Origin of the sequence: Bradyrhizobium sp. CCGB20 (genome assembly GCF_024199855.1) — a bacterium.
GTDB lineage: Bacteria > Pseudomonadota > Alphaproteobacteria > Rhizobiales > Xanthobacteraceae > Bradyrhizobium.
Window position 1 is genome coordinate 2,677,195 of sequence record NZ_JANADN010000001.1, and the last position, 57,367, is coordinate 2,734,561.

A 57,367-nucleotide genomic window follows, 5' to 3' on the forward strand; every position below is an offset into this window, starting at 1 on the left:
GCGTTCGCGCATTGCTCCGGCGGCGTGGCTGAGGGGGCTTTTGGCATGTACTACGCCGAGGCCGCCTGCCACAGGCATATGCTTGCATGCTGTGTATGCGCGAAGGTCAGGCGATGATGCCTCGCGCTGGCGTATGATCGCGCGAGCTGCTGCAATTTCAGGGGATCGCCATGCAAATCGTCGTTCTGCCCGGTGACGGCATCGGACCGGAGATCACGACCGCGACATCGGGCGTGCTGCGCGCGGCCTCCGAACGCTTCCAGCTCAATCTGCGGCTGGAGGAGCACGCGGTCGGGCATGCGAGCCTCAAGCTATCAGGCACGACGGTACGCCCCGAGCTGCTCGACATCGTCCGCGCCGCCGACGGCCTGATCCTGGGCCCGACCGCGACCTTCGACTTCAAGGACGAGGCGCATGGCGAGATCAATCCGTCCAGGCATTTTCGCAAGAACCTCGACCTCTACGCCAATGTCAGGCCCGCGCGCACCTATGCAGGGCGGCCCGGCCGGTTCGGCGAGTTCGACCTCGTCGTGGTGCGCGAGAACACCGAAGGCTTCTACGCGGACCGCAACATGGAGCAGGGCAATGGCGAGATGCTGGTCACGCCTGATGTCGCGATCTCGCTGCGCCGGATCACGCGGGCGTGCTGCGAGCGCATCGCGCACGCCGCCTGCCGTCTGGCGATGAAGCGGCGCAAGCATCTCACCATCGTGCACAAGGCCAATGTGCTCAAGATCGGCGACGGCATGTTTCTGGACATCTGCCGCGCGGCGGCGAAGGCCTATCCCGGCCTCGCAGTCGACGACATCCTGGTCGATGCGATGATGGCGCATGTCGTGCGCAACCCCGATCGCTTCGACGTGATCGTCGCCACCAACATGTTCGGCGACATCCTGTCCGATCTCACGGCGGAGCTTTCAGGCAGCCTCGGCCTCGGCGGCTCGCTCAATGTCGGCGACCGTTACGCGATGGCGCAGGCCGCGCACGGCTCGGCGCCCGACATCGCCGGGCAGGACGTCGCCAATCCGGTCTCGCTGATCCTCTCGACCGCGCTGCTGCTCGCCTGGCATGGCGAGAAGACCGGCGCCGTGCGCTACGAGGAGGCGGCACGTGCGATCGAGGCGGCGGTGGCGAAGGCGCTTCGCGAGGGCAGGGCGACGCGGGACGTCGGCGGCAAGCTCGGCACGATCGCAGCGGGAGCGGCGATTGCGGAGATCTTGCAGGCGGAGTGAGGGACTCACGCGTCCTTTTTCTTGGGCCTCAAAACAAAATGTCGAAAAACAACCCCATGCACAGTAGAACGCCCCTTGATTGATAAGGGTTTTTCGAACCGCGTCGCGACGACATTCGCAGTCGTGATCACGTTGACCCGTCGGGCAAAACACTGGCAGGATGTGATCGTGGCAGTGATCGCGAAACGTTCGGTATGTAGGGTGGGCAAAGCGAAGCGTGCCCACCATTCGCAGTGAGGATAAAATGGTGGGCACGGCGCGCAAAGAGCGCGCCTTTGCCCACCCTACGGCACCGATCGGCTCAGCCCCTAGAACTGATACCGCCTCAGCCCCCCATCCACCGGGATCACCGTCCCCGTGATGTACCGCGCCACCGGCGATGCCAGAAACACTGCAAGCGCCGCGAGGTCCTCCGGCTCGCCCCAATAGCCGACCGGGATCTCTTCTTCCGCAAAGCGCTCGCGATAATCCGGCGGATAGTTGCGGCGGATCTGTTCGCTCATGATGCGGCCGGGCGGGATGCAGTTGATGGTGATGCCGTGCTCGCCGATCTCGCGCGACAGGCCCTTGGCCCAGGCGTGCACGGCGGCCTTGGCGGCGAAGGCGGCGTTGAGGCCTTCCGGCTCGGACTTGCCGGTGATGTTGACGATGCGGCCCCATTTGCGTTCGATCATCTGCGGCAGCAGTGCATGTGCGATGCGGCGGTAGCTGGTGAAATTCAGCGCGATCGCCTCGTCCCATTTGCTGTCGGGCGCATCGACCGGCAGCGGGCGGCTGCCGCCGGCATTGTTGATGAGGATGTCGACATGGCCGAGCTCGCCCACGGCGAAGGCTGCGATCTTCTCCGCCGCGTCCTTTGCCATCACGTCCTGCTCGAACGGCGTGATCAGGCCGCCGCCGACTTCGTTCACAAGCTCGGCAAGCAGGTCGGTGCGCCGCGCCACGCCGACGACGCGGACGCCTTCTGCAGCGAGGCCCCTGGCGATGGCGCGGCCGATGCCGATGCTCGCTCCGGTGACGACTGCAGTTTTCGATTTGAGCCCGAGGTCCATGGTCACACGCTCTCTTGTTTGCTTTTTTGCGTATTGCTGTTCGTTTCCTGCCCTGTCCCTGTCAGGTGATTTGCCCGACCGGGACGAGCAGTGGTAACCAACAGCCATCGCGAAGGAAACACGAAAAAGAAAAGGCGCCGAACGATGGTCTGGGATCCGCAGCAATACTTGAAATTCTCCGGCCACCGGCTCCGGCCCGCCGTCGACCTGTTGATGCGAATTCCGGATGTCGGCCCGCGCACCATCGCCGATCTCGGCGCCGGCGCTGGCAACGTGACAAAACTCATCAAGGAACGCTGGCCGGATGCGAGCGTGACCGGTGTCGAGGGTTCGGCCGAGATGGTTGCCGCGGGGCGGAAGGCGGCGCCGGATGTGGAATGGTCGCACGAGGACCTCGGCCATTGGCGTCCCGCGAAGCAGTATGACGTCGTCTATTCCAATGCCGCACTGCACTGGCTGCCCAATCATGCGGCACTGTTTCCGTCGGTCATGGAGAAGGTGGCGCGTGGGGGCATGCTTGCGGTGCAGATGCCGCGCAACTTCCTCGCGCCATCGCATGTACTGATTGGCGAGACGGCGCTGAACGGTCCGTGGCGTTCAAAGGTCGAGCATCTCGTCACGCCGCCGCCGGTGCAAGGGCCGGCCTACTATCACGATCTTCTTGCTCCGATGTCGGCCAATATCGACATCTGGGAGACCGAATATCTGCAAGTGCTCGAAGGCGACAACCCCGTGAAGGAATGGACCAAGGGGACATGGCTGACGCGCTATCTCGATATCTTGCAAGGCGACGAGAAGGCTGCGTTCGAGGCAGCCTATGGCGAACGTGTCGCAAAGGCCTATCCGAAGAATGCCGCCGGGCAGACGCTGTTCCCGTTCCGGCGTCTGTTCATGGTCGCCCAGCGCAAAAGCTGATTGCACTGCCGCAATGCGACATAAGCGCTCGTTCCCTGGAATGGGAGCGGGTGCCGGGTTGCGTGGACAACAACCATCAAGATAGCTTGCCTGCGGCAAATTGGGCTTAGGTCTAGTTGTTCGGGTGGCGGATTGCTGCCACTACTGGACTGCAAACCGGGCTGCAAAACAAAAAAGACCCGGTTTTAGAGGTTGTTGGGAGGTTACTTCATGCGCAAGCTGCTTCTTGCGATCGCCGCCGCAGCTATTCTCGCGGCCCCTGCCGTTGCCCAGGCTCAAAGTCCAATCGTCATCAAGTTCAGCCACGTCGTCGCCAACGACACCCCGAAGGGGAAGGGCGCGTTGAAGTTCAAGGAACTCGCCGAGAAATACACCGACGGCAAGGTCAAGGTCGAGATCTACCCGAATTCCACGCTCTACAAGGACAAGGAGGAGATCGAGGCGCTCCAGCTCGGCTCGGTGCAGATGCTCGCGCCTTCGACCGCGAAATTCGCACCTCTCGGCATCAAGGAATTCGAGGCGCTCGACCTGCCCTGGCTGTTCAAGGACGACGCGACCTATTCCAACGCGATGAAGGGCACGGTCGGCAAGTGGCTGTTCCAGAAGCTCGAGGCCAAGGGCATCACCGGGCTCGCCTATTGGGACAATGGCTTCCACATGCTGTCCGCCAACCGCGCGTTGGTGAAGCCGACCGATTTCCAGGGATTGAAATTCCGCATTTCGGGCTCGAAGGTCGCCGACCAGTATTTCCGCATCCTCGGCTCGATCCCGCAGATCATGGCGTTCTCGGAAGTCTACCAGGCGCTGCAGACCGGCGTGGTCGACGGCTGCGAGAACACCGCATCCAACTATCTGACGCAGAAATTCTACGAGGTGCAGAAGGACATCACCGTGTCCTATCACGCGCATCTGCAATATGCCGTCATCGTCAACTCGAAATTCTGGAACGGGCTGCCGCCCGACGTCCGCACCCAGCTCGACAAGGCGATGGCGGAGGCGACTGAATACACCAACCAGATCGCGCATCAGGAGAACGACGACGCGCTGGCCGAGATCAAGAAGACCGGCAAGACCACGCTGCATTATTTGACTGACGCCGACCGCAAGGCGTGGCAGGAAGCGATGCAGCCGACTTATAAATGGGCAAAGGGACGGGTCGGGCAGGAAGTGCTCGATCTCGTCGCCAAGGAACTCGACGTCAAGATGAACTGACGGCCGCGTTCGCATAAGAACAACATGAACGGTCGGGGGCATCGCACTCCCGGCCGTTTCGCTCTTGAATGACGGGCTATTTCTGGGGGACCAAGTTGCTGCGTGTGCTGAATCGTTTCCTCGATCATCTCGAGGAGTGGCTGATCGCGACGATGATCGCGGCCGCAACGTCGCTGATCTTCGTCGCCGTGCTGCATCGCTACGGCGCCGGGCTGTCGATCGACATCGCCAAATGGGCGGAGGCGCGCAGTCTGAGCTTCATTGCCGTCCCCGCACGCGCGGCGTTTGTCTGGCTTGCCGCGCTCGACCTGTCCTGGGCGCAAGAGCTTTGCATCTACATGTTCATCTGGATGGCGAAGTTCGGCGCGGCCTATGGCGTGCGCACGGGCATCCATGTCGGCGTCGACGTGCTCGTCAACATCCTCCCCGGCGGGTCGCGCCGCCGCGTCATCACCTTCGGCCTTTTGTGCGGCGCGCTTTTCACCGCCATCGTGGCCTATTTCGGGGCCGCGTTCGTCGGCCAGATGTGGCAGACCGGCCAGCAATCCAACGACCTCGAAGCGCCGATGTGGATGGTGTATCTCACGATCCCGCTCGGCTCCGGCCTGATGTGCTTCCGCTTCCTCCAGGTCGCATGGTCGTTCTACCGCACCGGCGAGCTGCCGCATCACGACATGGCGGGCGTCGAGGGCGTCGAGGCGGACCCGGTGCATCCGGCGCCGGTCACCCGCAGTCAGGTCGTCCGCGACGAGCGCAGCCCGCTCGGCTGGGTCCTGATACTGCTGCCCATGCTGATCGTCGCCGTGTGCTTTGCGCATGCCGGCCACCTCATCACGCTGCCGCAGGGCGTGCGCGTCTTCATCGTGTTCGCGCTCCTGCTTTCGTTGATGCTCACGGGCATGCCGATCTCGATCGCGCTGGGTCTCACCGTGCTTAGCTTCATGTTCACGCTGACCGACGTGCGAACGGAATCGGTGGCGCTGAAGCTGTTCACCGGCATCGAGAATTTCGAGATCATGGCGATCCCGTTCTTCATCCTCGCCGGCAACTTCCTGACCCATGGCGGCGTCGCGCGCCGCATGATCAATTTCGCGACCGCGCTGGTCGGCCATTGGTACGGCGGTCTCGCTCTGTCGGGCGTGGTCGCATGCGCGCTGTTTGCCGCGATCTCCGGCTCGTCGCCGGCGACCGTGGTGGCGATCGGCTCGGTGATCCTGCCCGCCATGATCGCGCAGGGATTCCCGAGACGGTTCGGTGCGGGCGTGATCACGACCTCCGGCTCGCTCGGCATTCTCATTCCGCCGTCGATCCCGATGGTTCTCTACGCGGTCTCCACCAACACCTCGGTCGGCAAGCTCTTCATCGCCGGCATCGTGCCGGGAATGGTGCTCGCATTCCTGCTCGGTGCGACGACCTTCTATCGCGCCTGGCGTAACGACTATCCGCGGATGCCGAAGGCGACGTTCATGGAGCGCTTCGATGCATTCCGCAAGTCGATCTGGGGCATCCTGCTGATCGTGATCGTGATCGGCGGCATCTACACCGGCTTGTTCACGCCGACGGAAGCCGCGGCCGTCAGCGCGGTCTACGCCTTCATCGTCGCGGTGTTCATCTACAAGGATTTGAAGCTGCGGGACGTGCCGCGGGTGTTGCTGTCGTCGGCCAATCTTTCGGCGATGCTGCTCTACATCATCACCAACGCCGTGCTGTTCTCGTTCCTGATGACCTACGAGAACGTGCCGCAGGCGCTGGCGCAATGGATGATCGACCAGGGCTTGGGGTGGATCGGCTTCCTGCTGGTCGTCAACCTGCTGCTGCTCTTGGCAGGCAACGTGATGGAGCCGTCTTCGATCATCCTGATCATGGCGCCGATCCTGTTTCCGGTCGCGGTCAAGCTCGGCATCGACCCCATTCATTTCGGCATCCTGATGACGGTCAACATGGAGGTCGGACTGTGCCATCCGCCGGTCGGCCTCAATCTCTACGTCGCCTCGGGCATCGCCAAGATGGGCATCACCGAGCTCACGGTCGCGGTGTGGCCGTGGCTGCTGACGATGCTGGGATTCCTCGTGGTCGTGACCTATTGGCCGGGCCTGTCGTTGTGGTTGCCGAGATTGTTGGGGATGTAGCCGTGTTTGCTGGGCAGCGGCGAATGCGGTGACACCCTCTCCCCCTGTGGGAGAGGGTGGCTCGCCGCATAGCGGCGAGGCGGGTGAGGGGTCTCTCTCCTCACGAATAACCTTGCGAATGGGAAAGAACCCCTCATCCGGCGCTTCGCGCCACCTTCTCCCACAAGGGGAGAAGGAAGAGTGCACTGTCCTTGCCTCGCTGCTTTCGCCTCCGCCAGCGATGGCAATCGACCGCGAGATGCGGTTAGATGCGCGCAACGAGCCGGGAGGAGACAAGCATGACAGACCCCAGCAAAGAGCCGAAGGACGCAACGGCGTCCGTCATCGCGCAGCAGGCGGCGATGCAAAATGCGCTGCCGTTTTCCGACACGCGGGATTTCGACGATGCCGCGCGCGGCTTCCTCGGCACGATCGAGAACGCGAAGATTACAAACCCGCAAGGGCGGACGGTCTGGAGCCTCGAGCCCTACGGCTTCCTGTCATCCGAGCAGGCGCCGCCGACGGTCAATCCGAGCCTGTGGCGGCAGTCGCGGCTCAACATGCAGCACGGGCTGTTCGAGGTCGTGCCCGGCGTCTACCAGGTGCGCGGGCTCGACATCGCCAACATGACGCTGATCGAGGGCGACAATGGCGTCATCGTTGTGGACACGCTGACCTCGATCGAGGGCGCGCGTGCTGCGCTCGATCTTTACTACAAGCATCGCGGCCAGCGGCCCGTCGCGGCCGTCATCTTCACGCACACCCACACCGATCACTGGGGCGGTGCGCGCGGCGTGCTTGAGGAGGATGCGCTGGCGACCTCCCGCGTGCCGATCATCGCGCCGAACCTGTTCATGGAGCACGCGGTCTCCGAGAACATCATCGCGGGGCCGGCGATGCTGCGCCGGGCGCAATATCAGTTCGGCCCGTTTCTCGCCAAGGGGGCACGAGGGCAGGTCGATTGCGGGCTCGGAAAGTCGATGGCCGCGGGATCGGTCGCGCTGCTCCGGCCGACCGACCTGATCATGGCGACCGGCGACAAGCGCGTGATCGACGGCGTCGAGTTCGAATTCCAGATGGCGCCGAACAGCGAAGCGCCGGCGGAGATGCACTTCTTCATCCCGCGTTACAAGCTGCTGAACCTTGCCGAGAACTGCACGCATAATTTCCACAATCTGCTGCCGTTCCGCGGCGCCGACGTGCGCGATGCGCTCGCCTGGTCGAAATATCTGGGCGAGGCCTTGCAGCTCTGGGACGGCAAGGCGGAAGCGATGTGCGGCCAGCATCACTGGCCGGTGTGGGGAGCCGAGCGGATCGGCACGATGATCCGGCAGCAGCGCGATCTCTACAAATTCGCGCATGACCAGACCATCCGCCTGATGAACCACGGCCTCACGGCAGCCGAGATCGCCGAGACGATCCAGCTGCCGAAGAGCCTGGAGGGCGCCTGGCACGGCCGCGGCTATTACGGTCATATCCGGCATAACGTGAAGGCGATCTACCAGAAATATCTCGGCTGGTACGATGCCAACCCGGTCAATCTCGATCCGCTGCCGCCGGTCGAGTCCGGCAAGAAATATGTCGAGTACATGGGCGGCGCCGACGCCATCCTCGCGCGCGCCCGCAAGGACTTCGACAAGGGTGAATTCCGCTTCGTGGCACAGGCGCTCGGCCATCTCGTCTTCGCCGAGCCTGATAATGCCGCGGCACGTGCACTGCTGGCGGATACGCTCGAGCAGCTCGGTTATGCCGCCGAGAGCTCGACCTGGCGCAACGCCTATCTGTTCGGCGCACAGGAATTGCGCCAGGGCATGCCGAAGACCCCGCCGCGCCCGCCGATGCCGCGCGAGACGTTGGCGGCGCTGCGCACCTCGCAGCTCTGGGACGTGCTCGGCATTCGCCTCAACGGCCCGAAGGCGGAAGGCAAGCATATCGTGCTGAACTGGAGCTTTTCCGATACCGGCGAGACGTTCGTGCTCAACCTGGAAAACTCTGCGCTGACCTATACCGAAGGCGTGCAGGCGGAAGGCGCGGACGCCAGCTTCACGCTCGCGCGCGCAACGCTCGATGAAGTCATCGCCAAGCTGACCAGCTTCCCGGAAGCCGTCGCTGCCGGCAAGGTCAAGCTATCGGGTAATCCGATGAAGCTTGCCGAGCTGATGGGCCTGATGGACGAATTCCCGCGCATGTTCGAGATCGTCGAGCCGAAGCGCGCGGTGGTGGCGTAGGGCGGGCTGTTGTTGACGCGCTGAGGGCGCGTCACACTGCGCTGTCGTCCCTGCGAACGCAGGGACCCATAACCCCAGGCAGAAGTCGCCGGGCGAGACTGGTCACTCCGAGTCTTCGCCCAACAACGTCCTGTGGCTATGGGTCCCGGATCTGCGCTTCGCTTGTCCGGGACGACAGTTGTGATTACGCCGGCTACTCCGCGCTGCTCACCAGCTTGATCCGCGGCGCCTGTGCCTCGGTCAGGCTGCGATAGGCTGCGAGATAGTCGAGCGCCATCCGCCGCGCCGTGAAGCGCTTCTCGAACTGCTTGCGGATGGCCGCGCGATCCAGTTTCGCGAGGCGATTGACGACGCCGGCAGCGCTGATGATGTCCTCGACCACGAAGCCGGTGAGGCCCTCGTCGATGATCTCGGGCACCGAGCCGCGGTTGAAGGCGACGACCGGCGTTCCGCAGGCCATGGCTTCGATCATCACGAGACCGAACGGCTCCGGCCAGTCGATCGGCAGCAGCAGTGCGAGCGCACCGCTCAGGAAGTCCGATTTCTCGTGATCGCTGATCTCGCCGATGAATTCGACCAGCGGGTTGTTCACGATCATCGGCTTGATCAGCTCGTCATAATAGTCCTGGTCGGCGCGATCGACCTTGGCTGCGATCTTCAGCGGGATACCGCAATGCATCGCGATCTTGATGGCGCGGTCGACGCCCTTCTCAGGCGCGATGCGGCCGAGCACGGCGAGGTATTCCTGCTTCGCCGGCTTCGGCGTCAGCAGGTCTTCCGGCAGGCCATGATGGATCGTCGTGACCCAGTTCGCCTGCGGCACCGGCCTGCGCTGCGCATTCGAGATCGAGATCACCGGCATCTTGGTGAAGGTGTTGAACACCGGCTGATGCTCCGGCAGATCGAGCCGACCGTGCAGCGTGGTCACGAACGGGGTCGGCTGCCGGTGGAACAGGGACCACGGATAGTAATCGAGATGGAAGTGGAGGAAGTCGAACTCCTCGTCGTCACATTTCTGCCGCACGCGCTCCAGGAGCACCATGTGCAGCGCGTTGGGATCGCGCACGGAACCGTCGAGGCGAAGCGCCCGCGGCCATAATGCATCCAGTTTCGCCGAGGTCTGCGAGTCGCCGCTGGCGAACAGCGTGACGTCGTGACCCAAGGCAACCAATTCTTCCGTCAACCAGTGCACCACCCGCTCGGTGCCGCCATACAGCTTGGGTGGAACAGCCTCCGTCAACGGAGCTACCTGCGCGATGCGCATCTCACCATCTCCTTTGTGCGATCATGGAAACTAACCCCCGCCGTGACTGGGCACCGGCATGCCAGTCGAGGGAACGTTCTCGCAATTGCGAAGTTCCTTCAACGAACGTTACTTCTTGGACACACTTCTGCGTGGCCGCGATGCTGCCATCTCCTCTTCTCACATCGTCCGCATCCGCATGTCGTGATGGCCCGGCCCGGGAACCGAGGCGAAGCGGTCGATGTTCAATCGGCTAATAGAAAATTGAATCATCACGACGGGGTTGCAGTCATATGGATCATCTCTCTGGATACGCGCGCAGGCCATTTGCCTTTGTCTTGCGCTATTTGCGACGACGACTGACGTCGCATCTCGTGATCCTGACCGCCGTCGTTGCAGCGGTTGCCTGCTCCGTGGGCACGCAGTACGGCGTCAAATCCCTGGTCGACAGCCTGTCCGCGGGAACATCGCACGGTGGCAGCGTATGGCTGGCATTCATTTTACTCATGTCGCTGATCGCCGCCGACAATTTCCTGTGGCGGATCGCGAGCTGGACCGCGAGCTTCACCTTCGTCCGTGTCACGGGCGATTTACGCCGTGACATATTTCGTCATCTCACCGGCCACGCCCCGAGCTACTTCTCGGATCGCATGCCGGGCATGCTGACGAGCCGTATCACCGCGACATCGAACGCGGTGTTCACGGTCGAGAACATGTTCGTCTGGAACGTGTTGCCGCCGTGCATCGCCACAATTGCGGCAATCATGCTGATTGGAACCGTAAGCCCTTATATGGCACTGGGCCTGATCGTGATCGCCGGTGGCATGGTAGTCGCGATGTTCCATCTGGCCGCAGCCGGCAAGCCGCTGCATGATGACTTCGCCGACAAGGCCGCTGTCGTCGACGGCGAGATGATCGATGTCATCAGCAACATGCCGCTGGTCCGCGCCTTCTGCGGCATCGGCCACGAGCACGAGCGGTTCGACGCGACGGTGAACCGGGAACTGACCGCGCGCGGCCGTAGCCTGCGTTACCTGGAAAAGCTGCGGCTCACGCATGCCGGCGTGACGGTCGTCCTGACGGTGGCGCTGATGGCCTGGGCCATCATGCTCTGGCAGCAGGGTGAGGCGACCACCGGCGATGTCGTGCTGGTCTGTACGCTCGGCCTGTCCATTCTCAATGCGACGCGCGACCTCGCGGTGGCGCTGGTCGACGTCACCCAGCACGTCGCGCGCCTGACCGAGGCGATCGCGACCTTGCTCGTGCCGCATGAATTGCGCGATCATCCCGAGGCCGAGCCGCTGATGAAGCACGGCGCCGCGATCGCCTACAACAACGTCACCTTCGGCTATCCCGGCGGCGAGAAGATCTTCGATCGGTTCAGCCTGCGGCTTCAGCCCGGCCAGCGCGTCGGCCTGGTCGGCCAGTCAGGCGGAGGGAAATCGACCCTGTTCACGCTGCTGCAGCGGTTCTACGATGTCGACGATGGCAGCGTGACCATCGACGGCCAGGATATTTCCAAGGTGACCCAGCTGAGCCTGCGCGAGGCCATCTCGGTCGTGCCGCAGGATATCTCGCTGTTCCACCGCTCGATCCGCGAGAACATCCGCTACGGCCGTCCGAACGCGACTGACGACGAGGTGCTGCGCGCGGCGATTGCGGCGCGCTGCGATTTCATCGACAGCCTGCCGGAAGGTCTCGACACCATGGTCGGCGACCGCGGCGTCAAAATGTCCGGCGGCCAGCGCCAGCGTATCGCGATCGCGCGCGCGTTCCTGAAGGACGCGCCGATCCTGCTGCTGGACGAGGCGACCGCCGCGCTCGACAGCGAATCCGAGGAGGCGATCCGCGAGGCGCTGTCGCGCCTGATGCGCGGCCGCACCGTGATCGCGATCGCGCACCGGTTGGCGACGTTGCGCAATTTCGATCGCGTTCTCGTGCTGAAGAATGGCAAGATCATCGAGGACGGCGCGCCCGACCGCCTGATGCAGGGCCACGGTCCCTACCGTGAGCTGGTGACCCAGGAGATGAGCCGGCTCTCGAAGTTCGCCGCGTAAGTCCAACAGTTTGCGTTTGCGTTGGTCGCGTTCGAAAAACAGGCCGCAGGGGAGCAGCTCATGGCAGCCGAAGCCGTAACCCAGATCGTCTCGGTATCGCGCACGGTCGAGGCCGTCGCGGAGCAGGCGTTCTACATTCCGATGACGGGGCCCGCCGCGCGGCCCCGTCGCTCGCTCAAGCACGACGACACCTTCATCGTGCTGGACAGTCATGGCGACATCGGCGCCTCCGCGGGCGGGCCGGACGGCCTGTTCAACTACGACACGCGCTATCTGGCGCGGCTGGAGCTCGTGCTCGACGACCTCCAGCCGCTGCTGCTCGGCTCGAATTTGCGCGACGACAATTCGGCCCTGACCGTCGATCTCACCAATCCCGACATCTATCGCCAGGGCCGCATCGCGCTCCAGAAGGATCTGCTGCACATCGTGCGCACGATCTTCCTGTGGCGCGGCACGGCCTATCAGCGCATCGGCGTGCAGAATCATGGCGACCGTCGCGCCAGCTTCGAGTTGACGCTGCTGTTCGACAACGATTTTGCCGATCTGTTCGAGGTGCGCGGCGAGCGGCGTCCGCGCCGCGGGACCGGCACCAGCAAGTTGCTCGGGCCGACCGACGTGCTGTTCGAATATCGCGGCCTCGACGATGCCGAGCGCACCACCGGCCTGCATTTCGATCCGCGCCCGACGCGGCTGTCGGTGAATGCCGCGACCTGGCAGCTCGATCTGGACCCGCATCATTCGAAATCGCTGTTCGTGGCGGTGTCCTGCAACCGGCCGGTCGCGGAGAAGCCTGCGCGCTTCTTCAGGGGCCTGCTCGCCCATCGCCGCGAGATGCGCCAGTCGACGATGGGCGCGGCCAGCATCGAGACGTCCAACAACATCTTCAACGAGGTGCTGTGCCAGGCCATGGCCGACCTCAACATGCTGATGACGGAGACGCCGCAGGGGCGTTACCCCTATGCCGGCATTCCCTGGTACTCGACGACGTTCGGGCGCGACGGCCTAATCACTGCGCTGCAGATGCTGTGGGTCGATCCGCGGGTCGCCAAGGGCGTGCTGCGGCGGCTCGCGCATTTCCAGGCCGAGGCGGTCGATCCGCTGAACGATGCGGCGCCGGGAAAGATCCTGCACGAGATGCGCGGCGGCGAGATGGCGGCGCTGCGCGAGGTGCCGTTCGCGCAATATTACGGCAGCGTGGATTCGACCGCTCTGTTCGTGTTGCTCGCGGGGCGCTATTTCGAACGCACCGGCGATGAGAAGACCTTGGTCGAGCTGTGGCCGGCGATCGAGGCGGGGCTGGCCTGGATCGACGGGCCCGGCGACCCCGACAAGGACGGCTTCGTCGAATATCAGCGCGCCACCGAAAAGGGTCTCGCCAACCAGGGCTGGAAGGACTCCTATGACGCGATCTTCCATGCCGATGGCCAGCTCGCGGAAGGCAATCTCGCCCTTGCCGAGGTGCAGGGTTACGTGTTCGCCGCCAAGCAGCTCGCCGCGCGTTGCGCGCTGCGGCTCGGCAAGCCGGAGCTCGCCAAAAAGCTCGAGGCCGAAGCCAGGGCGCTGGCCGAGCGTTTCGAGAAGGCGTTCTGGTGCGAGGAGCTCGGCACCTACGCGCTCGCGCTCGACGGCAAGAAGCGGCAATGCAAGGTGCGGACGTCGAATGCCGGGCAGGTTCTGTTCAGCGGCATGATCCGCGAGGACCGCGCGCGTCTCGTCGCTGCGGACCTGATGGCGCCGCATTTCTTCTCGGGCTGGGGCATCCGCACCGTCGCCGTCGGCGAGGTGCGCTACAATCCGATGTCCTATCATGACGGGTCGATCTGGCCGCACGACAATGCGCTGATCGCGCTCGGGCTCGCGCGCTACGGGCTCAAGCATTCGGTGGCGCATGTCTTCAAGGGACTGTTCGACGCGGCGACCTACATGGACCTGCGGCGGCTGCCCGAATTGTTCTGCGGCTTCCGGCGCGAGAAGCGGCGCGGCCCGACGCTCTATCCGGTCGCCTGCGCGCCGCAGGCCTGGGCCAGCGCGACGCCGTTCACGCTGCTGGAGGCGGCGCTCGGCATCGAGTTCGATGTCGCGCGCGGCGAGATTCGCCTGCGCAATCCGCATCTGCCGGCGTTCCTGAACGAGGTGATCCTGCACGATCTGCGCCTCGGCGATTCCAGCGTGGATCTGCGGGTCAGCCGCCACGGCGACGACGTGGCGCTGGAGGTGTTGCGCACGCGCGGCCAGATCCAGGTCTCGATCGTGCTGGCGCGCTAGCGGCGCCTGCGAGGAGGGTTCATGCGTACCGCCGGATGGTTGGTCTTGAGCGTGGCGATCGTCGCAGGATTGACGGTCGCCGCATCCCGCGCCGCGGAGGAGCCGCCTGCGGTGTCCCCAACGACGCCCCCAAGCGAAGCGAATGCGCCGGCGACGGTGCAGCCGCCGACTTCCACCGTGCCGGTGACGCCGAAGGATGCCGCGCCGCCGCCGTCCGTGACCATCATCGGTGCGAGCGACGCGCACGGCGTGCTCGGTCGTGACGTGCGCAGCGCCGCGGACGAGGCCATGGGCCGCATTGTCGACATCATCGTCGACCGCACCGGCCATGTGCGCGCCGCCGTGATCGATTTCGGCGGCTTCCTCGGCGTCGGCAGCCGCAAGATCGTGGTGGACTGGAACGCGATGCGGTTCGGCAAGATTGCCAACAAGAAGGACAGCATCACGCTGGAACTGACCAAGGCGCAGGTCGCAGCCGCGCCGGAATACAAGGAAGACACGCCGATGGTCGTGCTCGGCGCGTCCGGCAGCCTGCAGCCGCTGCAAGCGATTCAGTGAGGCGAGAGGAGGGATGGCGGCCGGTGCTGTTGTCGAGGAAGCCGAACCACGCAGATCGCGAGAGCGGCGTTGAACGGGACCACGTCTCCGCGCCGCCGCCTGCGAGCATCCCGGCGCCGTCGCGGCAGAGCCTGCGCGGCCTCGACTGGTTCATCTTCTTCCTCGCCGACGTGCAGACCGGGTTTGGCCCCTTCATCGCGGTTTACCTCACGACGCAGAAATGGACCCAGGTCGAGATCGGCCTCGTGCTCTCGATCGGCGGCATCGTCGCGCTGATCGGGCAGATGCCGGGCGGCGCGATCATCGATGCCGCGAAGTCCGAGCGGCTGGTCGCAGCCCTTGCCATCGCGACCATCGGCTTCTGCGCGCTCGCCTATGCGGCGATGCCGATCTTCCCCGTCGTGGTGGCGGCCGCAACGCTGCATGCGGCAGCGAGCTGCGTGCTGGGGCCGGCGATCGCGGCCATCAGCCTCGGCCTCGTCGGTCCGCTTGCGATCGGCGAGCGGCTCGGCCGCAACGCGCGCTTTGCGTCCCTCGGCAACGGCGTCGCCGCCGCCGTGATGGGCACGGCCGGCTATCTCCTGTCGAGCCGCTCGGTGTTCCTGGTCACCTTCCTGCTCGCGATTCCGACCCTGATCGCGCTGTCGCGCATCCGCGAGGAGGAAGTCGACATCGCCCGCTGTCACGGCGAGATGCCGCGCGAGGCTCCGGTTCCCGGCGATACCAATATCTGGCACCTGATCCGGCAGCGGCCCCTGATCGTCTTCGCGCTGAGCGTGCTGCTGCTGCAATTGGCGAACGCGGCGATGATGCCGCTGATGGCGAGCGCGGTGACGGCGCGGTCGAGCCAGTGGGCGACGGTGCTCGTCGCCTTCTGCATCGTGGTCCCGCAGGCGATCGTGGCGCTGCTGTCGCCGACGGTCGGGCGCAAGGCGCAGCTTTGGGGCCGCCGGCCGCTGCTGCTGATCGGGTTCGGTGCGCTGACGATCCGGGGCCTTTTGTTCGCGACGGTGCGCGATCCCTATCTGCTGGTGCTGGTGCAGGTGTTCGACGGCCTCACGGCGGCGGTGTTCGCGGTGATGATTCCGCTGATCGTCGCCGACGTCGCCTTCGGCAGCGGGCACTTCAATCTGGCGCAAGGCATCGTCGGCACGGCGACGGGCATCGGCGCATCGCTGAGCACGGCGCTCGGCGGCTATGTCAGCGACAAGTTCGGCAATGCCACCGCCTTCATCGGGCTGTCCGGCGTCGCCGCGACCGGGCTTTTGCTGATCCTCTTCGTGATGCCGGAAACCCGGCGCACCGGCATGATCGCGCCAAAAGAAATGGCCGGCTGAACGGCCGGCCAAGTGGGTGGGGAGGAAGAAAAGGTCAGGCGTCGAGATTGTGCAGACGCGCCCGGTTGCGCAGCACGATCTGGCGGGCACCGGAGAAGCCGAGAATGCCCTGGGTGTGAAGCTGCGACAGCGCGCGCGACACGGTTTCCAGCGTAAGGCCGAGATAGTCGCCGATGTCGCGGCGGCACATCGGCAGCGCCATCATGCCGGCAACGGCGAGGCGGCGGTCCATCTCGAGCAGGAAGGTCGCGACGCGCTCCATCGCGGTCTTGCGTCCCAGCAGCAGCATGTGGTCTTCGGCGTGACGCAGTTCGCCGGCGGTCATGGCCCAGAGCTGGCGGGCGACCTGCACGTCGGTGCCGGCGGCCTTCTCCAGGCTCGCGCGCTTCACCAGGCGCACAGTCGTGTCGATGATGGCTTCGGCGGCGAGGCGGTGGCTGGGGCCGGATTCAAGGCCGAACACGTCGCCGGGAAGATGGAAGGAGCCGATCTGGCGGCGGCCGTCGGAGAGGAGCTTGTAGCTGCGCACCGCGCCAGTGATGACCTGGTAGACATATTCGGCCGGCTCGTCCTCGCCGTAGATCTCCTCGTCCTTGCGGTAGGAGAACTCCGTGGCGAGGAGGCCGACATGGCCGGCGATCGCGCCGAACTGGTCGGAGACGGGATGGGCGGGAGCGATCTTGCCACGAATTTGCGTGTTGATCGCCTGGGTGTTGAGCGTCTGGGTCAGCATCTGCGCCATCTCCGTTGTGATGACGCTTTGGTACGCGGTATCGGGTGCCTCGAAAATTTCGCGAGATATCTTAAGGAGGTTGCCTTACGTAGAGTCCCGTAGGTCATGGAGCTCCATCCGGGCTACGGAGCCTACGTAGAATCCCGTAGGTCAGTTGCCGCGTCCGTCCTGGATGGCGTGGCGGATGGACTTGACCAGGTTTTCGTCGAGAAGCGGCTTCAGGATCACGTCTTTGACGCCTGCGGCGGCCGCGCGGGCCGAGATGTTCCCGTCGGGATAGCCGGTGATCAGGATCACGGGCGTGCCCTCGTCGGACTGACGCAGGCGGCCGGCCAGCTCGATGCCGTTGATGTCGGGCATCTTGTAGTCGATCACGTAGCAGTCCGCGCCGGGGGTACCACTGGCATTGAGCAGGGCCGTCGCATTCCTGAAGGTCCGCACGTCGAAGCCGTCGGTTTCCAGCAGGAAGCGGAGCGATCCCAGCACGGCGGCATCGTCGTCGACCACGTAGACGGTGGGCTTTGCGGATGACGTCACTGGGAGCCGCTGATGGTGCGAGCCGATCTCGATCATCCCATTTGGCTAGCACGGCTCGGGAGAATGATTTTGACCTGCCTCAATCCTTCAGCATGCCGGCGCGCATCGCCAGCCGCACCAGTTCCGACAGGCTGCCCGCCTGCATCTTGGTCATGACGTTGGCCCGGTAGACCTCGATGGTGCGCGGGCTGATGTCGTATTCGCGGGCGATCAGCTTGTTGGAGAGACCGGCAATCAGTCCCTCCATGACCTGGCGTTCCCTGGGACTCAAGGAGGCGACGCGCGCGGCGACGTCCTGCGAGATGGCCTCGTTCCTGGCCGCCGGCTCGGCCTGGCGGATCGCCGTTTCGATCATGGTGGTGAGGCGGTCGTCCTCGAACGGCTTCTCGAGAAAGTCGATCGCTCCGAGCTTCATCGCCTCGACCGCGAGCGGCACGTCGCCATGGCCGGTCATGATCAGGATCGGGAACGCGCTGTGCTGAGCCTTCATCCACTTCAGAAGCTCGATGCCATCGAGGCCTGGCATGCGCACGTCGGAGACGACGCAGCCGAAGGCGAGGCCGGGGAGGGCATCGATGAAGCTCTGCGCATTGTCGAACAGCGTGACGCCGAAGCCGGAGGAATCCAGCAGGAAGTTCAGCGAGTCCCGCATCGCCTCGTCGTCGTCGATGACGTAGACATGTCCCTTGGTCATTGATCAGTTCTCGTCGGCTGCCGGCAAGGTGAAACGGAATGTCGCACCGCCCGATGCGTTGCCCTCGGCCCACATGCGGCCGCCGTGAGCCTCGATGATCGAGCGGCTGATGGACAGTCCTACGCCCATGCCGGTGTCTTTGGTGGTGAAGAAGGTCTGGAACAGATTTGGAATGACGTCGTCCTGGAAACCGGAGCCGGTGTCGGAGACCTCGACCTCGATCATGTCGTCACTGATGCGCTTGTTGGCGACGACGAGCTCGCGCCGTGGCGACTGCGCCATCGCCTCTAGCGCGTTGCGGAACAGATTGACCAGCACCTGCTGGATCTGCACGCGGTCGGCGAGCACGAGATCGGCGTCCGGATCGAGGCTGAAGCGGAGCTGCACGTTCTGCTCGCGCGCGCCGGCAAGCCCGAGCGCGCCGGCTTCCTCGATCAGCTTGGACAGGCTCTCGACCCGCTTCTCCGACTCGCCGCGGGAGACGAAGTCGCGCAGGCGGCGGATAATCTGGCCGGCGCGCAAGGCCTGCTCCGCGGCGCGATCGAGCGCGTTTTCGATCTTTGGCGTGTTGGCGTCGGTGCTGCCGGCCAGCAGCCGCCGGGAACCCTTCATGTAATTGCTGATTGCGGCCAGCGGCTGGTTGATCTCATGAGCGAGCGCCGAGGCCATCTCACCCATCGCGGTCAGCCGCGAGACATGGACGAGCTCTGACTGCAATTCCTGGAGCCGCGCCTGGGTCTGCTGGTGCTCGGTGAGGTCGCGGACGAAGCCGGTGAAATAGGGCTCGCCGCCGGACTGCATCTCGCCGATCGACAGATGCATCGGGAATGTCGTGCCGTCGCGGCGCTTTCCGGTCACGATGCGGCCGATGCCGATGATGTGCGGATCGTTCGTGCTGCGATAGCGCGCGATGTAGCTGTCGTGGCGGGTGCGGTCCGGTTCCGGCATCAGGATGCTGACGTTCTGGCCGATCGCCTCCTGCTCGGACCAGCCGAACAGGCGCTCGGCCGCCGTGCTGAACAGCTGCATGATGCCGCGGCCGTCGATCACGATCATGGCGTCGGGAATGGTGTGAAGGATCGAGCGGAGATGGGTCTCGCGCGTGCGCAGGGCTTCCTCGACCTGCTTCTCCTTGTCGATGTCGAGGAGGATGCCGCTGAGATGGCGGGCGACACCGGAATCGTCCCTGATCAGGCCGGCGCGGGCCCTGATCCATTTGCCGCGGCCGGAGTTGCCGGAAATCCTGAAGGAGACGTCGAAGCCGCCGCCATGCTCGGTGACCTGCCTGATCGCGGTCTCGACGCGCGCGCGGTCCTCGGGCTCGAGACGCGACAGGAAGAGCTCGTAGCTCGCCGGCTCGCCACGCTCGACACCGAGCAGCATCCGCGCGGTTTCCGACCACTCCAGTTCTCGCGTCGTGAGGTCGAGATCCCAGGTGCCGACGCCGAATCCTTCGATCCGAACCCGGAAATGCTCGCCGCGACCGTCGTCGGGCGGATGCGTTACGCGGGTCGGCGACAAGCGATGGCTCCCTTTCTGCGGCTAGCGTGGTGCCGCGAACATGATCGCAATTTCGCCCATGGGCGGGTCGGAGGCAAGTTCGGATGTCTGATTCCATTGGCGGATTTCCCGCAGGCCCGGCCCCGGCGCTTTGATCTATCTCATCCTGCCCCGCGCCGGCGAGGCTAGATTTCGTCCCAGTGCATTGCTGTGCGGAGACCCCCGATGACATTCGCGACCGTGATGGTCAGCCTGGCGCTCGATCAGTCCAACGAGGCGCGGCTTCAGGTCGCGGGCGAGCTCGCCGAGCGATTCGAGGCCGATCTCGTCGGGGTCGCGGCGGCACGGTTCGCTCCGCCCCTCTATTTCACCGACGGTGCGGAGGCCCAGAGCCTGATCGACCGGGAGGAAGCCTCCATCAGGAAGCGCCTTGCCGATCTGGAGGTCCAATTCCGCGCCGCCACGAAGAATCGCGGCGGGCGCGTGGAGTGGCGCAGCGCCATGGATTTTCCGGCGCGATTCGTGTCGGCGCAGGCGCGCTGCGCCGACCTCCTCGTCAGCGGCGGGCAGAGCCCGGCCTTCTCCGACGCGTTTGCGCTTGCAAGCCCGAAGGATCTGGTGATGCAGGCCGGCCGTCCGCTGCTGGTCGTTCCCGACAAGGCCAACTGGCTCGATCTGCGCAGCGTGCTGGTGGCGTGGAAGGACTCGCCGGAGTCGCGGCGCGCGGTGGTCGACGCGCTGCCGATGCTGCACAAGGCGCGGGATGTGACCATCGTTGAAATTCCGGAGCCCGGCGACGATCGTTCGGCCATGATGGCCGGCGTCACCGACGTTGCCGCCTGGCTCGCTCGTCACGGCATCACCGCGACGGCGCGGGTCTCGGAGGCCGTGCGAAGCGAAGCCGCCGCTGCTCAATTGGAGAAGATCGCCGGCGACGTCGGTGCCGGCCTGATTGTCGCCGGCGCCTACGGTCATTCCCGCTTCCGCGAGCTGATCCTCGGCGGCGTCACCGAATATCTGGTCACGCAAACCGCGCGCAGCGTGCTGCTGTCGCACTGACGGCCAGCCAGAAAGCTATCCGAGGAGGACGCGCCGTGTACAAATTTCTTGAAGAGACCGTCGACGGCTACATGACGCGCAACGTCAAGGCGGTGCGGCGCGACCACGATCTGCTCGCGCTCAGCGAGATGTTCGAAAACGACGATTTCAACTCCTATCCGGTCGAGGACGACGGACAGGTGGTCGGCATCGTCACCAAATTCGACATCCTGAAGTGCTTCGCCTTCACGCCGAGCCAGATGCTGCCGCGCTATCACGAGCTGATGAGCCGCAAGATCGGCGACGTGATGACGCCCGAGTTCATCTATGTCAGCCCCGACACGCGGTTGACGCGCGTGCTCCAGATCATGGTCGAGCACCGCATCCGCAGCATCATCGTGCTCGACGGTGCACAAAAGCTGGCCGGAATCATCGCCCGCGAGGACGTGATCGCCGCGCTCAAGGCGACGGCGATGGACTGACGGTGCCTCTTCCCTTCTCCCCTTGTGGGAGAAGGTGGCATAGGCGGCCTTCGGCGGCCGTTCCTGAGAACGCCGATGCTTCGCATCGGCTATGGCGCCGGATGAGGGGTATCTCTCCGCGCATTCAATAGGCGTTGGACTCGTGGAGAGATACCCCTCACCCAAGTGAGTTTGCTGCACGGTCCTCGCTGCCCTCTCCCACAAGGGGGAGAGGGCACCTCAACCGGCGGCTCAGCAGAAATACGGGAGAAATCCCGAAAAGTCCGCCCGATCCGAAGTGCCAAAGCTCTCACTTGATTTCAATCAATTCCCCGCGAGGGTGAATGTGGTTTCTGGCCCGGTGTTCTTTCGAAAGAGAATCCGCGATGAGCCAGCCCTCCATCTCCAAATCCATGTCCATCGGTGAAAGCGGCCTGGCTGTCGGGTTCGCGGTCACCGCCTTCCTCTGCGTGATCGCCTCGGCCAAGGCGCTCGATGCGCCTTTCGCCTTCCACGCCGCGCTCAGCGCGGCGGCGAGCCTCGCTGTGGTCTTTGGTATCATCAACCGCTACTTCGATCGTCCGCCGGCGCTGCCGCCGGCGGAGATCGACGGCCGCCCCAACTACAATATGGGTCCGATCAAGTTCACCGCTGTCATGGCGATGTTCTGGGGCATTGCCGGCTTCCTCGTCGGCCTCATCATCGCCTCGCAGCTGGCCTGGCCCGCGCTGAACTTCGATCTGCCCTGGACCAGCTTCGGCCGTCTGCGTCCGCTGCACACCTCGGCGGTGATCTTCGCCTTCGGTGGCAACGTACTGATCGGCACGTCGCTCTATGTGGTGCAGAAGTCCTGCCGCGTGCGGCTCGCCGGCGACCTCGCGCCCTGGTTCGTCGTGATCGGCTACAATTTCTTCATCCTGATCGCCGGCACCGGCTATCTGCTCGGCGTCACCCAGTCCAAGGAATATGCCGAGCCGGAATGGTATGCCGACCTCTGGCTCACCATCGTCTGGGTCGTCTATCTCCTGGTCTTCCTTGCCACCATCATCAAGCGCAAAGAGCCACATATCTTCGTCGCGAACTGGTTCTATCTCGCCTTCATCGTGACGATCGCGGTTCTGCATCTCGGCAACAATCCGGCCCTCCCGGTCTCGGTGTTCGGCTCGAAATCCTACATCGCCTGGGGCGGCATCCAGGACGCCATGTTCCAGTGGTGGTACGGCCACAACGCGGTCGGCTTCTTCCTGACCGCCGGCTTCCTCGCCATCATGTACTACTTCATTCCGAAGCGCGCCGAGCGGCCGATCTATTCCTATCGCCTCTCGATCATCCACTTCTGGGCGCTGATCTTCCTCTACATCTGGGCAGGTCCCCACCATCTGCACTACACGGCGCTGCCGGACTGGACGCAGACGCTCGGCATGACCTTCTCGATCATGCTGTGGATGCCGTCCTGGGGCGGCATGATCAACGGCCTGATGACGCTGTCGGGCGCCTGGGACAAGCTGCGCACCGATCCCGTGCTGCGCATGCTCGTCGTCTCCGTCGCCTTCTACGGCATGTCGACCTTCGAAGGTCCGATGATGTCGATCAAGGTGGTGAACTCGCTCAGCCACTACACCGACTGGACCATCGGCCACGTGCATTCCGGCGCGCTCGGCTGGGTCGGTTTCGTCTCCTTCGGCGCGCTGTACTGCCTGGTGCCCTGGGTGTGGAATCGCAAGGGCCTCTACAGCCTCAAGCTCGTCAACTGGCACTTCTGGATCGCGACCCTCGGCATCGTTCTCTACATCTCGGCGATGTGGGTGTCCGGCATCCTCCAGGGCCTGATGTGGCGCGCCTACACCTCGCTCGGCTTCCTCGAATATTCCTTCATCGAGAGCGTCGAGGCGATGCATCCCTTCTACATCATCCGCGCCGCCGGCGGCGGCCTGTTCCTGATCGGCGCGCTGATCATGGCCTACAATCTCTGGATGACCGTTCGCGTTGGCGAACAGGAAGTCCAGATGCCCGTCGCTCTCCAGCCGGCGGAATGAGGAGCCTTCCATGTCGTTCTGGACACGCCACCAAATCTTCGAAAAGAACTCGATCGTCCTGATCGTCGGCATCCTGCTGGTGATCGCGATCGGCGGTCTCGTCGAGATCACCCCGCTGTTCTATCTCAAGAGCACGATCGAGGCGGTCGACGGGGTGCGGCCCTACACGCCGCTGGAGCTCGCGGGCCGCAACGTCTACGTCCGCGAGGGCTGCTATCTCTGCCATTCGCAGATGATCCGCCCGCTGCGTGACGAGGTCGAGCGCTACGGCCACTTCTCGCTCGCTGCCGAGAGCATGTACGACCATCCGTTCCAGTGGGGCTCGAAGCGCACCGGTCCCGACCTTGCCCGCGTCGGCGCCAAATATTCCGACGACTGGCACGTGACCCACCTGACCAACCCGCGCGCGATCGTGCCGCAGTCGGTGATGCCGGGCTATCCGTTCCTGAGCCAGACCGAGGTCGATCCCGATACGATCGCCGACCACATGAAGACGCTGAAGGCCGTCGGCACGCCATACACCGACGACCAGATCGCGAACGCGGGCGCCGACCTGAAGGCGCAGGCCGATCCTGACAATGCCGGCTCCGACGCCTTCAGCAAGCGCTACGCCAGGGCCGTCGTGCGCAACTTCGACGGCAAGGCCGGCACGCCGACCGAGATGGACGCGCTGATCGCGTACCTCCAGATGCTCGGCACGCTGGTCGACTTCAAGCTCTACAACGAGAAAGCCAATCTTCGCTGAGAAGGCATCAACGATGAAAGCCATCCTGACACTCGACAATCTCGCGTCCGGTCTCGTCACCACGATCTGGACGCCGGTGTTCGTCGCGATCTTTCTCGCGATCATCGCCTACGCACTTTGGCCCCGCAACAAGGCCGCTTTCGACGAAGCGGCTCACCTGCCGTTGCGGGAGGAGTAAGGGATCATGACCGATCATCATAGCGACATCGATTCCGTCACCGGCAAGTCCACGACCGGACATGAGTGGGACGGCATCAAGGAACTCAACACGCCGCTGCCGCGCTGGTGGGTGATCTCCTTCTACCTCACCATCGTCTGGGCGATCGGTTATTGGATCGTCTATCCGGCCTGGCCGCTGATCTCCAGCAACACGACCGGCCTGTTCGGCTATTCGTCGCGTGCCGACGTCGCGGTCGAGCTCGCCAATCTCGAGAAGATCCGCGGCGACAAGATGGCGGTGCTTGGCGCGGCCTCGCTCGCCGACATCGAGAAGGACCCGGCGTTGCTTGCGCTCGCGCGCGCCAAGGGCAAGACCGTGTTCGGCGACAATTGCGCGCCGTGTCACGGCTCGGGCGGCGCCGGCGCAAAAGGCTTCCCGAACCTCAACGACGACGACTGGCTGTGGGGCGGCACGCTCGACCAGATCATGCAGACCATCCAGTTCGGCGCGCGTTCGGGCCACGCCAAGGCGCATGAGGGCCAGATGCTCGCCTTCGGCAAGGACGGTGTGCTGAAGAGCGACGAGATCGTCACGGTCGCCAACTATGTGCGGTCGCTGTCGGGCCTCTCGACCCGCAAGGGCTTCGATGCCGCCAAGGGCGAGAAGATTTTTGCGGAGAATTGCGTCGCCTGCCACGGCGACGGCGGCAAGGGCAACCCGGAGATGGGCGCACCGAACCTGACCGACAAGATCTGGCTCTACGGCTCGGACGAGGCGAGCCTGATCGAGACCATCAGCCTCGGCCGCGCCGGCGTGATGCCGGCCTGGGAAGGGCGGCTCGATCCCGCCACCATCAAGGCGATGGCGGTCTACGTCCACTCGCTGGGCGGTGGAAAATAACCTGCGCGGGACAGGCGGGGGCGAACAAAAGTGCCCCCGCTTGAGCTGGATCAACTGACGCGGCGGCGTCGGGTCTAGGTTTAATCGCACCTTCTCGAGACAACTTTCGCGATGAACAAGACCGTGAACCCGAACGAGCTCACATCGGACGACGACAACGGGCCGCTCTATGTGGCCCAGAAGAAAGTCTATCCCCAAAGCATCTCCGGCACGTTCCGCCGGATCAAATGGGGCCTGATGGCGTTCTGCCTCGGCGTCTACTACTTCCTGCCCTTCGTGCGCTGGAATCGCGGCCTCGGCGCCCCTAGCCAGGCGGTGCTGATCGATCTTCCCAACAGCCGCTTCTATTTCTTCTTCATCGAGCTGTGGCCGCAGGAGGTCTACTACTTCACCGGCCTGTTGATCGTCGCCGCGGTGGCGCTGTTCCTGATGAATTCGATCGGCGGCCGTATCTGGTGCGGCTATCTCTGCCCGCAGACGGTGTGGACCGATCTGTTCTACGCCGTCGAGCGTCTGGTCGAGGGCGACCGCCGCGAGCGGATGAGGAAGGACAAGTCGTCCGACCCGATGAAGCTCGAGCGCATCTCCGAAATCGTGCTCAAGCATTCGATCTGGCTGCTGATCGCCTGGTGGACCGGCGGCGCCTGGGTGCTCTATTTCAACGACGCGCCGACGCTGGTGAAGGAGCTCGTCACCTTCCAGGCGCCGATGATCGCCTATATCTGGATCGCCATCCTCACCGCGACGACCTATCTGCTCGCCGGCTTCATGCGCGAGCAGGTCTGCACCTATATGTGCCCGTGGCCGCGAATCCAGGCGGCGCTCACCGACGAATGGGCGCTCAACGTCACCTACCGCTACGACCGCGGCGAGAAGCGTACCTCGGTCAAGAAGGCCGCCGAGCTGCGTGCACTCGGCGAGCAGGTCGGCGATTGCGTCGACTGCTATCAATGCGTCGCGGTCTGTCCGACCGGCATCGACATCCGCAACGGGCCGCAGCTCGAATGCATCCAGTGCGGGCTCTGCATCGACGCCTGCGACAACGTCATGACCAAGATCGGCCGGCCGAAGCGGCTGATCGGCTACGACAACGACATCAACATCCAGCGCCGCCAGGAAGGCAAGGCGCCGGTCTACCGTATCGTCCGGGCCCGAACCGTCGCCTATAGCGCGATCATCGCGGCGGTTGGCGGCATCATGGTCTATACGCTGGCGACGCGCAGCCTGCTCGACGTCAACGTGCTGCACGACCGCAACCCGGTCGCGGTCAGGCTCAGCGACGGCTCGATCCGCAACGCCTATACGGTACGGCTGCTGAACAAGAGCGGCTATGACCGCGTCGTCGCCATCGACGCGAACGGTCCGGCCAATCTGACCACGCACGTCGTCGGCATCGATTCCGTGACGCCGGACAGGCCGATGATCGTGATCCCGCGCGACTCCACCAGCGAGCTGCGCCTGCTCGTCACCGCGCCGGCGGAGAGCAATCCGGAGAAGTCCATTCCCGTGCGCTTCCACGTCACCGACATCGGCCTTGGCGAGGTCGCCACCGCCACCGACAATTTCGTCGCGCCGTAAGTTCAGGAGACTGCCATGGCCGCCAAGCCGCTGACCGGAACGAAAGTGTTCCTGATGCTGGTCGCCTTCTTCGGGCTCGTGATCGGCGTCAACGTGACCATGATGAAGCTCGCGATCGCGACGCTGCCCGGCACCGACGTCGACAGCCCCTATGCCGCGGGCCTGACCTATGACCGCGAGATTTCCGCGGCGCAGGACCAGGCCGCGCGCAAATGGCAGGTCAACGCGCACATCGAGCGCCGCGCCGATGGCGCCGCGACGCTCCAGGTCGATGCCCGCGACGCGAAGGGCCAGCCGATGAGCGGCCTGAAATTCGGCGGACGCCTGGAACGGCCGACCGACAAGCGCGCCGATCTCCAGGTAGAGCTCTCCGAGGCCGGCATCGGCATCTATCGCGGCAATGCCGCTGCCGTTGCGCCGGGCCAGTGGGATCTCGTGATCGAAGGCGAGGCGCGGGGACAGCGCGTGTTCATGTCGCGCAATCGCGTGATCCTGAACTGAAGGATTGTGTCATGCAGGTCACGCGGGATTTTTCGCATTACGTCCGGGCCGCGGGCGCGGGCGTGCAGCATATCGATCTGGCGGTCGAGGGCGTTCACTGCGCCGGCTGCATGGCCAAGATCGAGCGCGGCCTGTCGGCCATCCCCGACGTCACGCTGGCGCGCGTCAACCTCACCGATCGCCGTGTCGCGCTGGAATGGAAGCAGGGCACGCTCGATCCCGCCCGGTTCATCGACCGGCTCGAAGAGCTCGGCTACAAGGCTTACCCTTACGAGACCGAGAGCGCTGAAGCGACGGAAGTTGCCGAATCCCGCTTCCTGCTGCGCTGCCTCGGCGTCGCCGCGTTCGCCACCATGAACGTGATGATGCTGTCGATCCCGGTGTGGTCGGGCAACGTCTCGGACATGCTGCCTGAGCAGCGCGACTTCTTCCACTGGCTGTCGGCGCTGATCGCGCTGCCGGCGGCGGCCTATGCCGGCCAGCCGTTCTTCCGATCGGCCTGGCGCGCGCTGTCGAACAAGACCACCAACATGGACGTGCCGATCTCGATCGGGGTGTGCCTCGCGCTCGGCATGTCCGTGGTCGAGACCCTCCATCACGCCGAGCACGCTTATTTCGACGCGGCGATCATGTTGCTCACGTTTCTTCTGGTCGGCCGCTTCCTCGACCAGAACATGCGGCGGCGGACCCGCGCGGTGGCCGGCAATCTCGCCGCGCTGAAGGCGGAGACGGCGGCCAAGTTCGTCGGCCCCGATGAGATCTCGCAGGTGCCGGTCGCGGCGATCCATCCCGGCGACATCGTGCTGCTGCGGCCCGGCGAGCGCTGCGCCGTCGATGGCACCGTGATCGAGGGTCGTTCCGAGATCGACCAGAGCCTGATCACCGGCGAGACGCTCTATGTCACCGCGGAGCGGGGCACGCCGGTCTATGCCGGCGCGATGAACATCTCGGGCACGCTGCGGGTACGGGTCTCGGCGGCGTCGGAGGCGACGCTGCTGGCCGAGATCACGCGGTTGCTCGACAACGCGCTGCAGGCGCGCTCGCGCTACATGCGGCTCGCCGACCGCGCCTCGCGGCTCTACGCGCCGGTGGTGCACGCGACGGCGCTGATCACCATTTTGGGCTGGGTCATTGCCGGCGCCAGTTGGCATGATGCGATCGTCACCGGCGTGGCCGTTCTGATCATCACCTGTCCCTGCGCGCTCGGCCTTGCCATTCCAACCGTGCAGACGGTCGCCTCGGGCGCGATGTTCAAGGCGGGCGTGCTGCTCAATTCGGGCGATGCCATCGAGCGGCTGGCGGAGGCCGACCATGTCATCTTCGACAAGACCGGCACGCTGACGCTGCCCGATCTCGAAGTGACGAATGTGGCCGACATTCCCGCCGATATCTTCGAACTCGCCGGGCGCCTCGCGCTGTCGAGCCATCATCCGGTCGCTGCGGCGGTTGCGCAGGCCGCCGCCGCGAGATCGCCTGTTGTCGGTGCGGTCGAGGAGGCCGGGCAGGGCGTGCGGGCGAATGTCGACGGTGTCGAGATCCGCCTTGGCCGCCCGTCCTTCTGCGGCGCCGAGCCATTGGTCGGCGGCGTGAGGCTCGACCCCGAAGCCTCCATCGTGGCGTTCAGCAAGGGCAGCGAAAGATTCATCCTGTCGGTTCGGCAGGGCCTGCGGCCGGACGCCCAGGCGGTGATCGCGGCGCTGAAGGCGCGCAATATCGGCATCGAGATCCTCTCCGGTGACCGCGAGCCGGCGGTGATCGCGGCGGCCCATGCGCTCTGTATCGCCGAATGGCGCGCCGGCGTCACGCCGGCCGACAAGATCGCGCGGATCGAGGAATTGAAGCGGCGCGGCGCCAAGGTGCTGATGGTCGGCGACGGCATGAACGATGCGCCGTCGCTGGCGGCGGCACATGTCTCGATGTCGCCGATCTCGGCCGCGCATCTCAGCCAGGCCACCGCCGATCTCGTCTTCCTCGGTCGGCCGCTGGCACCCGTCGTCGCAGCGATCGATTCCGCGCGCAAGGCGCTGCATTTGATGCGGCAGAACCTCTGGCTGGCGATCCTCTATAATGTCCTCGCCGTGCCGGTCGCGATCAGCGGCGTCGTGACGCCCCTGATCGCGGCGGCCGCCATGAGCGGATCGTCGATCCTGGTGATGCTGAATTCGCTTCGCGCGCGCAGCGCTTCGCGGGAGATCGTGTGATGGAAATCCTGGTCATCCTGGTGCCGCTGGCGCTGATGCTTGGAGGCGCCGGTCTCGTCGCCTTTCTCTGGTCGCTCCGCAGTGGCCAGTACGACGATCTCGACGGCGCGGCCTGGCGCGCGATTGCCGACGATGAGCCGCCGCAGGAGATTCCGGCCAAGCGCTAGCGCTTCAAGGCGAAGGTGAGCAGGGCGGCGGCCGCGAGCGCCACGCCGACTCCGGCAACACACGCATGCCAGCCGAAGGCATCGAACAGACGTCCGAGCACGGCCGTACCGACGAGCCCACCGCAGAAATAGCAGGCGAGATAGGTACCGCTGGCGACGCCGCGATTGTCGGTCGCCGCCTGTCCGACCAATCCCGTCGCGGCGGCCTGCGCGAAAAAGGTTCCGACGCCGACCAGAACCATTCCGGTGAGGACCTCGGCCAGATGCGGCGTCAGCATCAGTGGCAGGCCCAGTCCAGCGACGGCCAGCGAACCCCAGATCGTCGGCCGCGTGCCGATGCGCGCGGCCACCTTGCCGGCCAGCAACGTCGTGACGACCGACGGCAGGAAGACGAAATAGACGAGGCCAAGATCCATCATGCCGAGTGACAGCGGCGGTCGGACCAGAACGAAATTGACGAAGGTGAAGGTACCGATGAAGGCGAACAGGATGCAGAAGCCGATGCCGAAGGCAGCGCGAAGCTGCGGATTGCGCCAGTGCGCGACCATGGCCGCCGGCGGCGAGGCCGCCGGTGCCGTCGCCGGCATAGGCTGTACGCGCTTGATCGTGAAGTAGACCAGCACGGCGCCGGTGAGATTGAGGGCGGCGAAGACATAGAAATTCCATTGCAGGCCGAGACCGTCGGCGACCGCGGCCGAGATCAGCCGACCGACGAGATTGCTGGCGACATTGCCGGTGATGTAGGCGGCAAAAGCGCCGCCCGCGTCCATGGCGCTGCATTGCTCGCCGAGGTGGGCCAGCGTCAGCGCGAAGGCGGACGCCATGCAGAGGCCTTGGGCTATCCGCAGGGCGGTAAAGACGGCGAGATTCGGCGCGACCGCAAGCAGGCTGGTCGGGATTGCGAGAAGCGTCAGGCTGAGGAGAATTCCTCTGCGGCGATCAATAAGGGGACTGAGAAAGCCGACGACGAGGCCTGCGACCGCCATGCCGAACGTGCTGGCATTGACGGCAAAGCCCATCGCCGCGGGCGTCGCACCGTAGTGGCGCGTCAGCGAGGGCAGGATCGCCTGTGTCGCGAAGAGATCGACGACGGTCAGGAAGGCGGTCAAGCCGATGACGAGCGAGCGGAGCACAACTCCCTCGCCATGCACATCCATGGCGATCGGGTCGGTCCTGATGCGTGCGGAAAGGTCGACCATGATGCGGCTTCTCCTGTGACGGATGCGGCGCCCGGCGGGGCTGGTGGCGTGGGGGATCCCGGGCGCCGCATCCGGTAACGGGTGCGCTGGGGCGGGGCGCGCGCGTTACATGTTGTGGTCGTGCGGGTCCTTGCGGACGTCGCCGACATAAAGAACGACCGTCTCCTTGCCGAGGTTCTTCCACCAATGCGAGGTGCCGAACGTTTCGGGGCGGAGGTCGCCGGCCTTGTGCACGATCGGATCGGCACAGTTGGAGGCGTATTCGACGATCTCGCCCTGCTGCACGAAGATCAGGGCAGGGCGGTCGTCATGGCTGTGCCAGGGCACGATGCCGCCGGGCTCGATGGTCAGCTTGCGGAAGCGCAGCTCGCGGCCTTCGATATGCGCCGGTTGCTTGCCGAGGTCGATTGCGCCGAGCGTGACGTCGGTGACGCCGACCGGCTTGTGGTCGACCATCTGTTGCGCGTTTGGCTTGATCTTGTCCGCCGGGCAGTCGCCGGCGAGCACCGGTTGCGCCGAGAGTGTCAGTGCACCGAAGATCGCGAGGCCCGGCCAGACCGCGCGTGACAATGTGTGATGCCTAGACATGGAATTCTCCTGTGTTGGCCGCAACCGCGATGGTCGCCGGCGATGTCAGGAGCTTGGTCGAGACGGCGTCTGGCTTGAAATGCCGGTTCGCTCTCGATGCGATAGCGCCGCGCTATGTTGATAGGCGCGCGCTATCGAACCGATTGGGGATCGGCATTTCCGTTTCCCGAGCTTCCGGCGTCCGATGGCCGTGCGCCCGATTGGCGGGCGTCTACGTCGATCCGGAGGAGCACTTCATGACGAAATTGTCCAAGACCATGATCGCCACGGCCATGTTTGCGGTGATCGCCACATCGGCCTTCTCTGAGGCGACGTGGGATTTCAAGGCCGGCATGGCCTATATGTATGGCGGCCCCGGCAAGATGTCGGCGATGGCCATGGCTCCGGCCGAGAAGAACCACGAGGCGATGATGAAGAATGCGAAGAAGGTGCCCGACAACACCGTCTTCTTCATGGACAACGGATCGCTCTACTCCACCTCGGGGCGGCTCGATCCGACCGGCAATTTCTACGTGAACTGAGCCGCCCCGCCGTCGCGGCCGCCCCTTGCGGGCGGCCGAACCGGGCAACTATTATTCGCCCCCAGAACGCCGGAGCAGAAGATGACGTCTCTTTCGCCAGCCGACGCCGAACGGCTCAAGGTCGCTTTTCAGCGCTGCCGCGACATGGATGGCACGTTGAACGAGCAGCTCCGCGCCTATGCCGATGCCAGCCGCGAGGTCTTCCCAGCCTATGGCGAGGCGGTCGATCGCCTTGTGGTGAGACTAGGCGGGAACGGCGGCGGCGAGACCGCGCCGCGCCCGGGCGATGCGATGCCCCCATTCATGCTGCCGGATGAAAGCGGACGGCTCGTCGCGCTGACTGCGCTGCTGGAGCGTGGCCCGGTCGCGGTGATGTTCTTCCGCGGTCATTGGTGCCCTTATTGCCGGCTCAATGTTCGTGCGGTGGTCCAGGCGCTGGACCGCATCGAGGCCATGGGTGCGCGGATCGTCGCGATCATGCCGGAGACGCAGGAATATACAAGCCAACTCAAGGCGGACGCCGGTGCCCCATTTCCGATCCTGACCGATCTCGATAATGGCTATGCGCTGTCACTCAATCTCGCGATCTGGCTCGGCAGCGAGATCCAGAGCTTGTTGTCCTATCAGGACATGGCAAAATTTCACGGCAATGATGGCTGGATGCTGCCGATCCCGGCCGTGTTCGTGATCGGCCGCGACGGCCTCGTGAAAGCCCGCTTCGTCGATCCGGATTTCCGCAAGCGCATGGAGATCGACGATCTGCTCGCGGCGCTGGAGAGTGCGAGCAAGGAGAATTGAGTTTCTCTTGCCTTCTGCCCTTGCGGGAGAAGGTGGCGCGAAGCGCCGGATGAGGGGTTGTCGCGGCGTATTCTCAAGTGAGAGAATCGTGCGCAGAGAGAACCCCTCACCCGTCTCGCCGCTACGCGGCGATCCACCCTCTCCCACAAGGGGAGAGGGTAAGCGGCAGGCTCTACCCCGCGATCGCTCGCCAGTCCGCGCCGCGCAGCATCCGCATCACGGCGTTGGCGACCGCCGTGCGCTGCCGGCCGGCAACTCCGTAGAGGCTGACGGTGCGGCGGGCGTCGAGCCCCGTGACCGTGGCGCGCGTCAGCTTTTCCGGTACGGGTGAGGTGTGCGGCAGCATGGCGACGCCGATGTCGGCCTCGACCAGCTCGATCAAATCGCGCTCGTTCGAGATCTCGTGGCCATGTTCGACGTCGATGCCGCATTCGCGCAGGCTCGCGGAGATCCGGCCGAAATGCTCGCAGAACGTCCGGCTCAGCATCTGCTCTGCGCGCAGGTCGTCCAGGTCGATCGCGCTGCGGCCGGCCAGCCGGTGTCCGTCGCTGACGACGAGGTCGAAGTTTTCGGTGAACAGGGGCCAGACGTCGAGCCGCTCCCAGGATTCGTCGATCTCGGCGGCGATGCCGAGCTCGGCCTCGCCTTTCTTCAGGAACTCGGCGACCTCGCGGCTCGAGCCGCGCAGGAAGCGGAATTCGAGCCGGTTGAACTGCCGTTTGATCTCGTTGAGATACGGAATCAGCAGCGCGAGGTCAATCGAATGCGTCAGCGCGATGCGGAGCGCGCCGATTTCTCCGCTCCTGAACGAGGAGGCGAGCGAGCGCGCGCCGGCGGCGGCGTCATAGCACTGCTTCAGCAGCGGATGCATGCGCTGGCCGAGCTCGGTCAATTGGGCCGCCGGCCGCTCGCGACGAAACAGGTCGCCGCCCAACTCGGCCTCGAGCTGCTTGATCGCGCGCGTCAGCGAGGGCTGCGTCACGTTGCACTCCTCGGCGGCGCGCGTGAAATTCAACAGCTGCGCCACCGCGAGGAAATAGCGGACCTGGTGCATTTCCATGGATCGGCTCCCCAGCAGGATCGGTCGGAAATCTAGCCGATCAGGGCGGGGAATGACATCCCGCTTGCGATAGCGCGCGGGCATGGATTCGAAAGCCAAGCGGCATTCCAAAAGATCCTGCGATCTTCTAAAACGGTAGTGCGTAACAAGACCGTCGCGTCCGACGAATATTCGGCCGGGGGCGGGCTTACCAGGAGCGAACCATGAGCGGCGCGAAGGGCAAAGGTATGGAAATCCCCGGGCAAGTCGTGCTGGTGCTGCAAGGCGGCGGTGCGCTTGGTTCCTATCAGGTTGGTGTCTACCAGGCCCTGCACGAGGCGGGCATCGAGCCCGACTGGATCATCGGCACCTCGATCGGTGCCATCAATGCGAGCCTTATCGCGGGCAACGCGCCGAAAAACCGGCTCGCGCGGCTGAGAGAGTTCTGGAAACGGATGGAGCAGAAGCCGGCTTGGGACTGGCGCGCCGCATTTCCCGGCTTCAACGAGAAGCTGGCCTATTGGTCGACCGTGACCCACGGCATTCCGGGCTTTTTCCGCCCCAATCCGCTGGCGCATGCCGGGGATTCCTATCCGCTCGGCGCTGATCACGCCGGCTACTATTCGACCGCACCGCTCGAAGCGACGCTGCGCGAGCTCGTCGACTTTGATCTCGCCAATCGATGCGCGCCGCGCCTGACGGTCGGTGCGGCTCACGTCGGCACCAGCGAAATGCGCTATTTCGACAGCCGCGACGGCGAATTGACGGTGAAGCACATCATGGCCTCGGGCGCGCTGCCGCCGGCTTTCCCGGCCGTACGTATCGACGGCGAGCTCTATTGGGACGGCGGCATCCTGTCGAACACGCCGACGGAAGCGGTGTTCGACGACAATCCACGCAGGAATTCGCTGATCTTCTCGGTGCATTTGTGGAATCCCGTCGGCGCCGAGCCTGCGACGATGGCGGAGGTCTTGAACCGGCACAAGGACGTGATGTACTCCAGCCGCATCGCCAGCCAGATCACGCGCCAGCAGCAAACCCATCGCTTGCGACACGTCATCAACCAGCTTGCAGCGCGGCTGCCTGAGACCGAGCGTAGCGATCCCGCCGTGATGGAGTTGATGAGCTACGGCTGTCCGACCCGCATGCACGTGGTTCGGTTGCTCGCGCCACAGCTCGATCGTGAGACCCATACCAAGGACATGGACTTCAGTCCGTCCGGGATCACGCGGCGCTGGCATGCCGGTTATGCTCACACGAAGTCGGTGCTCGCGCGAAAACCGTGGATCGGCGAATTCGACCCGCTGGCCGGCGTGGTGCTGCACGAGCATATGGACGAGATGCCGATTGCGGCGGAGTGAGGGCCTTGTCGCTGATTGTTTCGCGCGATGACGATTTCATGCGGGTGCTGTCCGGGTTATTGTTGCCGCGTCTTCATCGCGAGGCTTGCAATTGGTCGATGAGAGGGATTTGGAGTCGACGTTAGAGCTCGTCCGCGCCGACGCGGCGGGGCCGGTGGCCGGCGTGTTCGGTCCTGACACGGTGACGTGGCGGATCGACCGGGAGGCTGTCATCTTTCTCGGTGCCGGCCGCGCGTTGCTCCTTCAACTCGCGCATCCCTGGGTCGCGGCCGCCATCGCCGAGCATTCGCGGACCCTTGCCGATCCGATCGGCCGCTTCCATCGCACCTTCGACATCGTCTTTGCCATGGTGTTCGGCTCGCTTGACCGGGCGCAGCTGTCGTCCCGGCAACTGCACCGGCGTCACAGCATGATCGTCGGCAAGATGCCCGAGGCCGTCGGTCCGTTCGCGGCCGGCTCGCGCTACTGCGCCAACGACATCCCGTCGCTGCGCTGGGTTCATGCGACGCTGGTCGAGACCGCGCTGATGGCGCACGATCTGGTGCTGCCGCCGCTCTCGGCCGAGGAGCGCGAGCGCTACTGGATGGAGAGCCGGACGTATGGCGCGTTGTTCGGATTGACGGGCGATGATCTGCCGGCGGATTGGGCCGGCTTTGCTGTCTACACGGCGGCGATGGCACAGTCGGAGACGCTGACCGTCAGCCCGGCCGCACGCGAGATCGCCGCGCAGATCTTTGGCGGCGCGCGCCCGTGGCTGCGGCCACCGCGATGGTATCGCGCGCTCACGGCGCGGATGTTGCCAGAGCCGATACGTGCGGGTTTTGGGTTTGAGTTAAGCGAGCGTGACGCGAGATCGGCGGACAACGCGCTGAGATGGATCAGGCGCGTCTATCCGAAACTGCCTGACCGGCTGCGCTATGTCGGTCCCTATCAGGAAGCGCTGGCGCGGCTGAATGGCGAGACCGGGCCCGACTGGATGACCCGCTGCCTCAACCGGGCTTGGATCGGCCGGCCGCAGATGGACGTGCGCGGGAAGGGGTGATGTTCTCCGCCGGCACCACAAACTCCGTCATTGCGAGCGTAACGAAGCAATCCAGACTGCTGCCGCGGCGGAGGGATTCTGGATTGCTTCGCTACGCTCGCAATGACGTGCAAACGCCTCGGGCGCTCTCTCACGCCGACGCCAGCTTCCGGTACAGCGCGCTATAGCTGCCGGCCGAGATGTTCCAGGAAAACGATCGTCCCATCGCGCTGCGGCGCATGGAGTCGAGCTGGTCCTGCGCCATGAAGGTCGAGAAGGCGCGGCGGACGCCGCCGAGGAAGGACGCTCGCGAGGGCTGCGAGAACAAAAAGCCGGTTTCGCCGTCGGTGATGGTCTCGGCAAGGCCGCCGGTCTGGTGACCGATGGGCAGCGAGCCGAAACGCTGGGCGTACATCTGGCTGAGCCCGCAGGGCTCGAAGCGCGACGGCATCAATGTGAAGTCGCTGCCAGCGAAGATGCGGCGGGCCTGGGCCTCGTTGAAGCCGATCGTAACCCCGATCGCGTCGGGGCGGCGGCGATGGGCGTCGATCAGCGCCTGCTCGAGCGCGGGCTCGCCGGAGCCGGTGACCACGATCTGCCCGCCGGCATCGATGATCTCGTCGGCGGCCGACAGCACGAGGTCGATGCCCTTCTGGTGCACGAGGCGTGCGACGATCGCGAACATCGGTCCGCGCGACACCGCGAGCCCGAACTGCTTGCGCACATAGTCGGCATTGGCCTTCTTGCCGACCCAGTCGCCGGCGCCGAATTGCTGGGCGAGCTGGGCGCAGGAGCGGGGGTCCCAGCTCTCGTCGATGCCGTTGAGGATGCCGGTGAGCTCGGCCGCGTCGGAGCGGACGCGCAACAGGCCTTCGAGACCGCAGCCGAATTCCTCCGTCGTGATCTCGCGTGCGTAAGTGCCGCTGACGGTGGTGAGATGCGAGGCATAGACCAGCCCGGCCTTGAGGAAGGAGAGCTGGTCGTAGAACTCGACGCCGTCGATGTGGAAGGAGCTTTCGGGGACGCCGATCCGCCGCAGCGAGTCTTTCGGGAAGAGACCCTGATAGGCGAGGTTGTGGATGGTCAGGATCGACGGCAGCCTGGCCCCGCGCCAGGCGAGATAGGCCGGCACGAGCGAGGCCTGCCAGTCATTGGCATGGATCAGGTCTGCTGCCCAATTCTTGTCCAGCTTGCCCATGGCCAGCTCAGCGGCTGCCGAGGCAAAGCGCGCAAAGCGGATGTCGTTGTCGGGCCAGTCGCGTCCGGACTCGTCGCCATAGGGATTGCCGGGCCGGTCGTAGAGTTGTGAGCACAACAGCACATAGACCGGCAGGCCGTCCTTGGTCGCGGCCCGGCCGAGCGAGCAGGCCGGCATCTCCGCGAACGGCGGACAGCGGCCAACGATCTGAATATGCGTGAGTTGTTCGATGATGTCGCGATAGCCGGGCAACATGACCCGAATGTCGGCGAAGGCACGCAGGGCTCGGGGAAGGGCGGCCGAAACGGCGCCGAGTCCGCCAACGCGGACGAAGTCGTCCATCTCGGTTGTGACGAACAAGACCCTCAAGAACAGCTGCCCTCTTCCGATCCCTCTTGCTGCTATGCAAGAACGGGTCCAGTTGTCCTGGAATTCCCAAGCCCGCCCGCAGAACGCGTCCGTTCGGTAAAGACTTTCCTACCCAGCCGCCGCCCTCTAGGGTCGGCGCATCAACAAGAGAGAACTTCGATAGTTCCTAAGCGGCCGAGGGGGCGCAGGCGGGCATGCAGTTAGCAGATAAGCATGAGGGGACGACGACAAAGGCTTTCGCGGGCCTGAGGGTCCTGGATTTTTCGACCACCATCGCCGGTCCCCACTGCGCCCGGATGCTTGCCGACATGGGCGCCGAGGTCATCAAGATCGAGACCGACGGCGGCGAGACGATGCGGACCCGGCCGCCGCTGCGCAAGGGCTGCAGCACCGTGTTCGGCCAGCTCAATGTCGGCAAGAAAAGCGTGGTGCTCGACCTCAAATCCGAGGACGGCAAGGAGGCGGTGCGTCGACTGGTCGCGACCGCCGACATCCTGGTCGAGAATTTTCGCCCCGGCGTGATGCGCCGCCTGCGGCTCGACTACGACAATTTGCGGCCGGTCAACCCGAAGCTGATCTATTGCTCGATCTCGGGCTATGGCCAGAGCGGCCCCTCGGCCGAGCTGCCGGCCTATGCCCCGGTGATCCATGCGGCCTCCGGCTACGACATGGCGCACCTCGCCTACCAGCCCGGCCGCAACCGCCCGGATTATTGCGGCATCTATCACGCCGACGTCGTCACCGGCACCTACGGTTTCGGCGCGATTGCATCTGCGCTGTATCAGCGCACCGTGACCGGGCTCGGCCAGCACGTCGACGTCTCCATGCTGGAATCGATGCTGAGCTTGACGGTGATCGAGTTGCAGAGCTCGCAATTCGCCGTGAAGCCGCCGCCGCGCCCTATGTTCGGCCCGACCGAGACGGCGAATGGCTACGTCATGATCACGGTCGCCAGCGAGAAGACGTTTCAGGGCCTGATGGGGGTGATCGGCCGGCCCGAATGGATCACCGACGCGCGCTTCTCCAGCTATGCCCCGCGCCGCGAGAACTGGGCCGACATGATGGATGGCGTCGAAGCCTGGTCGCGGCCGCTCACGACCGACGCGTGCCTTGTCGCGCTAAGTGCGGCCGGCGTGCCGGCCTCGGCCTATCGCACCGTGTCCGAGGCGCTCGCCGATCCGCAGCTCGCGCACCGGCAGGCGCTCTCGTCCGTGGAGGACCAGGGCGGCTCGTTCCAGGTGCTCAATATGCCGTTCCGGATGTCGGGCGCCGACACCGCGCCCGCCAAGACGATGGCCGTGCTCGGCGAGCACACGGATGCGCTGCGCGACGAGATTGGCCTCGCCAGTGAGGCGCCAATTCCGTCAGGCAAAACAGCGACGCCGCGCTGAGCGCATTGCGCCGCGCGCGTGCGGCATTTGATCTCTCGTGCGTTCCTCTTGCCGTCGCGTGCATTTGTCGCCAATCTCGCCTCCGAGTCATTCAACGATCCGAAACATCGGACGAGGATCCCGGGAGGAACCATGACGAACATTGCTGCCGCGGTGCGCAAGCATGCGCCGATTTTCCTTGTTGCGGCATTTGCGCTTGTCCCACCAGCGCAAGCGCAAAAATCGGGCGGCAGCATCACCGTCGGCCAGGAGCTGGAGATTACGGGCTTCGATCCGCTCAAGGTCGGCGTCTACGACACCTCGACCTTCACCGCGGCGGCCGCGATCTTCGACACGCTGACCACGCTCGATGAGAAGGGCGAGGCCGCGCCAAAGCTGGCGGTGTCCTGGACCCATTCCGACGACTACAAGAGCTGGACCTTCAAGCTGCGCCAGGGCGTGAAATTCCACGACGGCACGCCGTTCAACGCGCAGGCCTTCAAGGAGAATTTCGACCGGCAGAAGGACCCCGCCAACAAGTGCCGCTGCGCCTTCTACATCACCAACGTCAAGGAGGTGCTGGCGCCCGACGAATACACCGTCGTCTATAACCTCACCGATCCAGCCGTGAATTTGCCGGCAACCAACACCATCCAGAGCCAGAACAACGTCGTGCATTCGCCGACGGCCTGGAAGACCAAGGGCGACGACTACAACCGCAATCCCGTCGGCACCGGCCCCTACATCCTGAAGTCATGGACCGCGGGCGACCGCATGGTGCTGGAGAAGAACCCCAACTACTGGGACAAGGGCCGGCCCTATCTCGATCGCATCATCCTGAAGCCGCTGCCCGACGCGCAGTCGCGTTTCGCCTCGCTGCAATCGGGCGAGGCCGACATCATCTGGGATGACGAGAACGACGCCGACAACATCATGAAGGCGCAGAAGGACTCCAAGCTCACCGTGCACACCTACAAGGGCTCGGGCGCACAGGTCTATGCCTTCAACACCAAGCAGGCGCCGTTCGACGACGTCCGCGTGCGGCAGGCGTTGGTGATGTCGATCGACCGTCCAAAAATGTCGCAGGCGATCAGCAACGGCCTGAGCCGGCCCGCGTCCAACCCTTACGGCGACGGCTCCTGGGTCAAATGCAAGGACGACGGCGCGTTGCCGTTCGACGTCGAGAAGGCCAAGGCCCTGATCAAGGACTATGGCAAGCCGGTCGAGTTCAAGATGCTGGTGACTGCGACGCCGCGCGGCCGCATGATCGGCCAGGTGCTCCAGCAGTTCTGGAAGCGCGCCGGCGCCAATATGGAGATCGAGCAGGTCGACCAGGCCACCATCCCGCCGCGCGCCTTCATGCGTCAGTTCCAGCTCGTGCCGTGGCGCATCGTCGACCTCGCCGATCCCGATCCGCAGATGTATGCGAACTTCCGCAGCGGCAGTCCGCTGGCGCTCTCCAATTTTGCCGATCCGGAGCTGGACCGGCTGCTCGATCATTCGCGCACCACCGCCGATACCGCGGCGCGTATCGAGGACTATTGCGCGATCAGCCGCCTGATCAACAAGGAGGCGATCTGGTTCTGGACCTTCCAGAACACCTATTATGCGCTGTCGAGCGCCAAGCTGAAGGGCTTTCCAAAAATCTACAATGGCGTGATCGACGTCTCCACCACCTGGCTGGAATGACCGCGCGATGCTGAACTTCGTCTTGCGGCGGCTGCTTGCCATCCTGCCGGTGCTGCTTGCGGTCTCGCTGCTCACCTTCCTGATCGCCTCGCTGTTGCCGGGCGATCTCGCCTACGTCATCCTCGGTGATCAGGCGACGCCGGAGAATGTCGCGGCGCTGCGCCGTGACATGGGGCTCGACCAGCCGCTGTGGTGGCGTTACCTCAGCTGGCTCGGTCACGTGCTGCAAGGCGATCTCGGCCGCTCGTTCCGCACCGGGCAGACGGTGCTGCAGGCGGTCGCCGAGCGCATTCCGGTCTCGCTCGAGCTGATGCTGATGGCCGAGTTCATCGGGCTTCTGATCGGCGTTCCCGTCGCGATTGCCTGCGCCGCGCGGGCCGGCGGTGCGTTCGACCGGTTCATGACCGGCAGCGCCTTCGCCATGCTGTCGATGCCGTCGTTCCTGACCGCCATTCTCCTGATCTACCTGTTCGCGGTCGAGCTGCACTGGCTGCCGGCGACCGGCTATGTGCCGTTCAGCGAGGCGCCGCTGTCGAACCTGCGCTTCTTCGTGCTGCCGGCGCTGACATTGGCGCTGGCGGAATGGCCCGGCATCATGCGGGTGCTGCGCTCCGACATGATCGCGACCTTGCAGGAGGACTATATCGCGCTCGCGAAAGCGAAAGGCCTCAAGCCCGCGCGCATCCTGTTCGTGCATGCGCTCAAACCATCATCGCTGACCCTGGTGACGGTGACAGGCATCAATATCGGCCGCCTGCTCGGCGGCACGCTGATCGTGGAATCGATCTTCGCGCTGCCGGGCATCGGTCGGCTGCTGGTTGGCGCGATCTATACCCGCGACCTCGTCATCCTCCAGGGCGTGGTTCTGCTGGTCGCCTGCGGCTTCGTCCTCGTCAATTTCATCGTCGACATGCTCTACGCCGTGCTCGATCCGAGGATCCGCCATGGCCACGCTTGAGCTTTCGATCCAGGACGAGGTGTCCGCGCCCGTGCGTCGCAGGCGCAAGCTCGGCCTGTTGTTCTGGCTCGCGAGCGCCTGGCTCGCGATCATCCTGTCGCTCGCGATCCTCGCGCCGGTGCTGCCGTTGCAGAATCCTGTAGACATGGACATGCTGGAGCGCCGCGCCGCGTTCTCCACCGAGCACTGGCTCGGTACCGACGGGCTCGGCCGCGACGAGCTGGCCCGCTTGATCTTTGGCGCGCGCGTGTCGCTGACGGTGGGGCTGATCGCGCCGATGATCGGTCTTGGCATCGGGGGGGCGCTTGGTCTCCTCGCCGGCTATTTCCGCGGCCGGTTCGAGACGCTGGTGGTCGGCAGCATGGACGTGCTGCTGGCCTTTCCGCCGCTGATCTTCGCGCTCGCGGTGACTGCCTATCTCGGCCAGTCCATTCCCAACCTTACAATCATCCTCGGAGTGCTCGGCATTCCCGCCTTCATGCGCGTGGCGCGTGCGGCGACGCTGACGCTGGCGCGGCGCGAATTCGTGATCGCGGCCGAAGCGCTCGGCGCCAGCCACGCGCGCATCCTGCTGCGCGAGCTGCTGCCGAACGTGATCCTGCCGCTGCTGGCTTTCTTCCTGCTCGGCGTCGCCGTCACCATCGTGGTCGAGGGCGCGCTGTCCTTCCTCGGGCTCGGCGTGCCGCCGCCGATGGCGAGCTGGGGCAGCATGATCGGCGAGGGCCGCGACAGCCTCGACGTCGCGCCGCGGCTGGCCTTCCTGCCGGCGGCGGGGCTGTTCTTGACCGTGCTGGCCTTCAACCTGGTCGGCGACACCTTGCGGGCCCTGACCGACCCGCGTCAGGGGGCGCTGTGAGCACGCCGCTGTTGACCATCGAGGACGTCGCGGTCGAGCTGCCGACCCCGCGCGGAAACTTGCGCGCCGTGGATCATGTCGATCTGTCGCTGGAGGCCGGCCGCACGCTCGGCATCGTCGGCGAATCCGGCTGCGGCAAGACCATGCTGTCGCGCGCGGTGCTTCAGCTGCTTCCGAAGAAGGCGAAGCTGACGGGCCGGGTGATGTTCGACGGCCAGGATCTGGTGCGGCTCGATGCAGAGCGCCTGCGGCAGCTGCGCGGCCGCGATCTCGCGGTCGTATTCCAGGACCCGATGACCTCGCTCAATCCGGTGCTCACCATCGGTACCCAGTTGATGGAGACGATCCAGGAGCATCTCGAACTCGACGCGCCGGCTGCGAAGAAGCGCAGCATCGAGCTGCTCGCCGCCGTCGGCATTCCAGCGCCGGAGCAGCGGCTCGCGCAATATCCGCATCAATGTTCCGGCGGCATGCGCCAGCGCATCGCGATCGCGATCGCGCTGTCCTGCGAACCAAAGCTCCTGATTGCGGACGAGCCGACCACGGCGCTCGACGTCACCATCCAGGCGCAGATCCTCGACCTGCTCGCGCGCGAGCAGCGCCGCCGTCACATGGCGATGATCATCATCACCCATGATCTCGGCGTCGTCGCCGGCCGTGCCGACGAGGTCGCGGTGATGTACGCGGGCAGGGTGGTCGAGCGCGCGCCGACCCAGGCGTTGTTCAAGCGCATGCATATGCCCTACACCGAGGCGCTGCTGGCGGCGATCCCGAAGCTGGAAACCGCCCCGCATACGCCGTTGCCGGCCATCTCCGGCCGTCCGCCCGATCCGACCCGGCCGCTGAAGGGCTGCTCCTTCGCCCCGCGCTGCCGTTATGCCACCGGGCGCTGTCACGAGGCCAAGCCCGAATTGAAGAGCGCGGAGATGCCGGGACATGTCTATGCCTGCTTCCATCCGATCCAGATGACGGAGGGAATTGGCGCATGATGCAGCTTGCCGTGCGCGACGAGCCGCTCCTGGACGTCGACAATCTCGTCGTCGAATATGGTCTCGGCAACAAGACGGTGCATGCCGTCTCCGGCGTCAGCCTCCAGGTCGCGCGCGGCGAGACACTGGGGCTGGTCGGCGAATCCGGCTGCGGCAAGTCGACGCTGGGGCGCGCGGTGCTGCAACTCCGCCGCGCCAGATCCGGCCGCGTGCTGTTCGACGGCGAGGACCTCACCGCGATGGAGGGCGATGCGCTGCGCAAGATGCGCCGCCGCGTGCAGCTCATTTTCCAGGATCCGATCGCCTCGCTCAATCCGCGCCGGCGCATCGGCGACATCGTGGCCGAGCCGCTGATCATCGCCGGCGTCAAGGACGCCGCGGAGCGCAAGCGGAGGGTTCACGACGTGCTCTCCGCGGTCGGGCTCGATCCTGATCTCGTGGCGGGACGTCTGCCGCATGAATTCTCCGGCGGCCAGTGTCAGCGCATCTGCATCGCGCGGTCGCTCGTGCTCAACCCCGAATTCATCGTCTGCGACGAGCCGGTCTCGGCGTTGGATGTCTCCATCCGCGCGCAGATCCTCAACCTGCTGGAGGAGATGAAGGCGCGTTTCGGCTTGACGCTGCTGTTCATCGCCCATGACCTCGCGGTGGTCAAAGCGGTCAGCGACCGCGTCGCGGTGATGTATCTCGGCCGGCTCTGCGAGGTCGGGCCATCGGTGCAATTGTTCGCAAAACCCGCGCATCCCTATACCAGCCTGCTGCTGCAGGCGATCCCGGTGCCGGATCCGGACGTGCGTCCCGCCGAGAGTGTGGCGACCGGCGAGCCGCCATCGCCGATTGCGCCGCCGTCCGGGTGCCGCTTCCGCACGCGCTGCCCCCGGGCCGATCAGCGATGCAGCGCGGAGATACCGGAGTTGCGCGAGGTCGCACCCGGCCAGTTCGCGGCTTGCCACCATCCGCTGGCCTGAACTAAGACCGCTGCCAGGTTTGTCTCGCCCCGCCGCCCGTGGCATGGTGGCGCGACAACGAGAAGCATGCGGGAGGACGCCGATGAAGAGTTTCAAGGTCGCCGATTTCAAGGCGCCGCTGCAGGAGTTCGACGAGGCCACGCCGCAGCCGTCAGGCACGCAGGTGCTGATCAAGGTGAAGGCGGCCGGCGTCTGCCACAGTGATCTCCACATCTGGGAAGGCGGCTACGATCTCGGCCATGGCCGCAAGCCGCTGTCGCTGAAGGACCGCGGCATCAACCTGCCGCTGACCATGGGTCATGAGACGGTCGGCGAAATCGCAGCCTTCGGCCCCGACGTGAAGCCGACCGACCAGGGCGACCTCAAGCTCGGCGATGTCGGCCTCGTCTATCCCTGGATCGGCTGCGGCAAGTGCGCCACGTGCCTGGCCGGTGACGAGAACATGTGCCTGACGCCGCGCTCGCTCGGCGTCTATTGCGACGGCGGCTATTCCGACCACATGCTGGTGCCGCATCCGCGCTATCTGCTCAATCTGAAGGGCCTCGATCCCGCGACGACCGCGCCCTACGCCTGCTCGGGCGTCACCACCTACAGCGCGCTGAAGAAGGTCGAGCAGCATTTCGACACGCCGATCGTGATGTTCGGCGCCGGCGGTCTCGGCCTGATGGCGCTGTCGCTGCTCAAGGCGATGGGCGGCAAGGGCGCGATCATGGTCGACATCGACGCCAGGAAGCGAGAGGCGGCCGAGAAGGCCGGCGCGCTCGCGACCGTCGATCCCAAGGCGCCGGATGCGCTGGAGCAGCTTGCGAAGAAAGCGGGCGGACCGATCCGCGCGGTCATCGATCTCGTCGGCAATGCCGCGACCACGCAGCTCGGCTTCGACTGCCTGACCAAGGGCGGCAAGCTCGTCATCGTCGGCCTGTTTGGTGGCGGCGCGACCTGGGCGCTGCCGCTGATCCCGATCAAGGCGGTGACGATCCAGGGCAGTTATGTCGGCAATTTGCGCGAGACGCAGGAGCTGCTCGATCTCGTGCGTGCCAAGAACGTGGCGCCGATCCCGGTGACGAAGGCGCCGCTCAACAAGGCCAACGACGCGCTGGTGCAATTGCAACAGGGCGCGGTGGTCGGGCGCACGGTGCTGACGCCGTAGCTCTCCCGTCATTCCGGGGCGGTCCGAAGGACCGAACCCGGAATCTCGAGATCCCGGGTTCGGCTCTTCGAGCCGCCCCGGGATGACGCCTCTTCTCCAGGAACCCCTCATGTCTGCAAACAACGCCTTCCACATTGCCGTGCTCGCCGGTGACGGCATCGGTCCCGAAGTCATGGCGCCGGCCATCGAAGTCCTGCGTAAGATCGAGGCGAAGTCGGATCTGCGCTTCCGCTTCACCGAGGCGCCGGCGGGCGCCACCAATTATCTTGCGACCGGCAAGTCGATGCCTGACAGCACCATCAAGCTCTGCGAGGAGGCCGATGCGATCCTGCTCGGCGCCTGCGGCCTGCCGGCGGTGCGCTACCCTGATAACACCGAGATCGCGCCGCAGATCGAGCTGCGCTTCATCTTCGATCTCTATGCTGGCGTGCGTCCGGCGCGTCTCATTCCGGGCGTGCCGAGCCCGATCGTCGGCGCCGACCAGCGCGGCATCGATCTCGTCGTGATCCGCGAATCGACCGAAGGCCTGTTCGCCTCGATGGGCAAGGGCGTCGTCACCCACGAGGACGCGCGCGAGACCATGGTGATCACGCGCAGGACCTCCGAGCGCCTGTTCGAGTTCTCGTTTCGGCTCGCCGAGCGGCGCAAGGCGCGCGGCAAGCCGGGCGCATTGACCTGCGTCGACAAGGCGAACGTGTTCAAGGCCTTTGCGTTCTTCCGCGGCATTTTCGACGAGATCGAGAAGAAGCATCCCGGCGTGAAGACCGATCGGCTCTATGTCGATGCCTGCTCGGCGATGCTGGTCAAGCGGCCCTGGGATTTCGACGTGATGGTGATGGAGAACATGTTCGGCGACATCGTCTCCGACATCACCGCGAGCCTGATCGGCGGCCTCGGCATGGCGCCGTCGGCCGACATCGGCGACAAATATGCCGTGTTCCAGCCGTGCCACGGCACCGCGCCTGATATCATGGGGCAGGGCAAGGCCAATCCCACCGGCATGATCCTGTCGGCGGCGATGATGCTGGACTGGCTGGCCGACAAGCACGGCGTCGAGAGCGCGGCGGAAGCCGGCGAGACGATCGAGCGCGCGGTGGACAAGATCTATGCCGGCGGCATCAAGCCGATGGAGTTCGGCGGCAGCAACGGCACGGCCGACATCACGAAGGCTGTGCTCGGGGCGCTGTAGGCTCCCGCGCAGCAAGAAGGCCGGGAGACCATGAGTAAGCCGGACGATGTCCCGACTACGTCCGCTTTAGCGCCCTGAACGGATATCATCAGCGCGCCGTGACGGGAGCCGCGACATTGAACGCAGCGCCCGGTCACGGCTCGTTGAGTTTACTCGGCCGCAATCGTGTGCACGGTCCCGCTTTGGCCAGTGCTCTTGAATACGAAGCCCTCGTAGCCCTTTTCTGCGACCTCGGCGCACTTTCTGCGGTATCCGCCCACGCCCTCCGGACCGAGATAGGGCATGAATCGACGCGGCTTGCCTTCTATGTTGGCGCCCATGTACCAGGAATTGGTGCCGGGCATGAGGGTCGAGTTCACGATTTCGGCGACGTGGGCGCCCCATGCGTCCTGCGCCTGCGGGCTCGCCTCAATCGTCGTTAGTTTGTTTCTTCGCATGTGGGCGATGCATTCGGTGATCCATTCGACATGTTGCTCTATCGAGACCGGCATGTTCGACAGCACCGAGGGGCTTTGCGGACCGGTGATCGTGAACAGGTTGGGATAGCCGGCGATCGCCAGGCCAAGATAGGTCTGTGGGCCATCCGCCCATTCTTGCGCCAGCGTCCGGCCGCCGCGACCCTTGATACCAAGGTTCTTCAGCGGGCCGGTCATTGCGTCGAAGCCGGTGGCGATGACGATGATGTCGAGCGGATACTCCTTGCCGCCCGCTTGAATGCCATTCGGCGTGATCTTCTCGATAGAACCGTCTGTGCTCGCATCCACCAGCGTTACGTTCTTCTTATTGAAGGTCTCAAAATAGTTGGTGTCCAACGGTTGGCGCTTGGTGCCGTAGGGATAAGACTTCGGCGTCAACTTCTCGGCGATCGCCGGGTCGTTGACGACCGAGTGGATCTTTCGCTTGAGGTAGTCGGCGATGACGTCGTTCGCCTCCTTGGAAAAAAACATGTCCTGATAGTTCGCCAGCCAGAAGGCGAAGCCGCCCGCATCCCACATCTTGTCGAACTGCTTCTCGCGTTCCTCGGGCGTTGTCTCGAGCACCGACTGCGGTATGAAATTCAGCTCGAACCCGAAGAAGGAATCCTTGATGCGCTGCCGGATTCCGTCGTAATCGGCCTTGCGCGCCCTGGTAACCTCGGGATCGACACGGCCGTTGCGGGCCGGCACGCAGAAGTTCGGCGTGCGCTGGAACACGGTCAAATGCTTGGCCTGCTGCGCAATCTCCGGAATCGCCTGCACCGCGGTGGCGCCCGTGCCGATGACGCCTACGCGCTTCGCGGTGAAGTCGACACCATCGTGCGGCCACTGGCTCGTGTGGTAGCACTTGCCCTTGAAGGAGCTCAGCCCCTCGATCGATGGTACGTTCGCGGTCGACAGAGCCCCGACGGCTGGGATGACGTAGCGTGCCGTCACTGCGTCGCCTTTGTCGGTGCGTACGGTCCACAGCTCGGTGTCCTCATCGAAGAGGACTTCGACGACGCGCTTGCCGAACTGGATGTCGGGCTTCAGGTCGAAGCGATCGGCGCAGTGCTCGAGGTAGCGCAGGATCTCGTCCTGCTCCGGATAGCGCTCGGACCAGTTCCACTCCTGCAACAGGTTCTTGTCGAAAGTGTAACAGTAAATGTAGCTGTCGGAGTCGCAGCGCGCGCCGGGATAACGATTCCAGTACCAGGTGCCGCCGACACCGTCGCCGGCCTCGAACACCGTAACGTTCAAGTCAAGCTTGTCGCGCAGCGAATGTAGCATATACATGCCGGAGAACCCGGCGCCGATGATGATCGCATCGAAGTCGGCTCTCGCGCCAGCCCGTTGCGCGGATTCAATATTTGTCATGACCTACCTCGCGTTGTGAGAATTCTCCCTGCATTCGTGTTCAGTGTTCTTCGCCTTGTGCAGGAGCCGGCCTGCGGGAGAAGAACAAAAGCTCGGCGCCATCGGAGAGCCCGCGCCACGGCGCGCTCGCTCCATCGAGTGGAAAGCGGAGGCGCCGTGGGTGCAGGTAGGCGCTCGCACGGCACTACGCCGCGGCGCGCGCCTCACCGGTCGCGTAGGCGGCAGTTTCGAAGTCCATGTAGCCGCCGAAGGAAGTCGGGTCGCCGAACGGCAGGATTTGCGTCGCCCAGTACCCGCCGAACCCGTTCTTGCGATCGATCCAGTAGAACGTGTTGGCGAGTCCAGCCCAACCGATCGCTCCGGCCGGGCGGCCGGTCGGCGCGTCCTCGTCGTTGACCATGAAGGTCAAGCACCAGGACTTCTTCAGGCCGGGAAAGAACTCGGCATCGTTCGACAGGCTCGGAATGATGCCGGGTAGCATCGTGACGGTCTGATGTGCCTGCAGGCCGTTCCGGACGGCGGCCTCGACCGTTTCTTTCTTGAGCACACGACCCTCCGATCCGGCTCCGTCGTTCAGCCACATGCGAATGAATTTCATGTACTCGCCGATCGAGCCATAGAGACCGTGGCCGCCCATGTGGACCTCGGGCTCAGGCGGCAGTTGCATATCGGGGAGGGGAGTCAGCGATCCGTCGGCTTCGCGTTGGTGGATCGTGGCGAGGCGCGAACGCATCGAAGGGGTCAGCGAAAAGCCGATGTCCTCCATGCCGAGCGGCGCAAAGATTCGCTCCCTCATCACCTCGCCGAGGCGCTTGCCGCGGATGCTTTCGACGACCTGGCCGGCCCAGTCGATGTTGCTGCCATATTCCCATTTGTCGCCAGGATCGAACAGCAGCGGCGTGTTCAGTGATGCCTTCGAGCAGGTCACCACGCTCGGTTGGCCGCGCTCCTGCGCCAAGCGAAGGTAATTGGCATTGAAGAAATCGTAGCCAAGGCCGGCGGTGTGCAGCATTAGCATGCGGGTCGTGATGTCGCGCTTCGGAGCTCGCAGTTTCGGATTGCCCTTGGCATCGAACCCGGTGAGTACCTCGAGCTTGCCAATATCGGGCAGGTAGTTCTTGGCGGGACCATCCAGGTCGAGTTTGCCGTCCTCGACGCATTGCAGGACCGCCGTGCCGGTGATGGCCTTCGTGGTCGAGAAGATCGCGAACACGGTATCGGTCGTCATTGCCTGGCGTCCGCCAAGGCTGCGCTCGCCGGCCGAGCCTTCATAGACGTTGGCCGAGCGATCCGTGATCATCGCGACCACGCCGGGAACGCGGTCCTTTCCAGCCACGACTTTTTGCAGAATCCCGTCACATGCGCTTTTCAGATTGTTACCCATAGGGGTTTCTCCCGTTGCCAAGTTTGATCACGTGCTTCTCGGCAGTCCGTTGGCGGTTCGCGCCGAATGACAAAGACGGTTGGGATGTATTGAAGTTGGGTACGGAGCCGATGGCCCCGATGAGAGTGCGCGAACGAAATCCCGCCGCAGTTCTGGCAACATTAACGACTGGAGTCTTGATCATGAGGTGGCTCCAGGTCAGCATCGCAGTTCGACCGAGCGCTGGGAACGTAGACCGTTTTCCTCCGATCGACCACTCCGATGATTTTTTGATTTTTCAGAGGCTGGTCAGTGAGGCTGACACGGATCTGCCCCGGCCGTATTGCTCGTCAATCGGCAGGGTCAGTCATTGCATTGGCGCTGCTTGGTTTGGCGCCACCGGACGCCGAAGTTATTTCCCCCAGAACTGCGGCTTGCGCTTTTCCATGAAGGCCTGCCGGCCCTCGCGGAAATCCGCGCTGTCCATGCAGGCGTTGCCGATCGCCTTGATCGCGTCCATGTCGCGTCCGCTTTCGTCCTTCAGCACTTGCGCGATGGTGAGCTTGGCGGCCTTGATTGCGAGTGGCGCGTTCTGCGAGATCGTTGCGGCGATCGCCATGGTCTCGCCCCAGAGCTGATCGTCCGGAAACAGGCGCTCGACGAGGCCAATGCGCAGCGCCTCCGCCGCATCGATGCGCATGCCCGTGTACATCAGGAGCCGCGCCCAGGACGGGCCGACCAGCGACACCAGATGCTTCAAGCCGTCATAGCCATAGGCGATTCCGAGCTTTGCGGCGGGAATGCCGAATTGGCTGCCATGCGCGGCGATGCGGATGTCGGCGAGCATCGCGACCTGCATGCCGCCTCCGAGGCAAAAGCCCTGGATGCAGGCAATCGTCGGCTTGGGATAATCGGCGAGCAGCGCGCGCTGGGCGGCGCTGCGCTTGGCATATTCCTCGGACGCCGCCGCGTTGTGGCGGGTCTTCTCGAACTGGCTGATGTCGGCGCCGGACACGAATGCCTTGCCGCCGGCGCCGCGCAGGATGACGACGCGAACCGCGTCGTCGTCGCGCAGGCTCGTCAGCGCCTCGCCAAATCCCTCCCACATCTCCAGCGACATCGCATTGCGCTTGTCGGGATTGTTGAAGGTGATCACGCCGACGCCGCTGGCTGCGTGCTTGAGGATCTTGCCGTCGGCGTAAGGCGTTTCGGTCGTGCTGGACATGTCGGGCATCGCGCGCTCACTGGTCGTTGGGTAAGGCGCAATGTGTGGCCGAGGGGCGGCCGGGGTCAACCGCGGCAAGGGAGGCGGCTTTGCATCCGCCTGTACCGCGATTGCATTGCTCTAGCGCGTCATGTGCGCGGTGAGCGGGTGATTGCCGGCATTGCTGAAGAACGCCGCCTCCTCGGCGGTCGCCTCCAGGAGCTGCTCGTCCTGGTTATAGACGTCGTTGCGGAACTGGACGGTCTGGTCCTTGGTCATCCAGGCCGTGAGATAGATCCAGGCCACCGGCACCTTCTTCGCCATGGCGACGTCGAGGTGCTGGCCGCTCGCAATCTCCGCGTCGATCGCGGCGCGGCTCCATTTCGGCTGGTCCTTCAGCAGCCACGCGGCGAGATCGCGCACATTGTCGACGCGCGAGCAGCCGTGGGAATCGAAGCGGTAGTCGTCGTTGAACAGGTTGCGCTGGTTGGTATCGTGCATGTAGACCGAATAGGAGTTCGGCATGTCGATCTTGACCGCGCCGAGCGCGTTGAAGGTGCCGTTGTGCTGGCGCACGGTGAAGTTCGGCGTGTGCGTGCCCGACCAGTCGACCGAATGCGGATCGATCGGATTGTCGTGGGCGTCGAGCACCTCCATGTGCATGCGCGACAGATAGGTCGGATCCTTGCGCATATGGGCGGAGATCTCGGTCTTCGCGATCGAGGAGGGCACCGTCCAGGTCGGATTGAGCACGACGCTGGTGATCTGGGCCGTCAGCGTCGGCGAAGGCTTTTCGGTCTTGCCGACGATCACGCGATAGCGCCGCACCACCACATCGTTCTCGACCGCTTCGGCGAAGGCGGCGGGGATGTTGACCACGACATAGCGCTGGCCGAAGCCGAAATTCATGTTCTCGAGCCGCTGGAGCGAAGCCTCCAGCTGCCGGATGCGCTTCTGGACGGAGACGTTCATCGCCGCGATCGTGCGCGGCGTCATGGTCCCGGTCGGCGCCAGTCCATGACGGGCCTGGAAGCGCTTGACCGCGTCCGCAAGCTCCTGGTCGAAGGCGCCGCTCGCCTTGTCGGCGGAAAGATCGCCGGAGACGATCAGCCGCTTGCGCAGCAGCTCGTCGCTGGTGCCCTGAACGCTGAGGGCGAACCTGGCATCCGCGGGGATGGCCGGCCAGCCGCCGCGTACGGCAAGGTCGGAATAGCTGAGCGCGGCATCCCTGATGCGCTGGGCCGAGCCTTCGTCATAGGTTGGCTCGTGCGTCAGCGCGAGCGCCGCGGCGGAGCGGCTCTCCGCCGTCGAAGCGGGCGCTGCAGCCTTCGGCGCGGCTGCATGGGCCGGGTTCGCCGCTGCCGGCACCGTACCGGCCGCCGTTGCCGGCCTGGGGCCCGCCTGTCCCGTGGTTTCGGTTTGCGCCAGTGCGGAAGCGCTCGCGAGCACGCCGACGGCAACGATCATCGCATGGCGTTTCGACATGTGTCCCATCTTCCCCATGAGGACGAGGCCCGGACGGGCGCTCGGCAGTCGAAAGCCCCGCGCGTCCAATGCGGGGCTTCTCGATTGGGTCGCGGCAGGGGCGGGATGGGTTCGCGAAATCCGCGCGCAAAGGCGGGCAAATTGCCAAGAAACCGGCAAGAAAAAGGGGCGGCCTGGCCGCCCCGAAAAGAGAGCCGCGCGCAAGCGCGCGGACTGGGTCTCGTTCAATCCGGCCGCACCCCCGCGACGCGGCGGATTGAACATCGGCCGCAGAGGCCAGAGCGTCGATCCGCTCAGCCTTCGTTCGCTGCGATCGATTCCATCAGCGAGACGAGCTGACGCTGCACCGTCTGGTCCTTGATCTTGCTGTAGGCGCGCAGCAGGCGGAGGCTGAAGGCCGAATCGAGGAAGAGCAGGCTTTCGACTTCGCGCGCCTTGTTGTCGCCGTCATAGAAGAAGGTCACGGGCACATCGAGGGCGGTGGCGATCTGCTGAAGCCGAGCCGCGCCGACGCGATTGACGCCCTTCTCGTATTTCTGGACCTGCTGAAAGCTCACGCCGAGCTTCTCGCCGAGCTCGGCCTGCGAGATCTTCATCTCGACGCGCCGCAGACGGATCCGCTTGCCCAGCTCAATGTCCGGCTTGCCGGCACTGCGCTGCTTCATTCTCTTCGCCGCTGTTTTCATATTCGTTTCTCACCGTTGTTCTTCGGTTGAAAATCCCCCGAAGAGCTGGGTCAGGGGTTCGCCCATATACGAGTCCTTGAATTCGTGAGGATGCACGAACTCTTCCTTAAACCACGGGAAGCGAGCCGGGCTGAAAGCTTCGATCAGCCAGTCGATCATGTGCCGCACGCGTGGAATCCTGCCGCTACCGGGGTGGTAGGACAACCAGATATCCAGCGGTCGGTTCAGTTCGACCTCCAGTGGAATCAACTTCCCGCCAAGCGCAATGGCGTAGCTCGGGAAGACGCCGATTCCGGCGCCATTCGCGACCGCCCAATAGTTGGCGCTTGAGACGTTGGTCTTCATGACCAGAAGGTCACGTTCCGGAACGCCCGGGAAGAAGCTCTCGAAGGTTTCCTTGGCGGCGAGCTGGTCGGCGAATTGCAGCACCAGACGGTGCTTGATCAATTCGACGGCCGAGCGCGGCGTGCCGTATTTCTCAAGGTATTTTTCCGAAGCCCAGAACATCAGGTGCATGCGGCCGAGCCGCACCAGCTTGACGTCGAGCGCCGAGGGACGCGACAAATGGATGGCGACGTCGGCCTCGTGGCGGGAGACGTCGGCCGAGCGCATCGCGCAATGCAGGTCGACCAGGATCTTCGGATAGGCCTGCTGGAATTCGACCAGCCGCGGGGCGAGCCAGAACGTCCCGAGACCCTCGGTGACGGCCACCCGAACCTCGCCGGACAGGGCGTTGGCCGTCGAATCGCTGGTGCGCAGCACGTCGAAGGCCGCCGCCTCCATGCGCTCGACGGCGGAGACGACCAGTGCGCCTTCATCGGTCAGATGCGTGCCATGGACGTCGCGGGTGAACAGGGTGGTGCCGGTCTGGCGCTCGAAATCATCAATCCGGCGGCGGACGGCGTTGATCGACAGCGACAGGCGTTCAGACGCCGAGCGAAAGCTGCCGCATCGAACGACTTCCAAGAATATGCGGGCCGCATCCCAATCGGAGAGGCCGCTGATGTTGATCTTTGGGCGTTCCTCCAGTGGAACGCCCCTTTCCGCCAAGGAGTGCATACAAGTCCCTTCGGGTCGCTAAACTGGCAGAATCTGGCGCAAACCACAACCACTGCGGGTTGGGGGCTGGCGAGTTTTGAACGCCATCCTTACCGCCGCATGGGTGGTATCCAAGTGCTGCCAGGGGCTGGGAATCGGACGGAGGATTATCGTCCGGATGAGGGGTGTGGCGTGAGTTCCGTTGCGAGCCCTAAAATGGCTGCGGGATTGTCGGCGCTGTCCGTATTGGACATCCTTGCGCGGGAGCTGCCGCCTTGCGGAATGGATCAATCATCCAGCGCCACGCGTTTTACTCCCGGCCGGCACGAAAATGGCCTCCCGCGCAGCGGGGCAATGTTCGCTGGAACCACGGTTTCCAGGCAGAAACACACGGAAATCATATTCGAAGGCGCAGACGGCTCGTGTTATTCTCGGTATCCCATGGGGGCCGAGGGGATCACCACAAGCACGTCTCGCAGGCCGAATTAACGGAAAGAACGCCCGTGTCGCATTCAGACGAACAGTTGCAGTCGGTGCTGGAAACGCTTGAGGAGTGCCGCAAGGCCCTCAACGAGATGAACAGCCGCGAGTCGGCCGAGCTGCTGTCCATCGTCATCCTCGATGTGCGGATGAAGCTCAAAGGAATTGACAGTGCCGATCTCAAGGCGCTGTGCGACGAAATGCTGCGGAGCGCTGGAAGCGAACCGCAGCCCCCTTCCAAGCAGACGCAGGACCAGCCCCGGCGTCCGCTGCTCCGCGTGGTGAAGTAGCCGCGCCGCCGAGTCTCGCTTTTTGGCGAGATTTGTGCGCGTCCCGATGCCGTATCTGTGATCGCAGACGGCATCGGGAGGAGCCTGGTTTGATGGCGCCTCAGTTGCGCATTCTCCGGCATGGGTTACACCAGAGCCGGTTCTGCTCTGATCCGGCGGGCATTTTCGCGCGCGGCCCCGGAGCATGAGATGGCTCCGACTGCATCATGCAAAATGTTTCGATCCCGGCGGCGCTGATTGCCGGCCTCGTCAGCTTCCTCTCCCCCTGCGTCCTGCCCCTGGTTCCGCCGTACCTGATCTATCTCACGGGGGCCACGATCGAGCATGTCGAGAGCGAGGAACCGGCCTCGGCTTCCAAGCGCGCGATCATGATGGCGGCGCTGCTGTTCGTGCTCGGTTTCTCCACCGTCTTCGTGGCGCTCGGCGCCAGCGCCTCGCTGATCGGCGGGCTGATCCGCGCCTGGTCGGCCGAGCTGTCGATCCTCGCCGGCATCGTCATCATCATCATGGGGCTCCACTTCCTGGGACTGACGCGGATCGGCCTGTTGATGCGCGAGGGGCGCCTGACCGCACCGAGGCCAGTCGGCCTCTGGGGGGCCTATGTGATGGGGCTCGCCTTCGCGTTCGGCTGGACGCCATGCATCGGTCCGATCCTCGCCGCGATCCTCTCGATTGCCGCGGCGGAGGCCACGGTCACGAAGGGGGCCGGCCTGCTCGCGGTCTATTCCGCGGGCCTCGGCATTCCCTTCCTGATCGCCGCCCTGATGATCGAGCAGTTCTCGAAACTGTTCGCGCGCATGAAGGGTCAGCTCGTCAATGTCGAGCGCGCCATGGGCGTCTTGATGGTGATCACCGGCATCGGCTTCCTCACCGGCGCGGTCTCGAATGTGAGCATCTGGCTGCTGGAGACGTTCCCGGCGCTGCAGACGATCGGGTAGATCACGGCGTCGGTGCGACGGTGTTGCCAAATCCGATACGGGCAATGATGCCGGTCGCGCCGTTTCGGTTACGATGCGTCAGTGTGAAGCCCTGCCGGTCGGCGGCCGACTTGGCGATCGCAAGACCAAGCCCGGTTCCCTCGACGCTTTGCGGCACAGCCCTGAAGAAACGGTCGTAGATGAACGGCATCGATTCTTCGGGGATGCCCGGCCCGTCGTCGACGATTTCCAGTGCGCAGGTCTTGCCGTCATCGACGATCCCGAGCTCCACGGAGCCACCTGCTTCCGAATAGCGGATGGCGTTGTCGAGGAGGATGCCGATCAGCTTGCCGATTGCGTCGCGATCACCCTGGATCGTGCAGGGCGCATCCGCCGTCATCGCGAGCTGGATGTTGCGTGCCTCGGCCAATGGATGGAAGTCGGCGAGCAACGACGTTGCGAGCGCGGCGAGATCGACGTCATCGCGCTTCTGGAGCGATGCGCCTTCCGTCCTCGCCATTTCGAGCAATTGGCTTGCAAGATATGACGCACGCCTCACGCCGTCGCGAAGCTCGTCCGCGAGCTCCCGTGTCTGTCCGGGCAAATCCGCCGCGATGAGGTTTTCGGTCTGGATCTGGAGGGCGGCGAGCGGGGTTCGTAGCTCGTGCGCCGCGTCGGCAACGAACCGTCGCTGGGCCTCCAGCGCCGAGCGATGACGATCGACGAGCTTGTCGATGGCGACGATCAGTGGAGCGACTTCCGCCGGCACGCCGACCGGACGGAGAGGCTCTTGCGCGTCGACGCTGCGCCGTCCGATTTCGGCAGACAGGCGTTGCAGGCCGCCCATGGTGCGCTTGATCGACCAACCAAGAACAGCCCCGACCAGCGGGATGGCAAGTAACAGGGGAAGTGCCGCGCCTGTCGCAGCATGCAACGCGATCTCGTGTCTCGCACTCCAGGTCTGCGCGATCTGAACGTCGTGCTGCGCGTGGCTCCAGCGATAGATACGCCAATCCTGTCCGCCGGCGGTGACATTGGACAGTCCCGGCACCGGCTGCCACGGGATATCAATCGCAGGCCCCGCGCGATGCACCAGTTCGCCCGAACGATCCCAGATGCGGACGACCAGCTGATCCTCGTCCTCGCTTTCGAGCAGCGGGCCCGCATCCTTGCGGTCGCCCGGTCCGACATTGACCGCGATCTCCTGCAACTGCGCGTCGAGGAACTTGTTCATTTCATAGGTCACGAGGCCGAGCGACGTCGCCGTTGCCAGGAGGCCGATGGCCGCCAGCAACAACATCGCGCGCGTGGTGATCGTCCTGCGGAGCGAGCTCATGCCCCGGACCTGGTG

The 57,367-nt window shown here is 64.6% G+C and carries 51 protein-coding genes and 1 pseudogene (1 of these 52 cut by a window edge); 34 read left to right on the plus strand and 18 right to left on the minus strand.

The annotated features are described in order from the left end of the window. Window positions 1-170 precede the first annotated feature (170 nt). Window positions 171-1,232: an isocitrate/isopropylmalate dehydrogenase family protein gene (locus NLM15_RS12445; protein ID WP_254117233.1), complete on the plus strand. Its 1,062-nt coding sequence runs from the start codon at window positions 171-173 to the stop codon at window positions 1,230-1,232. A gap of 308 nt (window positions 1,233-1,540) precedes the next feature. Here the strand turns inward: NLM15_RS12445 and NLM15_RS12450 are convergent, their stop codons facing one another. Beyond that, on the minus strand, window positions 1,541-2,284 hold the full coding sequence (locus NLM15_RS12450) for an SDR family NAD(P)-dependent oxidoreductase (protein WP_254124220.1): 744 nt from the start codon (window positions 2,282-2,284) through the stop codon (window positions 1,541-1,543). Window positions 2,285-2,428: 144 nt separating this feature from the next. Between NLM15_RS12450 and NLM15_RS12455 the strand changes: the two genes are divergently transcribed. The 5 genes and pseudogenes from NLM15_RS12455 (at window position 2,429) to NLM15_RS12475 (ending at window position 8,747) form a co-directional block, all read left to right on the plus strand. Continuing rightward, window positions 2,429-3,199, plus strand: coding sequence for a methyltransferase domain-containing protein (locus tag NLM15_RS12455; protein ID WP_254117234.1), 771 nt, complete (start codon window positions 2,429-2,431; stop codon window positions 3,197-3,199). 210 nt (window positions 3,200-3,409) lie between these two features. After that, a complete protein-coding gene (locus tag NLM15_RS12460) occupies window positions 3,410-4,411 on the plus strand; it encodes a DctP family TRAP transporter solute-binding subunit (protein WP_254117235.1) in 1,002 nt (333 codons plus the stop codon). A gap of 152 nt (window positions 4,412-4,563) precedes the next feature. Further along, window positions 4,564-5,040, plus strand: a pseudogene (locus NLM15_RS43505) (TRAP transporter small permease); the annotation flags it as partial. Between the two features lie 219 nt (window positions 5,041-5,259). Next, complete coding sequence (locus tag NLM15_RS12470) at window positions 5,260-6,540, plus strand: TRAP transporter large permease (RefSeq protein ID WP_254124221.1); 1,281 nt, start codon at window positions 5,260-5,262, stop codon at window positions 6,538-6,540. 278 nt (window positions 6,541-6,818) lie between these two features. After that, a complete protein-coding gene (locus tag NLM15_RS12475) occupies window positions 6,819-8,747 on the plus strand; it encodes an alkyl/aryl-sulfatase (protein ID WP_254117236.1) in 1,929 nt (642 codons plus the stop codon). A 193-nt stretch (window positions 8,748-8,940) separates the two neighbouring features. Here the strand turns inward: NLM15_RS12475 and NLM15_RS12480 are convergent, their stop codons facing one another. Next, window positions 8,941-10,011 carry a glycosyltransferase family 4 protein gene (locus NLM15_RS12480; protein WP_254117237.1) on the minus strand — a complete coding sequence of 357 codons (1,071 nt, stop codon included), beginning with the start codon at window positions 10,009-10,011 and terminating at the stop codon, window positions 8,941-8,943. Between the two features lie 272 nt (window positions 10,012-10,283). Here NLM15_RS12480 and NLM15_RS12485 point away from each other — a divergent pair, with 272 nt between their 5' ends. The 4 genes from NLM15_RS12485 to NLM15_RS12500 are packed head-to-tail and all read left to right on the plus strand — an operon-like array spanning window position 10,284 to window position 16,207. Continuing rightward, window positions 10,284-12,047, plus strand: coding sequence for an ABC transporter ATP-binding protein (locus tag NLM15_RS12485; protein ID WP_254117238.1), 1,764 nt, complete (start codon window positions 10,284-10,286; stop codon window positions 12,045-12,047). Between the two features lie 60 nt (window positions 12,048-12,107). Beyond that, on the plus strand, window positions 12,108-14,312 hold the full coding sequence (locus NLM15_RS12490; protein ID WP_254117239.1) for an amylo-alpha-1,6-glucosidase: 2,205 nt from the start codon (window positions 12,108-12,110) through the stop codon (window positions 14,310-14,312). 21 nt (window positions 14,313-14,333) lie between these two features. Continuing rightward, the gene (locus tag NLM15_RS12495; protein ID WP_254117240.1) at window positions 14,334-14,870 is read left to right on the plus strand and encodes a PRC-barrel domain-containing protein; all 537 of its coding nucleotides are present in this window, start codon (window positions 14,334-14,336) and stop codon (window positions 14,868-14,870) included. A 23-nt stretch (window positions 14,871-14,893) separates the two neighbouring features. Beyond that, a complete protein-coding gene (locus tag NLM15_RS12500) occupies window positions 14,894-16,207 on the plus strand; it encodes an MFS transporter (protein WP_254117241.1) in 1,314 nt (437 codons plus the stop codon). A 34-nt stretch (window positions 16,208-16,241) separates the two neighbouring features. On the opposite strand, the gene NLM15_RS12505 is transcribed toward NLM15_RS12500, so the two are convergent. The 4 genes from NLM15_RS12505 to fixL all read right to left on the minus strand — a co-directional run bounded on the left by NLM15_RS12505 (window position 16,242) and on the right by fixL (window position 19,692). Continuing rightward, on the minus strand, window positions 16,242-16,940 hold the full coding sequence (locus NLM15_RS12505) for a helix-turn-helix domain-containing protein (RefSeq protein WP_254117242.1): 699 nt from the start codon (window positions 16,938-16,940) through the stop codon (window positions 16,242-16,244). 150 nt (window positions 16,941-17,090) lie between these two features. Further along, window positions 17,091-17,513, minus strand: a complete 423-nt coding sequence (locus NLM15_RS12510) for a response regulator (protein ID WP_254117243.1) — start codon at window positions 17,511-17,513, stop codon at window positions 17,091-17,093. 43 nt (window positions 17,514-17,556) lie between these two features. Then, the gene (gene fixJ / locus NLM15_RS12515; protein WP_254117244.1) at window positions 17,557-18,171 is read right to left on the minus strand and encodes a response regulator FixJ; all 615 of its coding nucleotides are present in this window, start codon (window positions 18,169-18,171) and stop codon (window positions 17,557-17,559) included. A gap of 3 nt (window positions 18,172-18,174) precedes the next feature. Next, the gene (gene fixL, locus NLM15_RS12520; protein ID WP_254117245.1) at window positions 18,175-19,692 is read right to left on the minus strand and encodes a sensor protein FixL; all 1,518 of its coding nucleotides are present in this window, start codon (window positions 19,690-19,692) and stop codon (window positions 18,175-18,177) included. Between the two features lie 204 nt (window positions 19,693-19,896). Here fixL and NLM15_RS12525 point away from each other — a divergent pair, with 204 nt between their 5' ends. From NLM15_RS12525 to ccoS, 10 genes are all read left to right on the plus strand, one after another. Next, the gene (locus NLM15_RS12525) at window positions 19,897-20,730 is read left to right on the plus strand and encodes a universal stress protein (RefSeq protein ID WP_254117246.1); all 834 of its coding nucleotides are present in this window, start codon (window positions 19,897-19,899) and stop codon (window positions 20,728-20,730) included. A 35-nt stretch (window positions 20,731-20,765) separates the two neighbouring features. Beyond that, complete coding sequence (locus NLM15_RS12530) at window positions 20,766-21,191, plus strand: HPP family protein (protein ID WP_254117247.1); 426 nt, start codon at window positions 20,766-20,768, stop codon at window positions 21,189-21,191. A gap of 365 nt (window positions 21,192-21,556) precedes the next feature. Next, window positions 21,557-23,206 (plus strand): cytochrome-c oxidase, cbb3-type subunit I, encoded by a 1,650-nt coding sequence (ccoN, locus tag NLM15_RS12535; protein WP_254117248.1) that lies wholly within the window; start codon window positions 21,557-21,559, stop codon window positions 23,204-23,206. A gap of 10 nt (window positions 23,207-23,216) precedes the next feature. Continuing rightward, window positions 23,217-23,951 carry a cytochrome-c oxidase, cbb3-type subunit II gene (gene ccoO, locus NLM15_RS12540; RefSeq protein ID WP_254117249.1) on the plus strand — a complete coding sequence of 245 codons (735 nt, stop codon included), beginning with the start codon at window positions 23,217-23,219 and terminating at the stop codon, window positions 23,949-23,951. A gap of 13 nt (window positions 23,952-23,964) precedes the next feature. Then, entirely contained in the window at window positions 23,965-24,129 is a 165-nt protein-coding gene (locus NLM15_RS12545) for a CcoQ/FixQ family Cbb3-type cytochrome c oxidase assembly chaperone (RefSeq protein WP_018457132.1), read from the plus strand. A 6-nt stretch (window positions 24,130-24,135) separates the two neighbouring features. Beyond that, entirely contained in the window at window positions 24,136-25,011 is an 876-nt protein-coding gene (ccoP, locus tag NLM15_RS12550; protein ID WP_254117250.1) for a cytochrome-c oxidase, cbb3-type subunit III, read from the plus strand. 111 nt (window positions 25,012-25,122) lie between these two features. Then, window positions 25,123-26,589: a cytochrome c oxidase accessory protein CcoG gene (gene ccoG, locus NLM15_RS12555; RefSeq protein ID WP_254117251.1), complete on the plus strand. Its 1,467-nt coding sequence runs from the start codon at window positions 25,123-25,125 to the stop codon at window positions 26,587-26,589. A gap of 15 nt (window positions 26,590-26,604) precedes the next feature. Then, complete coding sequence (locus NLM15_RS12560; RefSeq protein WP_254117252.1) at window positions 26,605-27,090, plus strand: FixH family protein; 486 nt, start codon at window positions 26,605-26,607, stop codon at window positions 27,088-27,090. Window positions 27,091-27,101: 11 nt separating this feature from the next. Next, complete coding sequence (locus tag NLM15_RS12565) at window positions 27,102-29,291, plus strand: cation-translocating P-type ATPase (protein ID WP_254117253.1); 2,190 nt, start codon at window positions 27,102-27,104, stop codon at window positions 29,289-29,291. After that, window positions 29,291-29,458, plus strand: coding sequence for a cbb3-type cytochrome oxidase assembly protein CcoS (gene ccoS / locus NLM15_RS12570; protein WP_254117254.1), 168 nt, complete (start codon window positions 29,291-29,293; stop codon window positions 29,456-29,458). The genes NLM15_RS12565 and ccoS overlap by 1 nt, the downstream gene beginning before the upstream one ends. Here ccoS and NLM15_RS12575 read toward each other — a convergent pair. Next, window positions 29,455-30,657, minus strand: coding sequence for an MFS transporter (locus NLM15_RS12575; protein WP_254117255.1), 1,203 nt, complete (start codon window positions 30,655-30,657; stop codon window positions 29,455-29,457). The genes ccoS and NLM15_RS12575 overlap by 4 nt on opposite strands. Before the next feature lie 105 nt (window positions 30,658-30,762). Then, complete coding sequence (locus tag NLM15_RS12580) at window positions 30,763-31,245, minus strand: cupin domain-containing protein (RefSeq protein ID WP_254117256.1); 483 nt, start codon at window positions 31,243-31,245, stop codon at window positions 30,763-30,765. A gap of 236 nt (window positions 31,246-31,481) precedes the next feature. Here NLM15_RS12580 and NLM15_RS12585 point away from each other — a divergent pair, with 236 nt between their 5' ends. Then, window positions 31,482-31,766, plus strand: coding sequence for a hypothetical protein (locus tag NLM15_RS12585; protein WP_254117257.1), 285 nt, complete (start codon window positions 31,482-31,484; stop codon window positions 31,764-31,766). Window positions 31,767-31,847: 81 nt separating this feature from the next. Further along, window positions 31,848-32,564, plus strand: coding sequence for a peroxiredoxin-like family protein (locus NLM15_RS12590; protein WP_254117258.1), 717 nt, complete (start codon window positions 31,848-31,850; stop codon window positions 32,562-32,564). Between the two features lie 172 nt (window positions 32,565-32,736). On the opposite strand, the gene NLM15_RS12595 is transcribed toward NLM15_RS12590, so the two are convergent. Beyond that, on the minus strand, window positions 32,737-33,624 hold the full coding sequence (locus NLM15_RS12595) for a LysR family transcriptional regulator (RefSeq protein WP_254117259.1): 888 nt from the start codon (window positions 33,622-33,624) through the stop codon (window positions 32,737-32,739). Window positions 33,625-33,827: 203 nt separating this feature from the next. On the opposite strand from NLM15_RS12595, the gene NLM15_RS12600 reads away from it, so the two are divergent. Further along, a complete protein-coding gene (locus NLM15_RS12600; RefSeq protein ID WP_254117260.1) occupies window positions 33,828-34,964 on the plus strand; it encodes a patatin-like phospholipase family protein in 1,137 nt (378 codons plus the stop codon). Between the two features lie 91 nt (window positions 34,965-35,055). Then, a complete protein-coding gene (locus NLM15_RS12605) occupies window positions 35,056-36,006 on the plus strand; it encodes an oxygenase MpaB family protein (RefSeq protein ID WP_254117261.1) in 951 nt (316 codons plus the stop codon). A 130-nt stretch (window positions 36,007-36,136) separates the two neighbouring features. Here NLM15_RS12605 and glgA read toward each other — a convergent pair whose 3' ends face one another. Further along, entirely contained in the window at window positions 36,137-37,552 is a 1,416-nt protein-coding gene (gene glgA, locus NLM15_RS12610; protein WP_254117262.1) for a glycogen synthase GlgA, read from the minus strand. A 194-nt stretch (window positions 37,553-37,746) separates the two neighbouring features. On the opposite strand from glgA, the gene NLM15_RS12615 reads away from it, so the two are divergent. From NLM15_RS12615 to NLM15_RS12650, 8 genes are all read left to right on the plus strand, one after another. Beyond that, on the plus strand, window positions 37,747-38,943 hold the full coding sequence (locus tag NLM15_RS12615; RefSeq protein ID WP_254117263.1) for a CaiB/BaiF CoA-transferase family protein: 1,197 nt from the start codon (window positions 37,747-37,749) through the stop codon (window positions 38,941-38,943). 132 nt (window positions 38,944-39,075) lie between these two features. Beyond that, the gene (locus NLM15_RS12620; RefSeq protein ID WP_254117264.1) at window positions 39,076-40,611 is read left to right on the plus strand and encodes an ABC transporter substrate-binding protein; all 1,536 of its coding nucleotides are present in this window, start codon (window positions 39,076-39,078) and stop codon (window positions 40,609-40,611) included. Between the two features lie 7 nt (window positions 40,612-40,618). After that, on the plus strand, window positions 40,619-41,569 hold the full coding sequence (locus tag NLM15_RS12625; RefSeq protein WP_254117265.1) for an ABC transporter permease: 951 nt from the start codon (window positions 40,619-40,621) through the stop codon (window positions 41,567-41,569). Further along, a complete protein-coding gene (locus NLM15_RS12630; RefSeq protein ID WP_254117266.1) occupies window positions 41,556-42,425 on the plus strand; it encodes an ABC transporter permease in 870 nt (289 codons plus the stop codon). Before NLM15_RS12625 ends, NLM15_RS12630 begins: the two co-directional genes overlap by 14 nt. After that, complete coding sequence (locus tag NLM15_RS12635; protein ID WP_254117267.1) at window positions 42,422-43,414, plus strand: ABC transporter ATP-binding protein; 993 nt, start codon at window positions 42,422-42,424, stop codon at window positions 43,412-43,414. The genes NLM15_RS12630 and NLM15_RS12635 overlap by 4 nt, the downstream gene beginning before the upstream one ends. After that, a complete protein-coding gene (locus NLM15_RS12640) occupies window positions 43,411-44,382 on the plus strand; it encodes an ABC transporter ATP-binding protein (RefSeq protein ID WP_254117268.1) in 972 nt (323 codons plus the stop codon). The genes NLM15_RS12635 and NLM15_RS12640 overlap by 4 nt, the downstream gene beginning before the upstream one ends. 82 nt (window positions 44,383-44,464) lie before the next feature. Beyond that, entirely contained in the window at window positions 44,465-45,532 is a 1,068-nt protein-coding gene (locus tag NLM15_RS12645) for an alcohol dehydrogenase (RefSeq protein WP_254117269.1), read from the plus strand. 109 nt (window positions 45,533-45,641) lie between these two features. Then, window positions 45,642-46,721, plus strand: coding sequence for an isocitrate/isopropylmalate dehydrogenase family protein (locus NLM15_RS12650; RefSeq protein ID WP_254117270.1), 1,080 nt, complete (start codon window positions 45,642-45,644; stop codon window positions 46,719-46,721). 149 nt (window positions 46,722-46,870) lie between these two features. Here the strand turns inward: NLM15_RS12650 and NLM15_RS12655 are convergent, their stop codons facing one another. The 6 genes from NLM15_RS12655 to NLM15_RS12680 all read right to left on the minus strand — a co-directional run bounded on the left by NLM15_RS12655 (window position 46,871) and on the right by NLM15_RS12680 (window position 54,350). After that, the gene (locus tag NLM15_RS12655; RefSeq protein ID WP_254117271.1) at window positions 46,871-48,553 is read right to left on the minus strand and encodes an NAD(P)/FAD-dependent oxidoreductase; all 1,683 of its coding nucleotides are present in this window, start codon (window positions 48,551-48,553) and stop codon (window positions 46,871-46,873) included. A 184-nt stretch (window positions 48,554-48,737) separates the two neighbouring features. After that, window positions 48,738-49,937, minus strand: a complete 1,200-nt coding sequence (locus NLM15_RS12660; RefSeq protein ID WP_254117272.1) for a serine hydrolase — start codon at window positions 49,935-49,937, stop codon at window positions 48,738-48,740. A 391-nt stretch (window positions 49,938-50,328) separates the two neighbouring features. Continuing rightward, window positions 50,329-51,150, minus strand: coding sequence for an enoyl-CoA hydratase (locus NLM15_RS12665; RefSeq protein ID WP_254117273.1), 822 nt, complete (start codon window positions 51,148-51,150; stop codon window positions 50,329-50,331). Window positions 51,151-51,261: 111 nt separating this feature from the next. Continuing rightward, a complete protein-coding gene (locus NLM15_RS12670; RefSeq protein ID WP_254117274.1) occupies window positions 51,262-52,605 on the minus strand; it encodes a murein L,D-transpeptidase in 1,344 nt (447 codons plus the stop codon). 293 nt (window positions 52,606-52,898) lie between these two features. Beyond that, window positions 52,899-53,270: a helix-turn-helix domain-containing protein gene (locus NLM15_RS12675; RefSeq protein ID WP_212483101.1), complete on the minus strand. Its 372-nt coding sequence runs from the start codon at window positions 53,268-53,270 to the stop codon at window positions 52,899-52,901. A 30-nt stretch (window positions 53,271-53,300) separates the two neighbouring features. Then, window positions 53,301-54,350, minus strand: coding sequence for a LysR family transcriptional regulator (locus NLM15_RS12680; RefSeq protein ID WP_254117275.1), 1,050 nt, complete (start codon window positions 54,348-54,350; stop codon window positions 53,301-53,303). Window positions 54,351-54,832: 482 nt separating this feature from the next. On the opposite strand from NLM15_RS12680, the gene NLM15_RS12685 reads away from it, so the two are divergent. Together NLM15_RS12685 and NLM15_RS12690 are read left to right on the plus strand one after the other, a co-directional pair. Then, the gene (locus NLM15_RS12685) at window positions 54,833-55,099 is read left to right on the plus strand and encodes a hypothetical protein (RefSeq protein ID WP_254117276.1); all 267 of its coding nucleotides are present in this window, start codon (window positions 54,833-54,835) and stop codon (window positions 55,097-55,099) included. A 206-nt stretch (window positions 55,100-55,305) separates the two neighbouring features. After that, entirely contained in the window at window positions 55,306-56,037 is a 732-nt protein-coding gene (locus tag NLM15_RS12690; RefSeq protein WP_254117277.1) for a cytochrome c biogenesis CcdA family protein, read from the plus strand. Between the two features lies 1 nt (window position 56,038). On the opposite strand, the gene NLM15_RS12695 is transcribed toward NLM15_RS12690, so the two are convergent. Further along, window positions 56,039-57,352 carry a cell wall metabolism sensor histidine kinase WalK gene (locus NLM15_RS12695; RefSeq protein WP_254117278.1) on the minus strand — a complete coding sequence of 438 codons (1,314 nt, stop codon included), beginning with the start codon at window positions 57,350-57,352 and terminating at the stop codon, window positions 56,039-56,041. Then, on the minus strand, window positions 57,349-57,367 hold the final stretch of the coding sequence (locus tag NLM15_RS12700; RefSeq protein ID WP_254124222.1) for a response regulator transcription factor. It continues 644 nt past the right edge of the window; only the last 19 of its 663 coding nucleotides appear in the window; the start codon falls outside the window, past its right edge — the gene reads right to left on this strand; the stop codon is at window positions 57,349-57,351. Before NLM15_RS12700 ends, NLM15_RS12695 begins: the two co-directional genes overlap by 4 nt.

Excerpts from the sequence above, each read along its gene's own strand:
- NLM15_RS12580 (WP_254117256.1), bottom strand. The coding sequence starts at position 31,245 with ATGTCTAGGCATCACACATTGTCACGCGCGGTCTGGCCGGGCCTCGCG.
- NLM15_RS12660 (WP_254117272.1), bottom strand. The coding sequence starts at position 49,937 with ATGGGTAACAATCTGAAAAGCGCATGTGACGGGATTCTGCAAAAAGTC.
- ccoS (WP_254117254.1), top strand. The coding sequence starts at position 29,291 with ATGGAAATCCTGGTCATCCTGGTGCCGCTGGCGCTGATGCTTGGAGGC.
- NLM15_RS12480 (WP_254117237.1), bottom strand. The coding sequence starts at position 10,011 with ATGCGCATCGCGCAGGTAGCTCCGTTGACGGAGGCTGTTCCACCCAAG.
- NLM15_RS12560 (WP_254117252.1), top strand. The coding sequence starts at position 26,605 with ATGGCCGCCAAGCCGCTGACCGGAACGAAAGTGTTCCTGATGCTGGTC.
- NLM15_RS12510 (WP_254117243.1), bottom strand. The coding sequence starts at position 17,513 with ATGATCGAGATCGGCTCGCACCATCAGCGGCTCCCAGTGACGTCATCC.
- NLM15_RS12505 (WP_254117242.1), bottom strand. The coding sequence starts at position 16,940 with ATGCTGACCCAGACGCTCAACACCCAGGCGATCAACACGCAAATTCGT.
- NLM15_RS12675 (WP_212483101.1), bottom strand. The coding sequence starts at position 53,270 with ATGAAGCAGCGCAGTGCCGGCAAGCCGGACATTGAGCTGGGCAAGCGG.
- NLM15_RS12575 (WP_254117255.1), bottom strand. The coding sequence starts at position 30,657 with ATGGTCGACCTTTCCGCACGCATCAGGACCGACCCGATCGCCATGGAT.
- ccoO (WP_254117249.1), top strand. The coding sequence starts at position 23,217 with ATGTCGTTCTGGACACGCCACCAAATCTTCGAAAAGAACTCGATCGTC.
- NLM15_RS12565 (WP_254117253.1), top strand. The coding sequence starts at position 27,102 with ATGCAGGTCACGCGGGATTTTTCGCATTACGTCCGGGCCGCGGGCGCG.
- ccoG (WP_254117251.1), top strand. The coding sequence starts at position 25,123 with ATGAACAAGACCGTGAACCCGAACGAGCTCACATCGGACGACGACAAC.
- NLM15_RS12585 (WP_254117257.1), top strand. The coding sequence starts at position 31,482 with ATGACGAAATTGTCCAAGACCATGATCGCCACGGCCATGTTTGCGGTG.
- NLM15_RS12590 (WP_254117258.1), top strand. The coding sequence starts at position 31,848 with ATGACGTCTCTTTCGCCAGCCGACGCCGAACGGCTCAAGGTCGCTTTT.
- NLM15_RS12525 (WP_254117246.1), top strand. The coding sequence starts at position 19,897 with ATGACATTCGCGACCGTGATGGTCAGCCTGGCGCTCGATCAGTCCAAC.
- NLM15_RS12680 (WP_254117275.1), bottom strand. The coding sequence starts at position 54,350 with ATGCACTCCTTGGCGGAAAGGGGCGTTCCACTGGAGGAACGCCCAAAG.
- NLM15_RS12650 (WP_254117270.1), top strand. The coding sequence starts at position 45,642 with ATGTCTGCAAACAACGCCTTCCACATTGCCGTGCTCGCCGGTGACGGC.
- NLM15_RS12655 (WP_254117271.1), bottom strand. The coding sequence starts at position 48,553 with ATGACAAATATTGAATCCGCGCAACGGGCTGGCGCGAGAGCCGACTTC.
- NLM15_RS12600 (WP_254117260.1), top strand. The coding sequence starts at position 33,828 with ATGAGCGGCGCGAAGGGCAAAGGTATGGAAATCCCCGGGCAAGTCGTG.
- NLM15_RS12645 (WP_254117269.1), top strand. The coding sequence starts at position 44,465 with ATGAAGAGTTTCAAGGTCGCCGATTTCAAGGCGCCGCTGCAGGAGTTC.
- NLM15_RS12475 (WP_254117236.1), top strand. The coding sequence starts at position 6,819 with ATGACAGACCCCAGCAAAGAGCCGAAGGACGCAACGGCGTCCGTCATC.
- NLM15_RS12455 (WP_254117234.1), top strand. The coding sequence starts at position 2,429 with ATGGTCTGGGATCCGCAGCAATACTTGAAATTCTCCGGCCACCGGCTC.
- fixJ (WP_254117244.1), bottom strand. The coding sequence starts at position 18,171 with ATGACCAAGGGACATGTCTACGTCATCGACGACGACGAGGCGATGCGG.
- NLM15_RS12450 (WP_254124220.1), bottom strand. The coding sequence starts at position 2,284 with ATGGACCTCGGGCTCAAATCGAAAACTGCAGTCGTCACCGGAGCGAGC.
- NLM15_RS12485 (WP_254117238.1), top strand. The coding sequence starts at position 10,284 with ATGGATCATCTCTCTGGATACGCGCGCAGGCCATTTGCCTTTGTCTTG.
- NLM15_RS12690 (WP_254117277.1), top strand. The coding sequence starts at position 55,306 with ATGCAAAATGTTTCGATCCCGGCGGCGCTGATTGCCGGCCTCGTCAGC.
- NLM15_RS12695 (WP_254117278.1), bottom strand. The coding sequence starts at position 57,352 with ATGAGCTCGCTCCGCAGGACGATCACCACGCGCGCGATGTTGTTGCTG.
- NLM15_RS12490 (WP_254117239.1), top strand. The coding sequence starts at position 12,108 with ATGGCAGCCGAAGCCGTAACCCAGATCGTCTCGGTATCGCGCACGGTC.
- ccoP (WP_254117250.1), top strand. The coding sequence starts at position 24,136 with ATGACCGATCATCATAGCGACATCGATTCCGTCACCGGCAAGTCCACG.
- NLM15_RS12630 (WP_254117266.1), top strand. The coding sequence starts at position 41,556 with ATGGCCACGCTTGAGCTTTCGATCCAGGACGAGGTGTCCGCGCCCGTG.
- ccoN (WP_254117248.1), top strand. The coding sequence starts at position 21,557 with ATGAGCCAGCCCTCCATCTCCAAATCCATGTCCATCGGTGAAAGCGGC.
- NLM15_RS12625 (WP_254117265.1), top strand. The coding sequence starts at position 40,619 with ATGCTGAACTTCGTCTTGCGGCGGCTGCTTGCCATCCTGCCGGTGCTG.
- NLM15_RS12615 (WP_254117263.1), top strand. The coding sequence starts at position 37,747 with ATGCAGTTAGCAGATAAGCATGAGGGGACGACGACAAAGGCTTTCGCG.
- NLM15_RS12460 (WP_254117235.1), top strand. The coding sequence starts at position 3,410 with ATGCGCAAGCTGCTTCTTGCGATCGCCGCCGCAGCTATTCTCGCGGCC.
- NLM15_RS12665 (WP_254117273.1), bottom strand. The coding sequence starts at position 51,150 with ATGCCCGACATGTCCAGCACGACCGAAACGCCTTACGCCGACGGCAAG.
- NLM15_RS12445 (WP_254117233.1), top strand. The coding sequence starts at position 171 with ATGCAAATCGTCGTTCTGCCCGGTGACGGCATCGGACCGGAGATCACG.
- NLM15_RS12670 (WP_254117274.1), bottom strand. The coding sequence starts at position 52,605 with ATGTCGAAACGCCATGCGATGATCGTTGCCGTCGGCGTGCTCGCGAGC.
- NLM15_RS12620 (WP_254117264.1), top strand. The coding sequence starts at position 39,076 with ATGACGAACATTGCTGCCGCGGTGCGCAAGCATGCGCCGATTTTCCTT.
- NLM15_RS12595 (WP_254117259.1), bottom strand. The coding sequence starts at position 33,624 with ATGGAAATGCACCAGGTCCGCTATTTCCTCGCGGTGGCGCAGCTGTTG.
- NLM15_RS12640 (WP_254117268.1), top strand. The coding sequence starts at position 43,411 with ATGATGCAGCTTGCCGTGCGCGACGAGCCGCTCCTGGACGTCGACAAT.
- NLM15_RS12545 (WP_018457132.1), top strand. The coding sequence starts at position 23,965 with ATGAAAGCCATCCTGACACTCGACAATCTCGCGTCCGGTCTCGTCACC.
- NLM15_RS12495 (WP_254117240.1), top strand. The coding sequence starts at position 14,334 with ATGCGTACCGCCGGATGGTTGGTCTTGAGCGTGGCGATCGTCGCAGGA.